This window comes from Microcoleus sp. S36a_B3 (assembly GCF_036700745.1).
Lineage (GTDB): Bacteria > Cyanobacteriota > Cyanobacteriia > Cyanobacteriales > Microcoleaceae > Microcoleus.
This window is the reverse complement of sequence record NZ_JAUBPN010000013.1, coordinates 57,672-115,342: the sequence shown is the minus strand read 5'-3', so window position 1 is coordinate 115,342 and position 57,671 is coordinate 57,672. Positions and strand designations below refer to the sequence as shown.

55 protein-coding genes and 1 riboswitch (2 of these 56 cut by a window edge) are annotated in these 57,671 nt (G+C 45.1%); of the genes, 29 read left to right on the top strand and 26 right to left on the bottom strand.

Annotation, left to right across the window (positions count from 1 at the left end):
• Nucleotides 1–1,057, top strand: the 3' portion of a protein-coding gene (locus tag QUA01_RS15990) for an ATP-binding response regulator (protein ID WP_333090675.1). 83 nt of this gene lie to the left of the window's left edge; the window shows 1,057 of its 1,140 coding nt (coding positions 84–1,140); the start codon falls outside the window, past its left edge; the stop codon is at nt 1,055–1,057.
• A gap of 413 nt (nt 1,058–1,470) precedes the next feature.
• On the opposite strand, the gene QUA01_RS15985 is transcribed toward QUA01_RS15990, so the two are convergent.
• Nucleotides 1,471–2,301, bottom strand: coding sequence for a DALR anticodon-binding domain-containing protein (locus QUA01_RS15985; protein ID WP_333090673.1), 831 nt, complete (start codon nt 2,299–2,301; stop codon nt 1,471–1,473).
• A gap of 377 nt (nt 2,302–2,678) precedes the next feature.
• Here QUA01_RS15985 and QUA01_RS15980 point away from each other — a divergent pair, with 377 nt between their 5' ends.
• From QUA01_RS15980 to QUA01_RS15960, 5 genes are all read left to right on the top strand, one after another.
• Entirely contained in the window at nt 2,679–3,524 is an 846-nt protein-coding gene (locus QUA01_RS15980) for a Crp/Fnr family transcriptional regulator (protein WP_442921552.1), read from the top strand.
• 475 nt (nt 3,525–3,999) lie between these two features.
• Nucleotides 4,000–4,668 (top strand): HAD-IB family phosphatase, encoded by a 669-nt coding sequence (locus QUA01_RS15975; protein ID WP_333090672.1) that lies wholly within the window; start codon nt 4,000–4,002, stop codon nt 4,666–4,668.
• 227 nt (nt 4,669–4,895) lie between these two features.
• Nucleotides 4,896–5,525, top strand: a complete 630-nt coding sequence (gene mtnB, locus QUA01_RS15970) for a methylthioribulose 1-phosphate dehydratase (protein WP_194067388.1) — start codon at nt 4,896–4,898, stop codon at nt 5,523–5,525.
• A gap of 144 nt (nt 5,526–5,669) precedes the next feature.
• A complete protein-coding gene (locus tag QUA01_RS15965; protein ID WP_333090671.1) occupies nt 5,670–6,704 on the top strand; it encodes a patatin-like phospholipase family protein in 1,035 nt (344 codons plus the stop codon).
• Between the two features lie 236 nt (nt 6,705–6,940).
• A complete protein-coding gene (locus tag QUA01_RS15960) occupies nt 6,941–7,756 on the top strand; it encodes an MlaE family lipid ABC transporter permease subunit (RefSeq protein WP_333090670.1) in 816 nt (271 codons plus the stop codon).
• Nucleotides 7,757–7,873: 117 nt separating this feature from the next.
• Here QUA01_RS15960 and QUA01_RS15955 read toward each other — a convergent pair whose 3' ends face one another.
• Nucleotides 7,874–9,166 carry an SGNH/GDSL hydrolase family protein gene (locus tag QUA01_RS15955; protein WP_333090668.1) on the bottom strand — a complete coding sequence of 431 codons (1,293 nt, stop codon included), beginning with the start codon at nt 9,164–9,166 and terminating at the stop codon, nt 7,874–7,876.
• A gap of 428 nt (nt 9,167–9,594) precedes the next feature.
• Here QUA01_RS15955 and QUA01_RS15950 point away from each other — a divergent pair, with 428 nt between their 5' ends.
• Complete coding sequence (locus QUA01_RS15950) at nt 9,595–9,939, top strand: Dethiobiotin synthetase (protein ID WP_333090667.1); 345 nt, start codon at nt 9,595–9,597, stop codon at nt 9,937–9,939.
• Between the two features lie 47 nt (nt 9,940–9,986).
• On the opposite strand, the gene QUA01_RS15945 is transcribed toward QUA01_RS15950, so the two are convergent.
• Nucleotides 9,987–10,184: a hypothetical protein gene (locus QUA01_RS15945; RefSeq protein ID WP_333090665.1), complete on the bottom strand. Its 198-nt coding sequence runs from the start codon at nt 10,182–10,184 to the stop codon at nt 9,987–9,989.
• Between the two features lie 250 nt (nt 10,185–10,434).
• Between QUA01_RS15945 and QUA01_RS15940 the strand changes: the two genes are divergently transcribed.
• A complete protein-coding gene (locus tag QUA01_RS15940) occupies nt 10,435–10,830 on the top strand; it encodes a hypothetical protein (RefSeq protein WP_333090663.1) in 396 nt (131 codons plus the stop codon).
• Between the two features lie 15 nt (nt 10,831–10,845).
• On the opposite strand, the gene QUA01_RS27450 is transcribed toward QUA01_RS15940, so the two are convergent.
• A complete protein-coding gene (locus tag QUA01_RS27450) occupies nt 10,846–11,556 on the bottom strand; it encodes a glycoside hydrolase family 24 protein (protein WP_442921555.1) in 711 nt (236 codons plus the stop codon).
• Between the two features lie 798 nt (nt 11,557–12,354).
• A complete protein-coding gene (locus QUA01_RS15930; protein WP_194067395.1) occupies nt 12,355–13,014 on the bottom strand; it encodes an NAD(P)H-binding protein in 660 nt (219 codons plus the stop codon).
• A gap of 121 nt (nt 13,015–13,135) precedes the next feature.
• On the opposite strand from QUA01_RS15930, the gene QUA01_RS15925 reads away from it, so the two are divergent.
• Nucleotides 13,136–13,852, top strand: a complete 717-nt coding sequence (locus QUA01_RS15925; RefSeq protein WP_333090658.1) for a DUF1997 domain-containing protein — start codon at nt 13,136–13,138, stop codon at nt 13,850–13,852.
• 171 nt (nt 13,853–14,023) lie between these two features.
• Here the strand turns inward: QUA01_RS15925 and QUA01_RS15920 are convergent, their stop codons facing one another.
• Together QUA01_RS15920 and QUA01_RS15915 are read right to left on the bottom strand one after the other, a co-directional pair.
• Nucleotides 14,024–15,349 (bottom strand): O-antigen ligase family protein, encoded by a 1,326-nt coding sequence (locus tag QUA01_RS15920; RefSeq protein WP_333090657.1) that lies wholly within the window; start codon nt 15,347–15,349, stop codon nt 14,024–14,026.
• Entirely contained in the window at nt 15,349–16,284 is a 936-nt protein-coding gene (locus tag QUA01_RS15915; RefSeq protein ID WP_333265871.1) for a PEP-CTERM sorting domain-containing protein, read from the bottom strand. The genes QUA01_RS15920 and QUA01_RS15915 overlap by 1 nt, the downstream gene beginning before the upstream one ends.
• Nucleotides 16,285–16,355: 71 nt before the next feature.
• On the opposite strand from QUA01_RS15915, the gene QUA01_RS15910 reads away from it, so the two are divergent.
• Nucleotides 16,356–16,547, top strand: coding sequence for a hypothetical protein (locus QUA01_RS15910; protein ID WP_333090652.1), 192 nt, complete (start codon nt 16,356–16,358; stop codon nt 16,545–16,547).
• A 400-nt stretch (nt 16,548–16,947) separates the two neighbouring features.
• On the opposite strand, the gene QUA01_RS15905 is transcribed toward QUA01_RS15910, so the two are convergent.
• From QUA01_RS15905 to QUA01_RS15870, 8 genes are all read right to left on the bottom strand, one after another.
• Nucleotides 16,948–17,295 (bottom strand): hypothetical protein, encoded by a 348-nt coding sequence (locus tag QUA01_RS15905; protein ID WP_333090651.1) that lies wholly within the window; start codon nt 17,293–17,295, stop codon nt 16,948–16,950.
• A gap of 168 nt (nt 17,296–17,463) precedes the next feature.
• Nucleotides 17,464–18,624 (bottom strand): hypothetical protein, encoded by a 1,161-nt coding sequence (locus tag QUA01_RS15900; protein ID WP_333090649.1) that lies wholly within the window; start codon nt 18,622–18,624, stop codon nt 17,464–17,466.
• A gap of 143 nt (nt 18,625–18,767) precedes the next feature.
• Nucleotides 18,768–18,974, bottom strand: coding sequence for a hypothetical protein (locus tag QUA01_RS15895; RefSeq protein WP_333090648.1), 207 nt, complete (start codon nt 18,972–18,974; stop codon nt 18,768–18,770).
• 120 nt (nt 18,975–19,094) lie between these two features.
• Complete coding sequence (locus QUA01_RS15890) at nt 19,095–20,402, bottom strand: hypothetical protein (RefSeq protein ID WP_333090646.1); 1,308 nt, start codon at nt 20,400–20,402, stop codon at nt 19,095–19,097.
• Between the two features lie 226 nt (nt 20,403–20,628).
• Nucleotides 20,629–21,673, bottom strand: a protein-coding gene (locus QUA01_RS15885) for an IS630 family transposase (RefSeq protein ID WP_333090644.1) whose coding sequence is annotated in 2 segments (ribosomal slippage) — nt 20,629–21,267 and nt 21,269–21,673 — 1,044 coding nt in all. Because the reading frame shifts where the segments join, the coding sequence is not laid out codon by codon here.
• A gap of 39 nt (nt 21,674–21,712) precedes the next feature.
• Nucleotides 21,713–22,045, bottom strand: coding sequence for a hypothetical protein (locus tag QUA01_RS15880; protein WP_333090643.1), 333 nt, complete (start codon nt 22,043–22,045; stop codon nt 21,713–21,715).
• A gap of 755 nt (nt 22,046–22,800) precedes the next feature.
• On the bottom strand, nt 22,801–23,463 hold the full coding sequence (locus QUA01_RS15875; RefSeq protein ID WP_333090641.1) for a hypothetical protein: 663 nt from the start codon (nt 23,461–23,463) through the stop codon (nt 22,801–22,803).
• Nucleotides 23,464–24,041: 578 nt separating this feature from the next.
• Nucleotides 24,042–25,073 (bottom strand): YihY/virulence factor BrkB family protein, encoded by a 1,032-nt coding sequence (locus QUA01_RS15870; protein WP_333090639.1) that lies wholly within the window; start codon nt 25,071–25,073, stop codon nt 24,042–24,044.
• Between the two features lie 151 nt (nt 25,074–25,224).
• On the opposite strand from QUA01_RS15870, the gene QUA01_RS15865 reads away from it, so the two are divergent.
• Nucleotides 25,225–25,863 (top strand): hypothetical protein, encoded by a 639-nt coding sequence (locus QUA01_RS15865; protein ID WP_333090638.1) that lies wholly within the window; start codon nt 25,225–25,227, stop codon nt 25,861–25,863.
• A 503-nt stretch (nt 25,864–26,366) separates the two neighbouring features.
• Here QUA01_RS15865 and thrC read toward each other — a convergent pair.
• Complete coding sequence (thrC, locus tag QUA01_RS15860) at nt 26,367–27,503, bottom strand: threonine synthase (protein ID WP_442921553.1); 1,137 nt, start codon at nt 27,501–27,503, stop codon at nt 26,367–26,369.
• Nucleotides 27,504–27,623: 120 nt separating this feature from the next.
• On the opposite strand from thrC, the gene QUA01_RS15855 reads away from it, so the two are divergent.
• From QUA01_RS15855 to QUA01_RS15840, 4 genes are all read left to right on the top strand, one after another.
• Nucleotides 27,624–27,911: a hypothetical protein gene (locus QUA01_RS15855; protein ID WP_194009179.1), complete on the top strand. Its 288-nt coding sequence runs from the start codon at nt 27,624–27,626 to the stop codon at nt 27,909–27,911.
• A gap of 266 nt (nt 27,912–28,177) precedes the next feature.
• Nucleotides 28,178–29,227 (top strand): fatty acid desaturase, encoded by a 1,050-nt coding sequence (locus QUA01_RS15850; protein WP_194067409.1) that lies wholly within the window; start codon nt 28,178–28,180, stop codon nt 29,225–29,227.
• A 208-nt stretch (nt 29,228–29,435) separates the two neighbouring features.
• Nucleotides 29,436–30,938, top strand: coding sequence for an AAA family ATPase (locus QUA01_RS15845; protein ID WP_333090636.1), 1,503 nt, complete (start codon nt 29,436–29,438; stop codon nt 30,936–30,938).
• Nucleotides 30,938–31,819 (top strand): ParB/Srx family N-terminal domain-containing protein, encoded by an 882-nt coding sequence (locus QUA01_RS15840; protein WP_333090635.1) that lies wholly within the window; start codon nt 30,938–30,940, stop codon nt 31,817–31,819. The genes QUA01_RS15845 and QUA01_RS15840 overlap by 1 nt, the downstream gene beginning before the upstream one ends.
• 390 nt (nt 31,820–32,209) lie before the next feature.
• On the opposite strand, the gene QUA01_RS15835 is transcribed toward QUA01_RS15840, so the two are convergent.
• Both QUA01_RS15835 and QUA01_RS15830 read right to left on the bottom strand, forming a co-directional pair.
• Nucleotides 32,210–33,517 (bottom strand): voltage-gated chloride channel family protein, encoded by a 1,308-nt coding sequence (locus QUA01_RS15835; RefSeq protein WP_333090633.1) that lies wholly within the window; start codon nt 33,515–33,517, stop codon nt 32,210–32,212.
• Nucleotides 33,518–34,189: 672 nt separating this feature from the next.
• Nucleotides 34,190–34,396 carry a hypothetical protein gene (locus QUA01_RS15830; protein WP_333090632.1) on the bottom strand — a complete coding sequence of 69 codons (207 nt, stop codon included), beginning with the start codon at nt 34,394–34,396 and terminating at the stop codon, nt 34,190–34,192.
• A 97-nt stretch (nt 34,397–34,493) separates the two neighbouring features.
• A riboswitch (Fluoride riboswitch) is annotated at nt 34,494–34,590 on the bottom strand.
• On the opposite strand from QUA01_RS15830, the gene QUA01_RS15825 reads away from it, so the two are divergent.
• From QUA01_RS15825 to QUA01_RS15790, 8 genes are all read left to right on the top strand, one after another.
• Complete coding sequence (locus QUA01_RS15825; protein WP_333090631.1) at nt 34,546–34,725, top strand: hypothetical protein; 180 nt, start codon at nt 34,546–34,548, stop codon at nt 34,723–34,725. It overlaps the preceding riboswitch by 45 nt.
• A 297-nt stretch (nt 34,726–35,022) precedes the next feature.
• A complete protein-coding gene (locus QUA01_RS15820; protein ID WP_333090630.1) occupies nt 35,023–36,117 on the top strand; it encodes a Rho termination factor (modular protein) in 1,095 nt (364 codons plus the stop codon).
• Between the two features lie 152 nt (nt 36,118–36,269).
• The gene (locus tag QUA01_RS15815; protein ID WP_333090628.1) at nt 36,270–36,965 is read left to right on the top strand and encodes a Uma2 family endonuclease; all 696 of its coding nucleotides are present in this window, start codon (nt 36,270–36,272) and stop codon (nt 36,963–36,965) included.
• Nucleotides 36,966–37,202: 237 nt separating this feature from the next.
• Entirely contained in the window at nt 37,203–39,101 is a 1,899-nt protein-coding gene (locus QUA01_RS15810) for a serine/threonine-protein kinase (RefSeq protein ID WP_333090626.1), read from the top strand.
• A gap of 291 nt (nt 39,102–39,392) precedes the next feature.
• A complete protein-coding gene (locus QUA01_RS15805) occupies nt 39,393–39,524 on the top strand; it encodes a hypothetical protein (RefSeq protein WP_333090623.1) in 132 nt (43 codons plus the stop codon).
• 45 nt (nt 39,525–39,569) lie between these two features.
• A complete protein-coding gene (locus QUA01_RS15800) occupies nt 39,570–39,836 on the top strand; it encodes a hypothetical protein (RefSeq protein WP_194070777.1) in 267 nt (88 codons plus the stop codon).
• Nucleotides 39,837–40,295: 459 nt separating this feature from the next.
• The gene (locus tag QUA01_RS15795) at nt 40,296–41,642 is read left to right on the top strand and encodes an EAL domain-containing response regulator (RefSeq protein WP_194070776.1); all 1,347 of its coding nucleotides are present in this window, start codon (nt 40,296–40,298) and stop codon (nt 41,640–41,642) included.
• A 312-nt stretch (nt 41,643–41,954) separates the two neighbouring features.
• Nucleotides 41,955–42,617, top strand: coding sequence for a response regulator transcription factor (locus QUA01_RS15790; RefSeq protein ID WP_194070775.1), 663 nt, complete (start codon nt 41,955–41,957; stop codon nt 42,615–42,617).
• Between the two features lie 185 nt (nt 42,618–42,802).
• Here the strand turns inward: QUA01_RS15790 and QUA01_RS15785 are convergent, their stop codons facing one another.
• Both QUA01_RS15785 and QUA01_RS15780 read right to left on the bottom strand, forming a co-directional pair.
• Nucleotides 42,803–43,528, bottom strand: coding sequence for a pentapeptide repeat-containing protein (locus QUA01_RS15785; RefSeq protein ID WP_333090621.1), 726 nt, complete (start codon nt 43,526–43,528; stop codon nt 42,803–42,805).
• A 187-nt stretch (nt 43,529–43,715) separates the two neighbouring features.
• Nucleotides 43,716–44,915: a phosphoglycerate kinase gene (locus QUA01_RS15780; protein WP_194009193.1), complete on the bottom strand. Its 1,200-nt coding sequence runs from the start codon at nt 44,913–44,915 to the stop codon at nt 43,716–43,718.
• Between the two features lie 185 nt (nt 44,916–45,100).
• Between QUA01_RS15780 and QUA01_RS15775 the strand changes: the two genes are divergently transcribed.
• Both QUA01_RS15775 and ylqF read left to right on the top strand, forming a co-directional pair.
• A complete protein-coding gene (locus QUA01_RS15775; protein ID WP_333090620.1) occupies nt 45,101–45,511 on the top strand; it encodes a universal stress protein in 411 nt (136 codons plus the stop codon).
• 461 nt (nt 45,512–45,972) lie between these two features.
• Nucleotides 45,973–46,827: a ribosome biogenesis GTPase YlqF gene (gene ylqF / locus QUA01_RS15770; RefSeq protein WP_333090617.1), complete on the top strand. Its 855-nt coding sequence runs from the start codon at nt 45,973–45,975 to the stop codon at nt 46,825–46,827.
• Between the two features lie 19 nt (nt 46,828–46,846).
• On the opposite strand, the gene QUA01_RS15765 is transcribed toward ylqF, so the two are convergent.
• A complete protein-coding gene (locus QUA01_RS15765; protein WP_333090615.1) occupies nt 46,847–47,662 on the bottom strand; it encodes an MOSC domain-containing protein in 816 nt (271 codons plus the stop codon).
• Nucleotides 47,663–48,007: 345 nt separating this feature from the next.
• Here QUA01_RS15765 and QUA01_RS15760 point away from each other — a divergent pair, with 345 nt between their 5' ends.
• On the top strand, nt 48,008–48,727 hold the full coding sequence (locus QUA01_RS15760; RefSeq protein WP_333090614.1) for a carbonic anhydrase: 720 nt from the start codon (nt 48,008–48,010) through the stop codon (nt 48,725–48,727).
• Nucleotides 48,728–48,891: 164 nt separating this feature from the next.
• Here the strand turns inward: QUA01_RS15760 and QUA01_RS15755 are convergent, their stop codons facing one another.
• A complete protein-coding gene (locus tag QUA01_RS15755; RefSeq protein ID WP_333090613.1) occupies nt 48,892–50,079 on the bottom strand; it encodes a tetratricopeptide repeat protein in 1,188 nt (395 codons plus the stop codon).
• A 560-nt stretch (nt 50,080–50,639) separates the two neighbouring features.
• Between QUA01_RS15755 and QUA01_RS15750 the strand changes: the two genes are divergently transcribed.
• Nucleotides 50,640–50,912, top strand: coding sequence for a GlsB/YeaQ/YmgE family stress response membrane protein (locus QUA01_RS15750; RefSeq protein WP_194013129.1), 273 nt, complete (start codon nt 50,640–50,642; stop codon nt 50,910–50,912).
• Between the two features lie 253 nt (nt 50,913–51,165).
• Here the strand turns inward: QUA01_RS15750 and sppA are convergent, their stop codons facing one another.
• The 3 genes from sppA to QUA01_RS15735 all read right to left on the bottom strand — a co-directional run bounded on the left by sppA (nt 51,166) and on the right by QUA01_RS15735 (nt 55,371).
• Nucleotides 51,166–52,986 (bottom strand): signal peptide peptidase SppA, encoded by a 1,821-nt coding sequence (sppA, locus tag QUA01_RS15745; protein WP_333090610.1) that lies wholly within the window; start codon nt 52,984–52,986, stop codon nt 51,166–51,168.
• Nucleotides 52,987–53,488: 502 nt separating this feature from the next.
• Entirely contained in the window at nt 53,489–54,544 is a 1,056-nt protein-coding gene (gene fni / locus QUA01_RS15740) for a type 2 isopentenyl-diphosphate Delta-isomerase (RefSeq protein ID WP_333090607.1), read from the bottom strand.
• Nucleotides 54,545–54,687: 143 nt separating this feature from the next.
• The gene (locus QUA01_RS15735) at nt 54,688–55,371 is read right to left on the bottom strand and encodes an SDR family oxidoreductase (protein WP_333090605.1); all 684 of its coding nucleotides are present in this window, start codon (nt 55,369–55,371) and stop codon (nt 54,688–54,690) included.
• A gap of 79 nt (nt 55,372–55,450) precedes the next feature.
• Here QUA01_RS15735 and QUA01_RS15730 point away from each other — a divergent pair, with 79 nt between their 5' ends.
• Together QUA01_RS15730 and fghA are read left to right on the top strand one after the other, a co-directional pair.
• Entirely contained in the window at nt 55,451–56,560 is a 1,110-nt protein-coding gene (locus QUA01_RS15730) for an S-(hydroxymethyl)glutathione dehydrogenase/class III alcohol dehydrogenase (RefSeq protein WP_333090603.1), read from the top strand.
• Between the two features lie 90 nt (nt 56,561–56,650).
• Complete coding sequence (gene fghA, locus QUA01_RS15725) at nt 56,651–57,505, top strand: S-formylglutathione hydrolase (protein ID WP_333090602.1); 855 nt, start codon at nt 56,651–56,653, stop codon at nt 57,503–57,505.
• Nucleotides 57,506–57,527: 22 nt separating this feature from the next.
• Here the strand turns inward: fghA and QUA01_RS15720 are convergent, their stop codons facing one another.
• Nucleotides 57,528–57,671, bottom strand: the 3' portion of a protein-coding gene (locus QUA01_RS15720) for a tetratricopeptide repeat protein (RefSeq protein WP_333090601.1). 141 nt of this gene lie beyond the right edge of the window; 144 of the gene's 285 nt are visible here — the last part of the coding sequence; its start codon lies off the right edge, out of view; the stop codon is at nt 57,528–57,530.

Sequence of the window (57,671 nt, the reverse complement as noted above, 5' to 3'; positions counted from 1 at the left end):
GCAGCCAAACTCACAAGAAAATATTGAGGATTTTTTAGGGTTAAATCAATCTTTCGATTTGGGGGTAATTGACGGTCAGGCTCTGAAAAGCCACTGGCAATGGGTGGCTGCCAAAAAACAGGCAGAACACCCCCTATGTTTGCCTTTTCTTTTGATTACATCTCGCTCGGATGTAAAGATGGCAACGCAATTTATTTGGCAAACTATTGATGATTTAATTATTGCTCCGGTCGAGAAAATAGAATTGCAAGCGCGGGTGGAAATTTTGCTGCGATCGCGCCAGTTGTCTTTAACTCTCAAATTGTCTCACGACCAACTCGACCGCACTCTGCAAACAGCGAAAGAACTCAACGAGATGAAAACATCTTTGCTGCACATGATTGCTCACGACGTTCGCAATCCTTTGAACTTCATCATCGGCACTACGCAAGTTCTTACTAAATACAAATCGACATTAACAGATGAGAAAACACAAGAAATGCTAGACAAAACTCAAGCAGCAGCAAAAAGCATCGATCGGTTATTAGATGATGTTTTGCTGCTAGACCGCTCTGAGTCGGGAAAAATTGCGTTTTGCTTGCTACCGCTAGACTTAACAAAGTTTTGTGATGAGTTGGTAGCGGAATTTCAGAACAGCCTGAAGTTGAAGCCCCAAACTGAGCCGGTGACGCTGGTTTTTGTGAATCACAGTCAATCGGCGATGGCTTGTTTGGAGGAAAGTTTGCTGCGGTGCATTCTCAGCAATTTGCTATCAAATGCTATTAAATATTCTCCTCCAAATACTCAAGTAGTTTTTGAATTAAAAGTTACTGAGGTTGAGGTAATCTTTTCGGTACAAGATGCCGGAATTGGCATACCTTTGGCAGACCAAGAACGGCTGTTTGATTCGTTTTACCGCGCGACAAATGTGGGTATAATTCCTGGTACTGGACTGGGGCTGAGCATTGTTAAAAAATGCGTGGATTTGCAAGGTGGCGAAATTGTGTTGAGCAGTGAAGAGGGTGTCGGGAGTACGTTTACGGTAAGGCTGCCGATCGCCAAAATTGAAAAAGAGTAGATGATTCGGCGGTTGAAACCGCGTCTATACAAACGATGTCGGCCGGAGGCCACTGGTTCGTAAAGGGGATACAAAACCCGGATTTGCTATAACAACTAGCAACTAGCAACTGACAACTGACAACTAATACTAAATCTAGGTAACATACCCCTTTATGATGGAACCGCGAAGACGCTTTAGGCGAAGCCGCGCGTCATATCAAATCCGGTAGCATCGGAATGATTCAGATATATATTCTCGGACTCTGTGTACTCTGTGTACTCTGCGGTTAAATCACCTGACGATGCAAGCGGAAACGATATCACCGCTAGAACACGAAGAGAAGAGGAAATAGAAAAGTCAGAAGATACAAGAGTTAGAAAGCTCGGATTTGGTATTAGTTATTATTCTGATACAACATTGTGTGACTGCAATCAAAGTTCTACGGGAGCAGTGGCCCTCAATAATTTTTCTAGGATAAACCGCAGCAAGGATTGAGTTGCTAATACTAAACCCAGTCTGGCTTGGGCGAGTTTTGGTGTTTCTGTTTTAACTTCGCCCCAAATCCGACATTGGCTGTAAAAAATTTGAAATGCTTGGCTCAAATTATTAGCTGTTTTGAGATAATTGACTGGTTTTTGTTGAATGCAATTATTCCCAAAAACTGGAGATAAATTGTCTAGGGCTGTGATTAGTTGCGAAATTAAAGTACGATCGCCCGAATGTACTAACCGCAGTTGCTGGCTGCTGTTGAGCCAGGGTATGGGATTTGGCTGCGCTAGCGACCAAATTTGTGGTGCTGTACGGACATCGGGCTGTGCGATCGAAATTAGGCGATCGCGGTGGGCCATTCGCAACAGGGAACAGCAGCGGGCGTGGCTGTATTGAATGGGAAACAGTCGATCGCCTGACACAACAGGAGATAATATGCGAGATTCGGGATCTGGGAGGGAATTTTGAGCTAAACGCTGCAACCAGAGGGCTAAACCTGCATCAGTCAGCTCCAGCTCAATTATGCCCGCCGGTGCGACTTTAACGGCAAAATCTGGCTCGCACAGCGGTTTGAGAGTTTCGACCAACTCGGCGGCGATCGCCTGCGGTGTCTGTTGCCGAGTTTTAGCCAATTTCAGGGCGATCGCAGAGACGTACAGCACCCCGGCGCTATCTTTACCCCGATTTAACGGAATTTGTGCCAGTGTCTCCTGTTGGGCGATCGCGCCACGGAACTGAGAGAGCAAAAAACACTTCACTGTAACTTCGGGCACTGCTCCATATTTGGTGTATCCATATCGCCCCATCATTAGGTAAAAATTACTCTCTGAGTGTTACCGCTGGCGCTGTTGTTGTACGTTAAACTGCTGATATTACAGATGAGCGATCGGCTCGCCCTGACCGGCTACATCCAATTAATCGACGTTGGAGCGATTTTTGGGCTACATAACAATAATTTACGTGAAACTCTTTGCTGAACTCTACCATTTTCATGTATTTTTTGCTACATTGAATTTTAGGTAAAACTGAAAATAATCAGCACTGTTAAGAAGCGTGCAAGTTCGATCGGGGGTTGGTTGTCTCACTTTGTATCAGAATGCTGGCAGAAGCTGTTTTTCTAACTAATTAAATATATCCCAGAGCCTCACTTATGCAATCAACTTCCACACCTGTAGATACGATCGATCGACCTTTTATCACTTGGCAGCGAATTATCGACTGGGCCCAGGAACACTACCGCTGCCGGACTTTTAGCAAAGACGAAAAGATTCCCGCCAGACCCGGACTGCTTTATTTAGTCCAGAAAGGTGCTGTGCGGCTCGTAGGTAGCGCTCAAGTTAGCGTCGGGGCGAAGCCGGGGCTAAAATCCGCTCGCAAAACTACAGAAGAAGCTTTTTTGGGCTTCGTCGGCGCGGGTCAACCTTTTGAACTGGTTGCTCAGTCTCCGTTTACTCTCCAAGCTTTCGCTCATGCCGATCAAACTCACGTAGTGTGGATGTATTGGCACGATTTGGATAATTGGCCTCACTTTCGCCGGGAAATTTTGGATGCGTTTCGCTACCAGCACCAGCGGAAACTCCTCTGGCTGAGCACTTTGGGACAGCGCCGGACGATCGACCGACTGCTGGGTTTTCTCACTTTGTTGATCGAAGAGTTCGGCGAACCTTACGTAAGTGAGGCAGAACCGGATGTGGTTCGGGGCTACAGGCTGCCTTGGGTATTGACTCACGCTCAAATTGGCAGCGCTATCGGCTCGACGCGGGTGACTGTGACGCGACTGATGGGCAAGTTGCGATCGAAAGGTTTAATTAATACTGAGGATGACAATTTAATTTGTTTGCCGACTAAGGCTAATCCCCAAAAAAGTAAAAATCAAAAGCAGGATGTAGAAGCATTCCTCGAAGACGATATCGAAGATTCTCTGGAAGACGATATCGAAGATGATATCGAAGATGATATCGAAGATGATATCGAAGACGAACTCGAAGATTCTTGATAAAATCTTCCGGGCCAATGTCAGCAAACAGCGTTTAGCTATTATATCAACCGCACCAGACGGCGGGAAGTTTTTCTCGCATTGCACGCCGATGCCGTCGATTGCTTCTGCTTTGGATCTAAAATAAAGCGTTATTTTGCGACGAAAATTCAAGGCTTTCTTCCCTCTTGTTTCTTCCTTCTTCTATTTCTATTATTGTCTCTTTTTACCCGAAGAACAACTGGTAGAGTGTAGCCGAAGGAAGCCGAAGCGAGCCTTCTTCCTGATGACCAATGACTGTTGACTGTTGACTGTTGACTGTTAGTTGTTATTGGGAATTGAGAAGTGGAAATTGGGAATTCGTAGCAAGTAACCAATAACCAATAACCAATGACTAATGACTAATGACTATTGACTATTGACTAATGCCCAATGACTCCTTCGGTGTACGATGAATTGTGTAAACTTTTCCCGTTCTCCAAAGGTGCGACTGACAATGACTGATGACAAGCAAAATTCTCCAATTCCGAACAATCAGCAACGGGTGGTATTCTGCGATTTTGACGGCACGATAACTGTTGAAGAAACTTTTGTGGCAATGCTGAAGCATTTTGCACCGGAATTATCGTCTCAACTAATGCCGGAAATGTACGCAAGAAGGCTGAGTTTGCGATCGGGTGTGCGGCAGTTACTAGAGTCTATTTCTTCGGAACATTACGGGGAAATTGTGGAATTTTCTAGGGGAAAGCTGATGCGGCCGGGATTGGTGGAATTGCTGGATTTTTTGGACGAGAAACAGGTGCCTTTTGCGATCGTTTCCGGCGGTTTACGGATTATGGTAGAGGCGGTTATGGGTGATTTGGCACACCGGGCGATCGCCCTGTACGCTGTGGAATTGGACGCTAGCGGCCCTCGCTTGCAAGTAAATGCTGAGTTTGAAGGAGATGCAGAATTGGTGTCTAAGGTGCGGGTAATGCGCCGTCACCCTGCAAAGGAACAGGTGGCAATTGGAGATTCGCTGACGGATTTTAATATGGCTTTGCAGGCTTCGTCTGTGTTTGCGCGCGATCGGCTGGCCGAGTATCTAGACGAACAGCAAAAGCCTTATACTAAATGGGATAATTTTTTTGACGTGTTGGAAAATTTGTCCCAGAAATGGAGTTGAAATTATAGCCTTTCTCAGGTGAATTAGATTCTCTTGGGCATGGGCCAAACAGGGCATGGGGCATTGGTGTTTCCTGTTCGTAGAAGGGAATTGTGAATTACTTTCTTCGTACCTCACTCTGCGGTATGTGTATTGGTAAGGTGCACATTGTGCACCATACATTTAAATAGACTAGCGCAATTCTGATTAACGTAAAAGCTGGACAAAAAACTGAGGATTTGCAAAGAATGAGTGGCGATTTGAGACCGGATTTAATTGCAGCAGCCAAACATTTTTACGATCGCGGTTGGATGGTGGGGACTGCTGGCAATCTTTCGGCCCGCTTACCAGATGGTAGTTTTTGGATTACTGCGAGTGGTCGTGCGAAAGGGCAGTTGACTGAAGTAGATTTTATCAGAATGAGCTCCGAGGGTGCGATCGTCGAACAGCCTGTTCCCGACAGTCGCCCTTCCGCCGAAACCAGCATTCATTTAGCCGTTTACAATAGTTTTCCAGACGCTAAAGCTTGCTATCACGTCCACTCCATCGAAGCAAATTTAGTTTCTCGGCTAACCGAAGGCGATGCAGTGCCTTTACCCGCGATCGAAATGCTCAAAGGTTTGGGCGTGTGGGAGGAAAACCCCCAAGTGGCGATACCCCTATTTGCAAATTATTTAGAAGTGCCTAAGATAGCCAAGGAAATCTGCGAATACTTTGCCATTTGTGCACCCTCTGTACCAGCTTTATTAATTCGCGATCACGGCATCACAGTCTGGGCAGACTCGCCAGCCGCCGCCTACAATTACGTAGAAATTGTAGAGTACATTTTTCGATACACGATCGCAGCCCGCCAATTAAATTTAGATTTGAAATATTAGATATGAATTTAGGAAATTCCTAAACGTAAAATCTAATATATCTAGGGTGTTTCGGGTGTACCTTACCGCTAAGTATCGTATCAAACACTTTTGATTTCAAAAGTGTAGCCAACAAGCAAATATCCAAAAAAGGAAACAACAATCATGTCTAAATATAACAGAGTTTTATCCATAGACGGAGGCGGAATCAGAGGAATTATCCCGGCGCAAGTTGCAGTTAGCATCGAGTCAAAGCTGCAACAGAAAAGCGGCAACCCAGATGCGAGAATAGCTGACTATTTCGATTTAATCGCCGGCACGAGTGCGGGAGGAATTTTAACTTGCATCTATTTATTTCCCGATCCCAAAAATCCCAGCAGACCTCGGTGGTCTGCACTAGACGCTGTTAATTTTTCTATCAACAGCGGTCGCGACGTTTTTAAAAGTTCATTTTGGCAAAAATTTCGCTCTATAGACGGTTTGATAGATGAGAAATATCCCAGCCCTCCGTTAGAAGAATTCTTTCGGAAAAACTTTAGTGATTGCCAACTCAGCCAACTGCTGAAACCTTGTTTAATTTCCAGTTACGACGTGGAAAGAAGAAAAGCTAATTTTTTCAACCAAATGGATGCGAAAGAACATCCCGAAGCTGACTATTTTATCAGAGATGTTGCCAGAGCCACATCGGCCGCTCCCACTTACTTTGAAATTCCCAAAATTTACTCTTTGACAAACGAATGCTACGCTTTAATTGACGGGGGAGTATTCGCAAACAATCCGGCACTTTGCGCCTATGCGGAAGTGAGAAATAAATTCACATTTTCCGACGATCGCCCAGAGAGAGGCCCGACAGCAAAAGATATGGTCATTTTATCTTTGGGGACGGGAGAAGCTCAGAAAAAATATCCCTACGAAGAAGTGAAAAATTGGGGTCAAATTGAGTGGGTTGAGCCTTTGATTAATATTATGATGACAGGAGTTGCTGAAACTGTAAATTATCAATTGCTCCAAATTTATGATGCGATTGAAAGACCAAATCAATATTTGAGAATTACTCCTGATTTGAACCACGAACCACCGCTGCGGATTGATGATGCTTCGGAAGAGAAGATATTGGATTTGGTGAGAATTGGCAAGGAGCAAGCCGAAAAGCATAACGAAGATTTGGATAAGTTTATCGACTTGTTGCTTGCCGAGTAGACATCAAATTTTAGATTTTGGATTTGAGACTTGAGATTGGATAATTGGGAAAAACTGATGATGACCACAAAACCAATCAGTCTCAATCTAAAATTTAAAATGGTATAACCTACCAACGGCAAGGCTGGCAGACTAAAAATATGTTGACAAATCGCGCAGTAATTGCTGTAGAATTGGCTAAGTCTCTATTTAGCAATGCTTGGCCCTGTTTGTAATTAATCGCGAGCTGTCAGTAATTGGTTAAAAAGTACCAAGAAAAGCGCGATCGACATTTAGATGAAACCTTCAATAACAGGTGGTTTCAGCGGTTTTTAGTGACGCTGTTCCTGGGCGGCCAAGTGCTGCTGCGGATACTCCAATGCAAAATTGACCGCCGCAAAATCATGGAACATTTAGTAACAGTAGGCCTGGATTCTTTGCGTTCAGTGCTGCTAATAGCCTTTTTTGCGGGCATGATTTTTACCGTTCAATCGGCCAGAGAATTGATTCGGTTTGGGGCGATTGGGGCGGTGGGAGGTGCTTTTGCTCTGGCATTTTGCCGGGAATTAGCACCGGTTTTAACGGCGGGCGTGGTGGCGGGACAAGTAGGTTCGGCTTTTGCTGCGGAGATTGGAGAAATGCAGGTGACGGAACAAATAGATGCCCTGTATATGTTGAGAACAAATCCAGTTGATTATTTAGTAGTGCCGAGGGTGATAGCTTGCTGCATAATGCTGCCGATTTTAACAATTTTTGCGGTAGCGGTGGGGATTTTGGGCGGGCTGTTTGTGGCGGCTTTTTTTTACGAGTTGGAACCGTCGGTATTTTTGGAATCGGTGCGGACTTTTTTGGGGCCTTGGGATTTAGTAACTGTGGCGATTAAGAGTTTTATTTTTGGGTTGATTATTGCCCTTGTCGGTTGCGGTTGGGGGTTGACAACGGCGGGCGGTGGGAAAGGGGTAGGTCAAGCTGCAACGGCTGCGGTGGTGACTTCTTGGGTGTTTATTTTTGTGGCGGATTTCTTTTTATCGCTGTTGATGTTTCACGAGTTGGGAATTACGAGAAGCGGGTAATTGTTGGTATAAGACTCGGCGGTTGAAACCGCGACTATAGAAACAAAACCCGGATGGTGCGTGGGTTGAAGAAATAACCACAGAAATTAAGTTCATAGTAAGGATTTTACTTTTTCTTCATGGCGCAGGAATATCAGGAATATAAGGAGGGCGATAGACTCGAATTGCTTGAATGGGAACTGTGCCTTCTGTTTCAGGAATGATTTCAAGGATGTGTTTGGAGTTGCTTAAATTCTGAGCTAATGTGGTAGGATATTCGCGGTTGGAATCTGCAATTTGTGGCGGAATGTATGAATCTACAAACATCGGCTTAACTTGCCACGTAATCTCAAAGCCTTTTGGTGTAGGCTTTTTCGAGTATTCGTAGGCATTTTGCAGCCACCAGTCTCTCGGTTCAATGGCGATGCGGCTAGATTTTGAAACGAACATTTTGTCGTTTGTACCGCTGCCGTCGTAACCTGTTTTGGAACCTATAACGTTAAATTTAAACTTGCTGGAGTCGCTGTTAATTTCGGTAATTACTGCTTTCCAATCTTCGACGATTAGCGGTTTTTGACTGGATATTTGGAGAATTGCGGGCCAACCGACTCCCAGACTAGCGCTGGGTCTGGTGATGGTGTAAAGTTCGGGAAATTCTGAGGGTTTTTTGCCGTCGATCGCAATTTTAGCAGAAATCGCGCCACCGTTGAAGGTTTTATCGGCGATCGCATCTATCCGATTTCCTTCAAACTCTAAAACCAACTTGCCATCTTGCCATTTAACATCAGTACCAACTGTATAGGTTTTGACTAACTCCGGCGGCGCTTGAGGAGAAGTTGGGTTATATCGCAGGTGCGGTTTGATCAAAGCAGCTAGCAGAAAATTTCCCCACTCGTTGAGGTGAATGTCGTCCCTCAATAGCTGTTTTGGTTGCAAGCGATTGTCTTGCAAATACCTGCGCCAAGGTTCGCGAATTTCCGCAATTTCGCAGCCGTATTTATCTGCCAATTCTGGCAGCCATTTTGTAGAATGAGTATTGTGCCATTCATATCCTTTGACTTCATCTGGATTATCGCTACTGTTACCTGCGGGCAACCAGTTTATATGGTCTGAATGCAAGAGTATTTCGCTAGCGGTGCGGCTGCGGACATTGGCAATTATCGCTTCGTAATCCTCATCACCTCCGTAGACGTGAAAAATTAGCAAATCTGGATAAAAAGGATACAAATCGTGTTCGCTGGGACGGATCAAAATCGGCGCGGCAAATCCTCCGATTGCCCGATTTTCCACAATCAAATCAGCGTAGGGAAATCGCTGTTTCAAATCCTTTGCTACGTCTTTCCACCAATCTTGCTCTGTGATGGATTGACCGTAAAATAGGATGCGTACTTGGCGGCGTTCTGTGGGAGTGCTGGCAGCAAGTAACCCCATCGTTCTTTGAATTCTGGCCCCAAAATTAGCATTATTTGCAAGAGGAGCGGGCGGCGGAAATGGCGTTTCTGCAGATATTTTGGGAAGGAGTGGAACTAACAGGAAGCTCAGACACAAACACAGCGGCCATAAGTAGCAATAAATTTTGGATTTTCTACTATTTCCCTGCCGTTTTGCCATTGTTTTATTTTTCCGTTCTATAAAATTTATTCATAACTACCAACCGTAGCTTTAGGGTGCGCTGCGGCGCACCTTCCGAAAGCTGTGCGGCCGATGAAAATGCGGTGTCACAAGTAGCTGTACGGTACATGACAATGCGCGCTTAACGAGTTGCTTTTTTTCTTCTGTCTGCTATATTACCCAGTTGAGGGCGACAAAAGATGATATAATGCCAGCTAATTAATTGCAGGAGATCGATCGCACATCCAATGGATTACAAAACAGCCCGCAGTTTTCTGATCGACCAAGGAAGCGCCCTCGAAACTAAAAAAAATCCCGATGCCTTCCTGATGCGCCTCAAACAAGGTCAGCCACCGGTACCCGGACAGGTGACATCGATTTTATTAGCTTTAAAAATATTGTTTGAGGGCCTGCAAGAATCTCCCATGCTCGATCGGCAATTAATCTCGGCACTGCATTTACTCTCAGTAGAAAGTTTGCAGCAATTTGAAGCCGGACTCGGCAAAGGAGTTTCTTGGCCCCCGCTGCTGAAAGAAGATTTAAGTCGAATTGCGATCGCAGTCAAGAATATTTTTGCCGGAGTGTGGCAATAGTTTAACTCAGCCAACTCCAGATTTTTAACAATCAAAGTGATCAAACTCTACTCGCGAAAGCTTTCCAAGGATGCCAACAGAGCCGGCAGTCCCGCCAGCGAAGCAGATACCAAAGCCTCATCTTTGTAAACTCGCGATCGCGCATAGCTGATACTTTTACAGCCAGAGGCGACACCGCCTCCCTGTTCCAAATTTTCTGTTTCCAGCCGCCCTAAATTTTGAGTTTTTCGCGTCAGGCCCAACATAGCAGCATCCTCAATTAATCTCTAGATATGCGCCCGTGAGATTTCTCATGGCTTGCTCAATATTTCTATTGTTACGCAAATTCTTAATCGAGATGAAACCGTGAAATAATTATTCACGATAGGCAGGGATCGAGTTAAACTGCATAACAACTCTTATTAATTTGTTACAGGCTGCCGTTATTTCAGCCGATCGCCCGCAGCGCCACAGCAGGAACCAAAATCGCTGATTTCGCAAAAAAAACTCAGATAAATGATGCTAACTCTCAGTGCAGCCACCGTTATAGCTCAAATCAGGCCCGACATCCAAAAATTGCCCGATGGAGACTATCGCTACCGAGACTCATTTGCGCTCGATCGACCTTTTCGAGAAATCCAATTTCGCAAACGAGATAAATACATCACCGGTAGCGACTCCGACAAACGCACCGGAAAAAGCTACTGTTTTCGGGGAATCCCGCAGCACAACAGCATTATGAACATCACGGTAGCGATCGATATTTCGCCGAAAACAGCACAGAAAACCGAGTGGAAATTAGCACCGGGAAACCCGATTAATTTCGATCGGCTTTATCCACTACAAGCTGGGCCGGGATTAGAATTATACAAATGTCTGACCGCATTTTTACCGGAGTTAAAAAAATTATGAACCAGTCAATGTAACCTAAGAACTAGCATTTTCCAATTCTTCCCGCAGCATTTTTTTGTAAATTTTTGGCAAACTCGAACTCATAGAATTGTTCTCAATTCCATATCCCAAACTCGTCCAAGTTCCCGAAAGCATCCGCAAAACATCAGTTAATCTGTCCTGCCGCAACATCTGTGAAATATCAGCTTTCCAAAACTTGCGATCGCTCAACCAAGCATAAACCACAGCATCCTGATATTCCGGTTCAAAACTGTAATCTTCCCAGAATAAAAAATTAGCGCGACGGGCGTGATAGCGCTTCGCCTTCTCCTTCCAAGTCGTAGTCAAAAATTGATATCTGCCCGCCGCCGTAGTACACTTACCTCGATTCGGGCCGTTAACAATTCTCACGCACCAGTCAGGATGACGGCTCAAATCCAATACATATTTGCCGCCGTAAACAACGTGATAAGGCCGAGAAACATTTGATTCGCTAGCAGAAATAGTTCGCATCAAAGCTCGAATGTAAGGATCGCCAGTTTTCATAGCCAGCGGCGGCGATTTCCTGACATCACTTGCTGACTGCGAAAACGGCAAATTTCGCGGCAAATTGGCAACAAAAAAAACACTGCCGCCGATCGCAGCCCCGATTAAAAGTAGAAATCCCAGGATTTGAATTTCCGATCGCCTCAACAAACCAGTTTGGCGACGACCCCATTTCTGGGCTTCCAGCAAAGTCATTTCCATGTCCGCAATTTCGGCTAATTTTCTCGCCAGCCGCCTCCGGCGCACCCGAAAATCGTACTGATATAGCGGCGCAGCGAACAGCGTTAAACTCCATAAAACCCCCGCCAATTTGACCAGCCAGAAATCGAATTCACCGGCGATAGCCACATTTGTCAGAGTAGAGATTCCTGCGAGTAACTTAGCCGGATCGATCGCGCGCGCGGGCCAATAAAAAATCGCCAGTTGCACCAACAGCGCCAGATTAAACGCAAAAAAAAGCACTACAACAGCATTCAAGCCTTCTCGCAAGTGCGATCGCATACCAGTAAGCCCGCGCTTGAACTTGCGCCCTTTCCCCTTGGGGCCAGGTAGCATAATTAGTAACGGATTTAAGATTTTGACGGCGAAAAAGTGAGCGACAAAGAATAAAGGTAACTGAATCAGCCAAGCAGCCAACAACAAAGTCAGAAAGCCAATTTCATCGCTAGCGAAAGGAATGCCCCTGCGAAGGATAAAACTAAAACTCTGGGCGAGAGCAAATGCCCTTAACCACGAAATCGGATAGGGGAACCAAGCTGGCCACTTGAGAGTTTTCATGCTGGGAGAGGGAAATTTCAACGGCGGATGATAAAACTATTAAGATTTTGTCAGATTTGGCGATCGAAAAATTGCTGCAGGGTGCGAAGCCTCAATTTTCGATCGGGGCACTGAAGATTTGAGATTGACTCCACAGATGCAGGGTGCGCCAGCCCAAATTTTTGACTAAACTCGAATAGTTGTTTTTGCCTGACGCACCGAACCCAAACAAGCTTAATTCAATCAAACCACACCGGCAAACAACTCCTCAAAACTCTTTTGTGGGGCATCCGGCTTCGCCACAATTTCCACAATCTTGTTGCGAGAAGTCGGCTCAAACAGCGCCTCCACGCAGACTTGAGCTACCTTAGTGCGAGGAATGCTGTTCTCAAACAGTGTATCCGCACTGCTCATGACGATCGCATCTGAATTATCCTCATTTTTGAGACCGCCCGGTCGGACGATCGTATAAGTCAAGCCGCTTTTTTGCAAATACTCCTCCGCCTGTTTTTTCCACACCAGAATCAGCCAAAACAGATTTAGCGGGTGAAAAAACTGAGAAACGCACAGAGAAGTCACCAGCACAAAATGCTCAATTCCCTGAGCCTTAGCGGCCTCCACCAAATTTTTAGTACCCTCAAAATCCACCTTGTAAGGCCCTGTCGGGTCAAAACCAGGGGCCGCCCCCGTCGCGCACAGCAACACCGTACTATCGCCGATCGCGTCGCGCAGAGAAGTCGCATTTAATACATCCCCTGTCACTAACTCAGCCTCCGGTGGTAAAATCTGTCTAGCCGTCTCCAAATTTCGGACTAAAGCGCGCACGGGAATGCCTCGCTTGACCAATTCTGTGACAATTCGGCGGCCAGTCTGGCCTGTGGCTCCTGCTACAAATGCTTTCATAAGTCAGGTTATGCTGTTCTTGGGTAAATTTTGTTGCAATCTATTTCCCAATTGTAGGGAGGAAACTTCCTTACCGCATCCCCAAGCCGATCGATTGGCGTGTATTACAGGAGAGCATATTATGAAGCAGGATTCCGCTGAATATCAAACTACTGTTGAAGCTTCTGACGAAAATTGCTACCCAGATGCGAGTTTCCGACAGCCCGAAAGTGGAAGTGCGGATGTAGCAGAGGAAGTTGAGCCGATTTGGTTTCACGCCCATTTTGAAGACAGCATGGAGATGTACGCCGATGCTGCTACGGTGGCTGAGCATTTGAACAATCACAAGAGTTGGTTTTGTCAGTGCGCTTGGCCGATGAAAGCTGAGCCGATCGGCGAAAACGGCTACGATCTATTAATCGGGCGTTTTGGGGCTTTCGGCTACCGAGTTGAAGCGAGAATCGGTTTAGAGTTGCTGCCGCCGGACGCTGAAGGCTGCTATTTGATTAAGACAATCCCGGTTCCGAATTATACCGCGCCTGGATATGAAGTGGATTTTCGATCGGCAATGAACCTAGTAGAGATACCGTCTGACGAATTTGCCGCCGATTGGCCCGCGTCGGAACGCGCGAAGCTACCGCCTGCGATTACCAGTGCCGCGTGGAAGCTAGATTTAGCTGTGGGGGTTTGCTTCCCTAAGTTTATTCGATCGATGTCTCAACCATTAATAGAAAAAACCGGCGATGCGCTTTTGGAAAAAATCATCAAACAAGTTAACCGCCGCTTAACCTATAAAACTCAGCTTGTTTTTCACGAAAGTTTGAACATTCCTTTTCCCAAAAATCCTAAAAAACACTAACAAAACTTGCGCCCCAACTCACCTCTTCCCGGTGCCAGGGGCGCATCTTACCCTGAATATTACGAGCTTTCTGGCGGCTTTATCCTGACTAGATATCTTGCACTCAATCGCTTTCAAATTCTTCAATCATCTGCGTTTATCTGTGTTTATCTGCCTGACATCTGCGGTTTCTCAATCCAGCCAACACTTAGGCAAAATATCTAATCTTCTTTTCTCACTACCTTGAGAACGAAAATGTTTAACTCCAGCAAAACTGAGCGTCCACCATACCATATGTGCGTATTGAGCGCAGTCGAACCAAGTCACAGCGAAAACCAGATAAGCAATAGCAACTGCTGCCATCCCACCAATCGAGCATTGGAGCGCTAAATATAAATAATATCCCCAAAGTGCGATGCCAACAATCAGTCCCAAAACACCAACTGAAACCGTTGTATCCAAAATCAAATTGTGAGCTTTATAAGTAGGAATTTCTCTGGTGCTAATTTCACCTTTTATGTTAATATAGTCGTAGGTAAACTCGTTCAAGTTGACAACTATAGGAGTTACTTGAGGATTCCTGATATAGGGATAGGCAATCCCTAATCCGTCGAATCCCCATCCAAATAACGGGCGCTTTTTGATGCCTCTAGCTGCAAGTTCCCACATCGGGGAACGGCTGGACATGACTTGTTCGATGCTCGGTTTTTGCCAGTTGAGGGGTCGGTTGACGGTCATGATGCCCACAGCGAGGGCTCCCATCAGGGCTATACCGGTGAGAATTTTGTAATAAGGGCGATCGAGCAAATAAGCACTGGCAACAATCAAAGCTACAATTGCACTGCGGGTAGAAGTTAGCAGCAGTGCCGGAACAGTTAAAATCAAAGTAATTACAGTTAATTTAGTAGAGGTAAATCTCCAAAACCAACCGACAATCGCAGTAATCGCCGTCAACACTAAAACTATGGATGCGTGTCCGCGATGGGAGTACAATCCTATAGGTTGCTGTCCTTGAAAAATGCTGCTGGCTAGAACATCTTCTCTGATTAGTCTGCCCATTGTAGCGGTGTAGTCAATCCGCCAGTCAATAATTTGAGGAAAGATACTCAGAGAAAGGATGATGCCACCAATTAGCAATCCTTGGAATTGGGAATTGATCATTTGCGGGCGTGCGATTAGAAGCAAACTGTTGCTGAGAGTGAAGGCGGCGATTAACAGCCAGTAAAGCCAACCGTCTCCCATTTGGTCTTGACCGAAAAAAGATGTTAAAGGAAAGGGACTGTGCAGGGTAGAGATGGCTCCTATTGAGAGAAATATCGTCCAAAGTATGAAGCTATTTTTCCAGTTTTGGGGAATCGCGATGGATTTTTTTTGCGATAATAAAAGGGCGATGTTGAGGGAAATTATTAGCCAAATAATCAATACTTTGGGCGATGTCCAGATGAGGCCGCGGGTAGTTCCCCAGGGGTTGATGAGGATGATGCTGAGGGCATACAGGATGGTGTAGAGCGTTTTCATTACTCTTTGGTTTTCCTGTTTTTGAGCTTGAGAAGTAGACCTAATCCGCTGAGTGCCAAGAGAGTGCCTAATCCGGTGGTTGGTTCAGGAACGGCTTCGGCGGGGAGGGCGTCGTCGTCAGGGTTTTTAGTTTTGGAGGCTAGGGAGTTGTTATCCTCTGAGGCTAGTCCTGGGTCTTCAAGTAAGTCGCCGCTGATGCCTGCTAAATCAAGTTCATTTTCGTTACTGTCAGTTGATGATAATTCTGGGTCTTCCAGTAAGTCGCCACTGATGCTGGCTAAATCAATTTGGTTTTCGTTACTGTCGGTTGATGATAGTTCTGGGTCTTCCAGTAAGTCGCCGCTGATGCTGGCTAAATCAAGTTCATTTTCGTTGTCTGTTGATGATAGTTCTGAATCAAGAAGTAGATTGCTGCTGACCTCAGTTAAATCTACCTTCTTTTCGCTGCTAGGAGTTGATGATAGTTCAGGATTTTCTAGTAGTTCGCCACTGATGCTAGCTACGTTTACATCTGCATAGTTGTTGGCAGTTGATGATAGTTCAGGACTGACAAGTAAGTCGCGGCTGACGCTAGCTACGTCCACGTAATCGGTGGCATAGTTATTGTTACCTTTGGCAGCATTTTTTAAAAGTGGTGTCTGGGGTAAGGTAAGGGCATTAGCGCTTCTGAGAGAAGAAGCGGGAACCGCCCGAATCGGACGACCGCCACCCCTGGGACTCGGTGCTGGACGCGGACTCGGTGCTGGACGGGGACTCGGTGCTGGACGGGGACTCGGTGCTGGACGCGGACTCGGTGCTGGACGGGGACTCGGCGCTGGACGCGGACTCGGTGCTGGACGGGGACTCGGTGCTGGACGCGGGCTGGGGATGGGAGTAGGCGATGGTGTTGGTGTTGGTGATGGTGATGGTGATGGTGATGGTGATGATGATGCCACACAACCAATGCCACCGCCACCGCTGCTACTGCTGGCGATAATCGTGCTACCGCTTTTAGGAGAGAAACCTGGTGGACAAAGTGCACGTTGAGGTGGATTTAGATTTGGAATTGGTGGAAATGGATTTGGAATTGGATTTGGAATTAGAAATGGAACTGGAGTCGGAGTTGGCTTTGGAACGGGAACTGGGACGGGAACTGGTTGTTTTCGACGACGAGTTACTTTGTTTTTCCAACCCCATTTTATGCCGTTGTAAATCGTAAGTATGTGTTCTTTACCAATAACGTATCCATTTTTTATTCTATCGAATTCGGATGTGCCAACTAAGTAAGCTTCAGCAAACCAAAAATGCTCGTTTAGAGGATCATCTCTGTAGCTTCTGTCTGCCAATCTGGTGTTGCCACCTGGATAGAAGGGGGTCTTTGGATTTTTTGTGTTTAAGTCGATGTATTTTGCTTTGGCGTCGGGATCTTTATGGTTAGGAACGTAAGCAGCATGGTTAGTGTTTATCCACTGAATCCAGCGAAAATCTTGTCTTGGTGGATCGCCTTGCCGTGGCACATAATTTAATTCAATCCCGGCACCTACCCCTATGTTAATAGGTGGTATTTGTCTTATCTTCGGTAGATTTGGGAATTTACAGGGAATATTTTTAGTGCAAGCCTAATATTGTAAAACTTCTAAATTTCCTTTTAAATCCTTGTTCGCTTTAGTAAATTTCCAAATATCATTATAATTTTGATAAGCCATTACTCTGTAGTCATCTAACAGCTTATCTAAAGTCCTCGTTCCACCTAGTGGCATCTCTGTTACATGAGGGGGGAACAACGTAGTTAAGACAGTTATTTCTTCATTACCATTCATGTAAGTGTTAGACTCTTTTGCAATGTATAAATCTCGTGCGCCTCTTCCTGCAAAACTCAGACTGAATCCCATAGCAGCAGACTGACTCGTAAATGCAACTACCAATGAAGTTGCCGAAACTATTAGAATAGTTTGTGTAAGTTTCATAATCTGTCGCTCCTTAATTAGTGGTGTTCTTAGGAAGATTGCACGGCAATTATTAATTGTGAATACTTGTAAGATGCAATTTAACTTTGTGTATCCACTACACAAAAGTCTAAATAAGATGTAAATACTTGCCCTATCCACATCCCCTTAAATCATTCTTCATTGATTTCAGGGCTGGGCTAGGCGGAATTCAACAAAGGGAGTATCCACTCGCCCAGTCCAAACTTTTTCTATTGGTCGAATTTCAAATGACTCCCCTGCAAGATTTGTCTTCAGTATGGTATCACTCGTATTTTCATACCGGAACCGGAGGTGATATATACCTGGCTTGAGTGAGTCAAAATGGCACAAGCCACCATATCCGCTATGGACAAGAAGGGAAAATTTATCTGGCTTTCTCCAGGAAAGGTCGATACCTGGAAAGAATGTCAGACTTTTCCCCGGTTTCACTAACAGAAAATCAGATTCTTCAGGTCCTCTCATCCAGTCGCTAATGCCATAGTCTCCCCGCCGTACCTGACCATCTGGCATTACAACTTCTGGGGCAAAAGTGCCATAAAAGCTGAAGTAAAATGGGGTTGGCGTGTTGTTGGTAATCCGCATACCAATCTGTACAGATTGGTATGAATTGTCACTCTTATTTGGCAGGGTTAACAATGGCTCAGGTATGAAAGTTTCAAAACGAATACCATCTACTTCCACTGCACTGTTATGCAACCCAACAGGTTGAAGTAGGCGAAAATTAGCTAAGGGAGTTACCAACTGACTTGTTCCAGTTACTTCCATTCTCATTTCTTGTCTGGTCTGAATAAAAGTGACTGGTTCTGGGTATAATATCGTCCCAGTAGGGGTTTCATAAGTGAATCGAATCTTATATTCCCCTGGTCCCCGAGTATCAAAAGACCAAGAGTTATCGGAGTAAATAGGGATTTTTATGTTGTCTGGGCTGGGTAATGTTTGTTTAAGTCCGGTTAGTTGAAGTAGATTATTTTTCCAAGATAGTCTTCCCTCAATAAAGATGGCTATCTCCTCTCCAATGCCAATTAACGAGCCATAATATTCCCCGAATCCAACTTGCCTATTTATCGGTTCTCTTCGATGCAGTGCTTGACCATTGGGGCCGAGTATTTCTGGGATTAAAGCATTATACTCTATGAAGGGAATAGGGGCTTGTGTATTATTGGTAACCCTAACAGTAAAGCTGAATGGAGCAGTGGCACTGGGCTTGTTTTCCGGGATCGATAGTGCCACAATTTCTGGCCCTAGGATTTCCAGTTGCAGGCTATCTTGTTTAACAAGATTGCTGTGATTCGATGCTTGAGATGTCATGTTTGCTACCCTTTCATGTTTTAAATGCTCATTGCCAACAGCTTGTATACTTCTATAGGTTACTACCAGGAGCGCCGCCATTACTAAAGCGAATAAAAACCGGAGAAAATACCTCATCGCTCGCCCTCTCAATTACCGGACAATCAGCGGAAAAACCAGAACCACACCGCCGCAACAATTACCGTCAACCAAAATAATTTACCGCCACCGCTAGAAGGTCGGGGCTGCTTCACTAAAGTGTATCGATAATATCCTAAAACAGGCTGACAATCATTTCGAGCCGACGCAGAACTAGGCCAATTTAGACTCAGATGTGAGTATTCCTGCATTCTGTCTGAGAGTAAACGCACTACTAGATTGCCCGAAAAGCATGATAATGGAGCTAGTTGATAATACGAAGAAAAATTTTCTGAATTGCATTTTTTTCACCTATTGGGCAAATTAAACAAAAAGAAATAGTGATTCGCCATTCAAAGCTCGATTAAGCGGAATTCAACAAAGGGAGTATCCACCCACCCAGTCCAAACTTTTTCTATTGGCAGACTTTCAATCGACTCCCCAGCAAGATTTTTCTTCGGTATGGTATCACTCGTATTGTAATACTGGAAGCGGAAGTGATATATACCTGGCTTGAGTCCGTCAAAAGAGCATGAGCCACCATATCCGCTAGAGACACCAAGCGAAAATTGGCTATGGTTAGTCCAGAAGAGGCTGATATCTGGAAAAAATGTCACACTCTTTCCAGGTGTGACTAACAGAAAGTCAGATTCTTCAGGCCCTCTCATCCAGTCGGTAGCATAGCCTCTTCGCTGTACCTGACCATCTGGCATTATAAGTTCTGGGTAAAAACTGCCATAAAAGCTGAAGTAAAATGGGGTTGGCGTGTTGTTGGTCATCCGCATACCAATCTGTACAGATTGGTATGAATTGTCACTCTTATTTGGCAGGGTTAACAATGGCTCAGGTATGAAAGTTTCAAAACGAATACCATCTACTTCCACTGCACTGTTATGCAACCCAACAGGTTGAAGTAGGCGAAAATTAGCTAAGGGAGTTACCAACTGACCTGTCCCAGCTACTTCTATTCTCTCTAGCGGCATTTCTTTTTTTTCTAGTATTTCTTTAATGTTAAAAAGAGTGAATGGATTTGTGTATACTATTATCCCCGTCGGAGTTTCATAAGTGAATCGAACCTGATATTCCCCAGACCCCAGAGTATCAAAAGACCAAACTTTATCGATATCAATAGGGCTTTTATCGTAGGTGGGGCGATGTAATATCAGTTGAAGTAAATTATTTTGCCAAGACAGTCTTCCCTCCATAGAGGTGGATATCTGCTGTCTGACCCCAACTAACGAGCCATGATATTCTCCGTTCCCAATTTGCCTATTTATCGGTTCTCTTCGGTGCAGTGCTTGACCATCTGGTCCAAATATTTCTGGAATTAAAGCATCATAATCTATAGCCAAGGGAACAGGGGCTGGTGTATTATTAGTAAGGCTGACAGTAAAGCTGAATTCAGCAGTGACACCGGGCTTGTTTTCGGGGATGGATATTGCCACAATTTTTGGCCATTCCATTTTCAGTTGAAGGCTATTTTCTTTCAGTTGAAGGTCATTTTGTTTAACTTGATTGCTGCGTTTAGATTTTCTAGATGCCATCTTTTTTACATTTTCAAGTTGTGAATTTTCATTGCCAACAGCTTGTATACTTCCATAGGTTACTACCAAAAGCGCGGCCATTAGTAAAGCTAATAAAAACCGGAAAAAATACCTCATTGCTCGCCCTCTCAATTACCGGACAATCAGCGAACAAACCAGAACCACACCGCCGCACCAATTACCGTCAACTAAAATAATTTACCGCCACCGCTAGAAGGTCGGGGCTGCTTAACTAAAGTGTATCGATAATATCCTAAAACAGGCTGACAATCATTTCGAGCCGACGCAGAACTAAGTAGGTAGGCGGGAAAAAAACTATCTATGTAACAAAACATTAAGTTACCTAATTGGAGTTAAACTTAAGACGTTGTGTAGTGTAGTTTCCCCTTTTTCCTCTAACTTCTACTCCCTGAATTACGGCGTAGGCGAGTTCTAACTCATCATCAAACATTTGTCCTGCCAATTCATCTTTTTTAATGTGTTGCCACTCCAATTCAATGGGGTTCATTTCCGAACAATACTTGGGCAAAAAGAAGATATATAAACCTTGATTTTCCCAATGCGGCCATAACTCTTGGACTTCTTTACATCGGTGTATTGGGCCGTTGTCTTGTACGATTACTCTCAGTCGTCCAATCTCCGCAGCTTCCTGGGCTTCTCGTTCCATCATTTTGATATAAGCTTTTCGATCAATACCCCCAATTGCTAAACCGTAAACAAAACTTATTTCTGGTTGAAGAAGTCCGACAATACTGAGTCTACGACCACGCCGTTTCGTTTGTTCCAACCGTTTTTGCTCACCTATTTGGTAATAAGTATAACCAGGTTCACTCCACGCACAAAATCCTGATTCATCTAAATACTTTAAGTCAATCCCTCCCGCCGCCGCCTCTAATTGCAACATATCTAAGTCAGATTGCTTTGTTTCTTGTACTATGGGGTCTTGTTTTCCTTTGTGACTTTTTCTCGCTCGTTTCCAAATAAACCTTTTTTTTTAGTATCCGTCTTAATCGGTCGGCGCTTAGTTTAACAGAACGTTCTTTTTCTAATTTCTGGACTAATTGAAGACTGTTATATGTACGTGGTTCGTTTTTGAGGCATTCTTTTAAAAACTCTATATCTGACTCTTTCCACTTGGGTTTTGCCCCTCGACCAGGCGATTCCCAAAGCCCTTCCATGCCTAGATGCGACCATTTATGTAAAACCTCTCTCACTGTTTGTGGAGTCCAGTTAAAATGAGCAGCTATTTTTTCAACGTACCAGCCATGTGCATTTAATCTAATTACTTCTGCTCTATCTTTGACTTTTTGTGGAACATCCGCAATTCTCAGTTCTAATAGAGTTTTGTCTTGTTGTTGAGTCAGGAATACCCTTAATCTAGCGCCCATATATTGAGTTACCTCAGTAAATGTCTTCTCTTTCTTTACTTATTTTAACATAGTTCGGTTTTTTTGCGCCGACCTACTTAGGCCAATGTGACGAAGAAGAATTTGACCAATAATTGGACGGCATATTCTGCATTCTACCGGGGGGAAACCATAGGATAATTGCAGTTTTAAACGCTCTGGCAAGTGCTGTTGAGAGGCAATTTCCTTTTTAGTCGCTGCCACAAACTCATACTTCATATCGATGGTGGGAGTTGGGTTAATTGTGTGATGGCAACTGCTACAAAACTGATTGCTAGCTAGCAAAAGATGGTTGTCTGCAATCAGTTTTGTAGCAGTAATGTTTTTACCGTAAGCTTGTCCCCAGTAGTTCATAAGTCCTCCTGATGCCCCTGATTATAAAAGAAAAGATTGATAACGATGCCACAAATGTATCTAGTTAAAAGCTCAATCAAAAATAGACAACATCATTAAGCTTTGTAACTGTTCTATTTACACGACTTAACGGCTGGACTGAATTTCGATTACAAACACGCGATCGACATTATTAGAGTACAGCATCAGTATTTTTACTGAACTTTTTGATGTTCATATTAAATCCCAAATTTATGCTCAACCGGGTATTTATATGTAGGTACAGTGAAGTTAAATTTACAGAATATTTACAATATACTCCGTTGACTTCACGCAATCTTCAAGAGTAATTGTTGCCTAGGATTATAAATTATATCCGGTAGACTAGAAAATTGGTGATTTTACAGCGGCACAAAATACAACTTTGTCTCTAACCTTGCTCAAGTGAGTCTAAGTGTTTTATGTAAGTAGTTTTACTTAAATGTGTGATGCAAGCCGAAACGTCGATTCCCTACAGGATAGCTGCGCTTCACGCACTTGTTGTACAATGGAACTCAAAAGGTCGATTCCCTACGGGATAGCTGCGCTTCACGCACTTGTTGTACAATGGAACTCAAAAGGTCGATCGACAACAAACAGACAACAACCTTCTTAATAAATACCTTTAAATTTAATTTTTGGGGCAGACTCTCCAGCCCACCCCACTCATGGTTTTAAGAAACAGGATGGTGAAAATTAGATCCACACCAACTTATCTTAATATCTGACGCTTAAATTTACTTCCGCACCATCATGGACTCGATCGCAGCATTCGGCTGATACTTGTTAGTCTCATAAAATCCATTTTTGCCAGCACCGTAAACTCCAGCAAATTGCTTTCCATCTGCTTTGGGAACAAACATAATTTTTCGAGTCGGTTGTTTAGCAAAAACCGCTCCTTCTCTCATTTCATTGTCCACATTATAAGATAAAGTAGCCTTGCCGTAAATTGCTTCTGCTTTTTTCAAAGTCATTGCCGGCCCGACGCCCTCAAGTGTTTTATAATTGGGGTTGTCAGTCATCAGAAGTTCAATAACATCGGTATCTTTGAGCTTTGTACCGGCAGCGTAGATAATCCGATACTGCACTTTGCCCGATCGACTAATCGCCACTGCATCAAAGTCTACCATAAAAGGAGACTCTACCTTAAACTGTGCGGTGGAACCGAGAGCTTGTTTCAGTTGTCGGAAAGTCATTCCCACTTTTGCTTCGCCAATTGCCCGATCGCTAATTGCTACACTTATAGAGGAAGGTTTTGTCGCAGCATTAGCCGTTTCCCCCAGCTTATGTGCGCCCCCACGCGCCACAGCAGCGCCGGGAATCGAGATTAAGGTGAGGTAACTGCCGATCGCCAGCAAAACAGCTATCATCGATCCAGATAAAATTTTTAGATTCAACATGAGTAATTCCTCAAGATTTCAACTTCGATTATCAACCCGCATCTTCTTAACAGTTTTCGGGATAACTTTGTTAGTTTGGATTCTCCGAGGTGTTGGCCTCTTGACATTCCTTCCCGGCGGTGTTATTTGGGTACTGATTTTTTTGTCTTTTGTTACGGGTATCCTCAGCACTTTACTGCGCCGATAACCAGACATCCGGTATTTATTGCCTTTCTCAAAAAGGTGAAAAGTCAGTCGATTTTAGATTTGAGATTTTAGATTGGGGATTTAAAAATTTTAGACTTTAGATTGTGGGATTGAGCGATTGAGAAAACGATCGATCGATACCTCATATCAAATTCTCTCTTCATCGGAATAGTAAATTCACTGTTGACTGTTGACTGTTGACTGTTGACTGTTGACTGTTGACTGTTGTTATTTGTTGTTTGTTATTTGTTATTTGTTATTTGTTGGTTGCAATGCCCAATCCCTCCGCTTCGCTCCGCCCAATGCCCTGTTTGGCCAATGCCCAATGCCCTGTTTGGCCAATGCCCAATGCCCTGTTTGCCCAATGCCCTATACCCTGTTTGCCCAATGCCCTATACCCTATACCCTATCGATTGTTTCATGGCTTTTCCTACTGTCACGTTTAACTGAGCTCCGAGCAACATCGCCAAAGAAGAAAGATCGAGCCACAACAGCAACATAATAAAAGTGCCGATCGTCCCGTAAGCCCAAGTGAAATTGCTCAAATGCACAACATAAAACCGAAACAAAGCCGAAAACAGCGCCCACAAAATAGCAGCAAAAACTGCTCCCGAAAAAATCGGAATATCGGCTTGGTGGCGGCTGGGCCCGTAGCGATAAACAAAGGCAAAGGCAACTGATACAATCCCTAAAGCAATCGGCCACCGCCACAGCCCCCAAACAGCTAATAGTTGCGACTCTAAAGGGCAGTTTTTGGCTAGCAGCAAGCAATTTTGGACATCTTTTAAATTGCAATTGGCGACGGACTCCAACAGGCAACTCTGGCGGGCAATAGCTTGTACAATTAAGTCGCTGACAAATATGGCTGCCGATGCTATAATTAACAGCACAATTGTACCGATACTCAGACCTATAGAAATGAGTTTCGCTTTCACAAAAGATCGAGCTCGATCGCTAGGGATTTTATGGATGCGATCGAGAGCAGCCATCGCCGCGCTCATGACTCCAGAAAATGCCCACAGCGACACTACAAAACTCACGGAAAACAGCCCTTTATTGCGAGTTAACAGAATTTCTTTGATGACGCCACGAATCAAATTGCGAATGTCATCGGGTATGACTTCCCCCAAAAGACCGGCGATTTGATACAGTGTTGACTGCAAAGGTTCAAAAAGGGCGATCGCCGACAACACCGCCAACAGCCCCGGAAATAGCGCCAGTATAGAATTGTAGGCCATTTCTGCTGACAGCCCCGGCAAGCGCTGCTCTCCCGCTTGCGCGCCGACTTCCCTGAGCGTGCCCCAAGTCAAACACCGACAAAACACTAAAAAATCACTAAACTTTTTTGTGATGGCTCGAAGCTTCTTTAAAAGCGCCTTAAACAAAGCTAAACTCAGGTAGCGCAACCAGTAATAAATGTTCATAGGGCACAGGAAAGGGGAAAGGTGAAAATGCAAAATGGATGTACGGGCGATCTTCTTCGAGGGCTCCGCTAACGACAATTGGAAATCAAGAGCGTTAATTAATTAATTAAGCTATTACCCATTCTTCAATCTAAAATCTAAAATTAACAATATGGCTCAGGATGTCAGACAGTGGTTAGATGAAATTAAGCGGCTGCAACAGCAGTTAACAGAGGTTTCGCGCGATCGCGATGATGCCGGTGAAAGTGCGGCTCAGTGGCGACAACTTTACAATACAGAAGCCGAACAGCGCCGGAATGATGCTAAATTAACTCAGCAAAGCATCGCTGCTTTGGAAGCACAAATAGAAGAGTTACAAAGTTTTTCGCCGATTGCGCCCGAAGGCGAAGATGCTGGAATTGCTCGCCAGCAGGAAGTCGCACAACTGCAAACAGTGGGCGAACTTAAAGCTAAGTTAGCAAAAGTTCTCGAAGAGCGCGATCGGGCGATCGAACAAATTAAACAATTGAGTCAAGCCCTCAAACAAGAAGAAGCCCGTCACGCCGATACTAGCAGGAATTTAACCACCGCCCTCGGAGACGCAGTTGACTTGCTGGCGAAAGCACAAACTGTTCCTACTACCAAAATGGAAACACCAGCATATTCTCTTGAAATAGTACCTACTCGCACTGCAAATCCCGGCGAAACTGCGATCGAAATTCGTCAAAATCCCGCTCCAACCGGTAGAAATTCCGCTCAGCTTCCACCTTCTAAAAACCAGTTAATAGATTTACCGCCCTTTGGGAATTAGAAATGAGCAAAGTGACTTGTGGCGAACATTTGTTGGACGGTTAGATTTTGCGCGATCGACTAATATAACAAAAACGGTTCGTAGTACGGACTTTATTCCGCAAAACAAGAACTACTAATATAACAAAAACGGTTCGTAGTACGGACTTTATTCCGCACTACGAACCGACTTTATTCCGCACTACAAACCTGTAGTGTTGACTTTAACTGGTTCCCATGCTCCAGCGAAAGGAACCCATATCACTCTTGCTCTGCCTCGCTTTATGTAACTGTTTCCCAGATGGAGGTAGAGCCTCGCCTATCTGCGTTACCAGGCAGAGCCTGGTAACAAGAAGCAAGTAGTTTCTTCCTTCTTCCTTCTTCCTTCTTCCGACGGACATCGGACTTACATCCGTTATATCCGTTACATCCCGTACATTGCTCGTGGCCGAACTTCCTTCTTCCGACGGAAATCGGACTTACATCCGTTACATCCCGTACATTGCTCGTTGCCGAACTTCCTTCTTAAAATCCCATCGCCCCAGCTACAGCATCCAAACTAGGAGCAATTCCCTGTTTGAATTTGTTATTGCTGTGATTGATTGCTGTATCCGGGTCTTTTAAGCCGTTACCGGTGAGTACGCAAACCACTGTCGCTCCTGTCGGAACTTGGTCTTTTACCTTCAGCAAACCGGCTACAGAAGCGGCGCTTGCGGGTTCGCAGAAAATCCCTTCTTGGGATGCTAGCAGGCGGTAAGCGTCGAGAATTTCCTCATCCGTAACAGCACTAAAACTGCCACGGCTGGCTTCCGAAGCGGCGATCGCCTGTTTCCAGCTAGCAGGGTTGCCGATCCGAATTGCTGTCGCCAAGGTTTCCGGGTTCGCCACCGCTTTGCCGGTTACTAACGGCGCTGCTCCGGCTGCTTGAAATCCCATCATCTGCGGCAGGCGCGAACATTTTTTTGCTTGGTGGTATTGACAAAAACCCATCCAGTATGCTGTGATGTTTCCCGCATTTCCCACGGGAATGCACAGCCAGTCGGGCGCGTCGCCCAAAGCGTCCACTACTTCAAAGGCGCCGGTTTTCTGCCCTTCTAAGCGGTAAGGATTGACGGAGTTGACTAAAGTCACGGGATAGCTGACGGCCATTTCGCGGACGATTTCTAAGGCTCGATCGAAGTTTCCCCCAATCGCAATTACTTCGGCACCGTAAAGCAAGGCTTGCGCCAACTTGCCCAAAGCGACGTATCCTTCGGGAATCAGCACGAAAGCCCGCATTCCGCCGCGTCTGGCGTAGGCTGCCGCAGCGGCGGAAGTATTGCCGGTGCTGGCGCAAATTACTGCCTCTGCGCCGGCTTCCTTGGCTTTGGAAATTGCCATTGTCATCCCCCTGTCTTTGAAACTACCAGTGGGGTTGAGGCCGTCGTATTTGACCAGGACGCGCACCTCTCTACCGATGAGAGAGGCGATCGCCGGTGCTGGAATCAGGGGAGTGTTGCCTTCTTGGAGCGTCACTACGGGCGTGGTTTCCGTCACCGGCAGGTAGGGGCGATAAGCTTCGATCAAGCCAGGCCAACCGTAGCGTTTCGGCGAGGCTGCAGGGGCAGCGGAGTTAGCCGCGGAGTGAGTAGCAGAGTCAGTAGCAGGTAGGATCGGGGTCACGATGTCAATGGTTTTAGGCAATGGCCAAAGAATTTACACTAATTTTAGCTCGATCGGTTAATTTGATGTTTAATACGATCGGTTCAGGTTAAAGTAACTTAATGGTGTGAATGCGTAGATATGTCTACTCAATTACTAATGTCAAATAATTCATCCACTCTTTCCCGGCCTCAAATCACCGCGAGCCATCCCGAAACGGCTAGTCCTTCTGCCCGATCGACCTGCTTGACTCGCAAATTAGATTTGGTGAAGTGCCCCTACCAAGCCGATCAGCAAGTTAAGTTCCTGCACTTACAAGCGGAAATTGACTCCTTGCTGTTGCAGGTACAAACTCTCAAACAGCAGCGCTCTGTTGCTTGCTCTCAATTGGCGATCGAACACAATTCTGTTGTCAGCAACGGCAATTAGTAGTGACAACTCGTGCTAATTGTGCCGCCCCTGTGGTATAAAAAGTAAAGTTTTGTTAACCCCAGTTAACCTGAGTGTTTTTTAAACCAAAAGCGCTAGCCATTATCAACGGCGGCTAGCGATAGCTAGCATTTTCTAAAACGCCCCTGCCTGTTGTTCAACTCGTCTGTCCCTAGCTGACAGCGAGCTGATATTTTACTGTGCTTTTGTACTGCGTTAATTTTGTTAAGCCATCCACATGGCATACGGAGAATCGAAATCAATTTATGACAGCATCGATCGAAAAACCACTAAAATTGACATCCGCAAGTGACACTTCCAACCTGCGCCTCAAAGATATTCTCAAAACCCTGCCGCGCGAAGTGTTTGTCAAAAACCCCCGCAAAGCTTGGACAAAAGTCATCGTCAACGTTTTATTAGTAGCTGTCGGTTATGTTGGCATAGCAGTATCACCTTGGTATTTACTGCCCCTGATGTGGATTTTCACCGGTACCGGATTAACGGGTTTTTTTGTCATCGGCCACGACTGCGGCCACCGGTCATTTGCTAACCGCCGCTGGGTAAACGATTTAGTCGGACATCTGGCATTTTTGCCCTTAATTTTCCCGTTCCACGCATGGCGGCACGGACACAATTATCACCACAAGCATACCAACAAAATTGGCGAAGATAATGCTTGGCAGCCGATGACAGCAGCCGACTATGCTGCTGCACCCAAAGCTTTACAAATAGCTTATAGTTTAATCTTCGGCCCGATGTGGTGGGTTGGCTCGATCGCCCACTGGGCAAAAGTACACTTCATGTGGTGGCGCTTCAAAGGTCAACAGCGCGAACAAGTGCGGTTTTCAGTTTTGGTAGTTTTAATCGGTGCTGCGATCGGATTTCCGCTATTAATTGCCACCACAGGCATTTGGGGATTTGTCAAATTTTGGTTGCTGCCCTGGATGGTTTACCATTTCTGGATGAGCACTTTCACCATTGTTCACCACACAGCACCAGACATTTCCTTTAAACCAGCAGCAGAATGGAACGAAGCCCAAGCGCAACTATCGGGAACAGTTCACTGCGACTATCCCCGCTGGGTAGAGTTTTTGTGTCACGACATTAACGTCCACGTTCCGCACCACCTTTCAACAGCGATACCCTGGTACAACTTGCGCCTCGCCCACAGCAGCCTCAAGGAAAACTGGCAACCTCATCTCTACGAAACCAAGTTTTCTTGGTCTTTAATGAAGCGAATTGCCGACAACTGTCACCTGTACAATCCCGCAGGCGGCTATCTGACATTAGAGGAAGTTAACGCTCAAACCAAATAGTCAGCAGTCATTAGTTGTTGGGAATTGGTTAGTTGTTATTGGTTATTGGTTATTGGTTACTTGCTACGAATTCCCAATTCTCAATTCCCAATTCCCAATTCCCAATTCCCAATGACAACTAACAACTAACAATTAACAACTAACACCTAACAACTAACAATTAACAACTAACAATTAACAACTAACAATTAACAACTTATAAAATCCCTTGAGTTTTAATCCTAATAACTGTCGCAACGAAAGCGAAGTAGAAAGCAAACTCATTGTCACTTATCTGTTGCCAAAACTGGGCTATACCCCCGACAGTTGGCATCAAGAAATCGCCTTTGGGAATATTCGCCTAGACTTCCTCTCATTTCGCATCCAATACATCCCCTTAATGCTCGATGCAGACTCGCAGATGAGTATAGTCATCGAAGCCAAACATCCCAAGGAAAAATTAGACCGTCACGTCAGGAGACTGAAGCGTTACTTAACAAGTTTAAGCATTCGCTACGGAGTCATAACTAACGCTAAAGAAATTAGAATTTACGAAAAAGTCAGCGATGATATTCAGCTAGTTTTTCAGTGTGCCGGAGAAGAGCTAGAAACTAGACTTGATGAAATTATCGCTTTAATTGGCAGAGATAGTTTAAAATCTCTAAAAGCTCCAGAAAATCTCGAACAGGAAGATAGTAATATTGATTTATTAATTCCTGATTTAATTAACGAAGTATCAATACAACCGGACAATCTCGCCACCTCAGAGCCACAGTCAAGTGACATCTCAGAACCCCAAAAAATACCTGAAAATAATGCATTTAATCTGCAAGTTCAATCAGATGTAACTGTTTCCTCTAATAAGCCAAATACTATGAAAATAATTGCAGTCTACCACAACAAAGGCGGCGTTGGCAAAACTACAACAGTAGTCAATTTAGCGGCAGCGCTGAGCAAGGAAGGTAAAAAAGTTTTAGTCATCGACTTAGACAGTCAAGCAAATACAACCTTTGCAACTGGCTTGGTAAAATTTGATGATGAAGAACAAGACGATTTGAAAGATAGCAATATTCTTCACATTTTACAATCAGAAGATTTTTATTCAATAGCCGAAGTAGCACGCAAGTCTAATTTTTGCAATCCCGCCATTGATGTGGTTCCTTCCCACATCGATTTAATGTACTACGAAACGGAACTAAATCAACTAGATTACAGCCGCATGATTTTAATTCAAAAACTAGCGGAAGTTCAAGACAAGTACGATATTGTACTGATTGATACGCCGCCGTCTTTGAACTTTTATGCGAGAGTGGCGCTGATTGCTGCGGATTATTTGATTATTCCTTCTGACTTAAAACCCTTTGCCAATCAAGGACTGATTAATGTCAAGGATTTTATTAAAAAAGTTAATGGATTCAAGAAACAAATTGGCAAGAAACCTCTAGCAATTTTAGGAGTTCTGCCTTGCAAAATCTCGACAAATGCTAAATTTGTACAGTACAGTTTGCCGAAGCGGCGGGAAACAATTCCCCAACGTTACGGTATTGAAATTATGGACAGCGTGATTTACGAGAGAGATGATTTGGCTAAGTGTGCAGAACAAATTCAAATCGTGGGAGATATGGAAATTTCCGATCCGATTTCGGTACTGGACTTTAAGCCAGATTCCATCGCTGCTCAAGAATTTGAAATGCTAGCAGTAGAAGTTTTGGAAAAAACAGGTAAAAATTAATGAAAAAATTATTTCCGTCGCTGGTTGCGGTGAAAAAGATTGTATCTGCTGTGCCTTCTTCCAATTTTGCTCAGCCGGATTTGGAGAAATTAGCGAGACTGATTTTAAATTTGGGAGGATTGATTAATCCGATAATTGTTCGCCGCACGGGTATGGATTCCTACGAAATAGTAGATGGAAATTTTGAATTCTACGCGGCGGCGAGAGCAAAGGAAATTGAACCTTTCAAGGGCGAGACAATCGGTGCATTCATTCTGGAACCAGAAAATGAAGAACTTCTCCTCGCACAACTGGAAATTCTCAGAAGCGGCGCTGTCAGTGAGAGTAGGGGTGAAAGTGCAACTCCCGAAGAGTCATCTATAACTGAAAGTGTGGGTGAAAATCCGGTTTCGGAACCACCATCGAGTTTTGAGCAGCGGTTGATTAATATTGAAGCTAGGTTAGAAAATCAAATCAATGAATTGAAGGCGGAACACGCCCGCGAAAAACAGGTGTTGGCTGAGAGAATACAAGAAGTTGAAAATTTATTTTCCCAACAATTACCTCTGTTAATTGAGGCTGGGCTGGATCGCAGAATTGAGCGGTTGAAATTAGAGAGTGAAGCTGCAAAACCTCCGGCGGTAGAGCTGGAATCTGTTACACCGAGCTTGTCAGGTTCGATGCCGCTTTTGGAGGCATTGAATACTCAAGATAAAGCTCAACTGAAAGCGAGTTTAGAAGCCACTACGTTTTTGAAGGCTCCGGTGATACAATTAATACTTAAAGAACGAGATGTGCGCCCGTTTGTGTCCTTTGCTAATGTGGTGGAACGCATTAAGGGGTTAACGGACAAAACAATGATTAAAATTATTGATTATTGGCAAAATACTCATATGCTGTGATCTGTTTAAATTTCATTGTTGGGGCAGGCTAGAAGCTCGCCCCACAAGAGTTGAAATCCTAGTTGAAACCTGATTTTTGACAGGTAATTGACTAGGGCAAAAATACTTATCACTTGCAATTGCATTGTTGGGGCGGGCTTCTAGCCTATCCGACAAAATTTGAAACTGCCCGATCGCCTTTCATAGCAAAACATGGCCATCAGCAAGACTGGATAAACCGCGATTAAAAACCAACCTGCTGCTCAACAGATTTGCTTTTTAGCGTTTTCCAGCCAAATAACTAATACCAAAGCGACTAGCATCGCGATCGCGGGTTTCTGTAACAGCGTAGGATCAGTAATCAGCATATCCGATTAACCGAACTATCTCAAATCAAGTTAACGGCCGCGACTACTTGATAGTTTTTTCTGCATCGAAAGAATTATTATTTGCATGATTTTGCAACTTTAACTCTTCTTGCATTGACATAAAAGAGTATTTACTCGAACTAATTCGCTGTGAACTATAAATGCCGGCATGACCTGAAAAAACATAGCTCATCACACAGGATATCGCAATAAATACCCCCGATTCGAGACCAAAAAGTTCAATTCCCATTAAAGTTGAGGCGATCGGTGTATTCGCCGCACCGCCAAAGACAGCAACAAATCCCATTCCGGCCAATAAAGGTGCTGGTAATGCCAAAATTAATGACAAAGCATTGCCTAATGTTGCACCAATAAAAAATAGAGGAGTCACTTCCCCTCCCTTAAAACCTGCCCCTAAAGTTAACGCAGTTAACACTATTTTTGCTGCAAAATCCCAAGGCGGTAACTGAGTGTTAAACGCATCGACAATAGTAGGAATACCCAAACCGATATATCTAGTCGATCCAATCGCCCACACACTCAGTGCGACAATCGCACCACCGATCGCAGTACGAAAAGGAGGATAGGATATTTTTGATTTAAAAAAGTGGCTTATTTGATGAGTGAGTCTGGCAAAAATCATCGCTACAATTCCGAATATTGCACCAGCGATAATTGCAGAAATTAGCCCCATTGGAGTCATGGTGGGTACAAAGGTAGCATGGCGGTATGCTGTATGATGCAGACCCAATGCTAAGGTAACGCGATCGCCCACAACTGCTGCAACTAAACAGGGAAAAAGAGCATCATGTTGAATATTTCCAATTGCTAAAACCTCTAAACCAAAGATAGTTCCAGCTAAGGGAGTTCCGAAAACGGAAGCAAATCCACCACTGAGAGCAGACATTAATAAAATTCGTCGATTAGCGTGTTTAAAGCGGAATATTTTAGTTAATTGGTCGGCTAGTGATGCAGCAATTTGCAGTGCTGTCCCTTCACGACCTGCAGAACCCCCAAATAAATGAGTCATATCTGTACCTAGCAGTACCATCGGAGCCATCCGCAACGGAATAATATTTTTCGGGTTATGAATCTCTTCGAGTAAAAGATTATTTCCAGCTTCTACATTTTTTCCATATTGATCATAAATCCAACCACTTAAGAATCCAGCCAGGGGCAATAAGGCAATAATCCACAGATGAGACTCTCGCCAATTTGTTGCCCACTCTAAAGATGCTAGGAGAGCAGCAGAACCTAAGCCGGAAAGAATACCAACTAGACAAGAAATGATGAACCACTTACTGATTTTGACTAAGGCAATGAATTGCTCAAATTGCTCAAACCATTTCATGATAAAAATTCCTATTTTTGAATTCGATTTTGGTGAATATTAAAATAGCGAAACCTCTGTTGCAAATATCACCAAATCAGGGTTGATTTTTGCGATATTCTCCCAGAATTACGGGAAATAAAACTATTTTACTCTCGTCGTTTGCGCTCCAAAACTGACTAATATCAAATCCTCTTTTCATCGGAATAGTAAATTCACTGTTAACAGTTAACATCATGTATGAGTGCAACCGGAATTGATATAACACCTGTTCGCAAAGTCTATGTCCCCGTTTTTTCATCACAATCTCTGTCACTTCATACTAGACCTCTTGTATAAATCTTCGATCGATAAATTAAACGCTAATGAAAAGCAGATGCAACACATATCGATGCAGATGCTTTTCAAGATAGTTTATGACTTTGGTAATGCAAGTCTAATCTTGAGGGACGCGAATAATTTCCTTTGAAACGGAGGCATTAATGCTAATAAGTTGATGACGGATATCTGAAAGTAATTTTTGAGTGCGATCGCCCAGTTATTCTACAGCTTCTTTTTCCACAATATTAATGACCTAGAACACAATTACTTCACCATCAACACGACGCGCTAGGCTTGCTGCCTCGAACAAAACTTTTGTAGAAAAGGGATAAGTATCCACTGCTGCTAACAATATAGTAGGACTTACTGCTGTTAGTTTTTCATCAGGATAATTATCATTGCCACAATTGGTAGATTATCCGCCGATTTCAGCACTTCTTGACTAAAAATATCACTAACTTGCGGCCCTAAAACTATCCCCACCAAAATCATTCCAATCAAAGGTTGAGCAACTAAGTGACGGGAAATCTGACCCGTAAAAAAGCCCATGAATAAAATCCACAGCACACTAGCTAACATGAGATTCCTTTCTCCAGATCCTGAGTATGGACAAAGGCTTGCTAGCTTTGAGAAGTTAGTGAGAAGTTTTCACGACCCTACTCTCCGGCAGCAAGCCAGAAAAGTAGGAGCCATCAGCCTTTTAGTCTTTCAATTAACGCAAGGAAAGAATGACGCTTCAGGCGGTTTTGGCGAGCTCCATCGCCATTAATATTCTTATACCATCTTTTGTACAAAAAGCAAAAGAAGATTATTTCTGGCAGAATCGCGATCGCAACTCGCAACGTCAGCCTGTTAGCGAAGTCCTCGCAGAGGCTCGCCCTAACTCCAAAAAAAGTAAAGATGAGTAAAGCGGTGTATCATTTGTGTCCCACAGCCAGTTAAACTCATCACAGTCGCTTTTTTTTAGGAATTGCAGTCTGTTTTGTCGATCGCCCGGGTTCTCACCGCACAGCCAGCGGCACAGTAAAGCACTGCGGCGATATGTCCTCCTGAGCGCACAGTCTGGCTAAGGTGTTTGTCTCGCACCTTATGGCTGAGAGTTCTTGGGTTAATCTCGCATCACTCAAAACGCAGGCTGTAAAGTGCAAATATACATAATTACCCAAACACCATAATTTTGATGACAAAAGGGGACTTGTAACAAGATGGATCGATCGCAAGATCAAAACCGAATAGTTGAATATTTACGGATTAAGCCAATTAGTCACAGTCAGATTTATACTTCGCAAATTGCGGTACCTGAGACTGAGGGGAGAGAAATCCCTCGCGAACGCCGCGAAGCTCTCAGAAGAAGCCTCATCGAGCAAGGTAGCAACTTAATTCCTTTAATTGTACGTCCTACAGAAGCTTACAGCAACGAAGAAGAATATGAAGTAATCTGCGGCTCAGATTGGTGTATTGTTGCCAAAGAACTCGGCACCGAGCAAATGTGGGCTTGGGTGTTTGAAATGACGGATGAGGAGGTAGCTGCTGCTCGATCGGAAATGGAACATTTAGCTCCGCAACCGACTCAGAAAACCGCACAACTTGAGACTCTACTGCAACAATTTGAGCTGTCGTTTCAAAAAAAAGTCGATAGTCTAACTAAACAAATAGAACAATCTGTTAAAAAAAATGAAGATTTACTAAAAAAGCAACTAAAAGCTCTAATTGAGCCTAATTTTGAGAGTGACAGAATAGAACAAATTCAGCGTCGGCTCGAACAAGTTGAAAAAACATTTCACGAAAAGGTAGATAAATTGGCTAAAAAAAATGAACAGTCTGGGAGCGATAATTCTCCGACATCGGCGGTAATTTCTGAGATAAATCTGGCAGGTGCGTCGATCCAGTTGGATGAACTAGAAAAGCTGCTGTCAATAAAATTAAAACGCACAGTCCAAATTATTAATCAGTTTGTTTCCGAGGCGATTGAAGATGTAGAAAGCGATCTCAAAAATCAAATCGCTATACTCCGCAGCCAACTTTCCGACGGTGCGACGCCCTCAGAAATACCGCCGCAAATACAGGGTAAAAAGCAGCCGAAGTCGCAGCGTCAGAAGCAGTCGAAGGCGCAGCAAAAACCTCAGCTACCGCAGTTACAGTTGCCGTTGCCGTTGCCGTTTCCGCCCCAAGAGGAAGACTACGAGGATCTTTCACTGAGACGGTTAAAGGCGATCGGCAAAGACCGGAAATTGCCGGGATACGCGCGCATGAAACGACCGGAAATTCTAGCGGCTCTCAGAGAATCTGACGCGCAATAAAGGGGTAATTGCTAATATTTCAAGACTTATTGTTCGGTGTTCGATCGCGTTTTTAGACAAAAGCGCGATCGGGATTTCAGAATAGTCCTCGGCAGAGATATCAAAAGCTTGCTAAAATAGACACACAACCTCTTACTCCTCACCCAGCAGCCATGTCCGCAACCGCAGAATTAGCTACTACCCAAGAAATACCAGAACAAGAGATACCGGAAAACTTTATCTTTCCGCCCGACGATTTATATAGTGATGAACATTCCGTAGAAACAGAACTGCACCTGCGACAAATAATCCTACTGCTCAACTGTCTAGAATGGCTGTGGCGAGATAGAAATGATTTCTATGCTGCGGGAAACCTCACCCTTTATTACTGTTCCAAGCAACTCAAATCGAAGGACTTCCGAGGCTCAGACTTTTTTGTGGTACTCGGAACTGAACGAAAAACTCGGAAAAGCTGGGTTGTTTGGGATGAAGAGGGAAAGTACCCGAATATTATCGTTGAAATCCTGTCGCCCAAAACAGCGAATATAGACAAAAACTTTAAAAAACAACTCTATCAAGATACTTTCCGCACTCACGATTACTTTTGGTTCGATCCAGAAACTTTAGAGTTAGCTGGGTTTCATTTACTTGACGGGGAATATGAAGCAATCGCACCTAACGAATTCGGGCATCTGCGGAGTCAGCAGCTCGATTTGAGTCTGGGAATTTGTGGGGAAAAATTGCGCTTTTTTACGGCTGAAGGGAAGCTGGTTCCTACTTTAGAAGAGGTTGCAGAAAGGGAGGCTCAACGAGCCGATCGCCTGGCCGCGAAACTGCGAGAATTAAATATCGATCCCGATACAATTTAGCGCCCGGTTCATCCCAAAAAAACGGTTGATGGCTTGGTGTATTCGAGGTCGCCAAAATCGCACAGCCGACCAACTGGCGCGCCCGCAACCGCCTTTTTGAACAACAATAACCGCAGGTGATGACCGTTGCGGGCGATCGGTCAATCAACACTCACACACTATGTCAAGATTAATTAGCGCGATCGGCCAAAACTCCCAGTTTCAGTCAAGCGTAAAAATCCGACGCAGCAAGCTTCAATGAACAATCCCATCTACCCCGGCATAACTCTCAACAACCACTACCGAATCGTCCGCGAATTGGGACACGGAGGCTTCGGGCGCACCTACCTAGCTGAAGATGCCCACCGATTTAACGAACCCTGCGTTTTAAAAGAATTTGCGCCCCAAGTGCACGGAAGTTACGCCTTACAAAAATCCGAGGAACTCTTCGAGCGAGAAGCCGGAGTGCTCTACAAGCTGCAACACAATCAAATCCCGCGCTTCCGCGAACTGTTTCGAGTCAGTATTAGCGATCGAGGCTACCTATTTCTCGTCCAAGACTACGTACCGGGCCAAACCTACCGCTTCCTGCTGGATGCCCGCAAGCGTCAGGGTTTGCGGTTCATAGAAGCAGAAATCAATCAACTGCTGTTCCAGATTTTGCCAGTGCTCGAATACATTCACTCTCTGGGAGTGATCCACCGCGACATCTCCCCAGACAACCTGATTCTGCGCTTGTCTGACGGAATGCCGGTGTTGATTGACTTCGGCGGAGTAAAACAAGTCGCAGCCACCGTAGAATCTCTGTTTGCCGAAGCTAACGGTACTCCCGCCCCCGCAACTCGCATCGGCAAGCTCGGCTATGCTCCCGTCGAACAGATGCAAATGGGCATCGTCAATCCCCACAGCGACTTGTACGCTCTGGCGGCGACAGTTTTGGTGTTGCTGACGGGGAAGGAACCGCATCAGTTGCTCGACAGCCAGACGCTGAATTGGAACTGGCGGGCAGAATGTTCTCTATCTCCCAATTTGTCCCTAGTGTTGGATAAAATGCTCGCTCACGGGCCGAACCAGCGTTACTCCTCGGCTCGCGAGGTAATGCTCGCTCTCTCCGGCAATCCGCCTTTACAGCCACCGCAGCCGGCCCCAAATTTTGCGCCCGCGCCGTCGCCGGATCGATCGCCCATACCCATGCCCGCCCCAGTCCCAACACTGCCGGGAATTCCTGTGCGAGCCGCTATTAACAACCAGCAAAAAATGCCTGCTTGGCAAATGGTTTTGTTTGTGGTAGTGGTGCTTGTTGGTATGGGGGGAGTTGGCTGGTTTGCGGGCAATTATTTGTTAAACCTGCAATCAAAAGTGCAGAAAATTCCCCAAACTCGGGGCCCGAAGCAGCAGCAAGAAGATGTTTTGCGCGATCGCTTTTCAAGGCTCGGAATTGATGATCGATTCTATAGCGGTTACGTCAACCTTGTAGACGAAAATTTCTATGCCAAATACCCAGAATTGGGTGGGCGACTGCTAAAAGAAGGTGAGGACGATCGCCTGTGGCGCGAAAGGTGGCAGAAAATCGGCGACGAGTTGCTCGACAAACTCCAAAACCTCAGCAGCGACGCTAGAGCCAGGTTGGGGAGTTACACCACCGCCGATATCGATCGCTGGAAAATAGAGGTTAACAAGCTGAATTTGAGCAGTCGGGCTTTGTACGATTTGGCTGATGCTAAGTTCTTTTATTGGTTTCCGCGACAGCCGCGCGATCGCAATCTGATTGGTTTGCCGATCGGACAAATTTGGCAAGCAATCACCGCCGACACCCTCGCAGCTTTGCAAGCAGGAGCAACTCTCGAAAGCGTAGAATTTGACAGCCGAGCTAACAGCAAAACCCTCACAGGTAATCTCAAACCCGGAGAAGGCAAAGCATATATTGCGCGGTTAGCTCAAAATCAAACTTTGCGCGTAAATTTGCAAGCGCCGCCAAAATCTACTCTGCTGTCAATGTATTCTCCTGGGAGAACCACCAAAGCTAGAGCTTTGCTGCAAGATGCAGAGGATCAAAGTTGGTCGGGATTGCTGGATGATGCTGGTTTTTATGAATTCGTAGTGGTTTCTCAGTCATCCGAGCCGATCGCCTACGAATTGAATCTGACAGCAAAGTAAGAGATTATAACACAATTCTCTCCAAAATATACAACTGTCGGGCAATTCCCAATCCATATCCAGTCAATCATGCTCAATTCTTGAGACTAGAGTTGCACTCAATCGCTTTCAATCATTGAATTATCTACGTCCATCGGTGTTTATCCGTTTAAAATCTGCGGTTAAAAGAGCAATCGAATATTGATGCAGCTCAAGTCTTTTAATCTCAAATCCTATAACCCCCGCCCAAAAACAGACATAAGCCCCAGACACTCGTCGCTGGTCGCCCCAAACTTTATATGCAAGATGGATTTGCAAATCAATCTAAAATCTAAAACTTGTACCCTCGCGACTTGTCGGCTGGCGCAGCCGAAGCAAGCCGAAATATCTAAAATCTCAAATCGATTGATGGCTATTGACGCTTTGAGGGCGATCGGGCAATAATAAGGTAATCCTGAGCTGGTGAATTTTTAGATTCAAAAAAATAATATGGTGAGATTTGCGATCGTAGCTTTATTAACTTTGGGATTAGTATTAGTGACAGCATTTGGTTTGCGTCCCGCCAGTGCAACAGTAAGCAATCCCGAATTTTATGCTTGGAACTTTGCCTCTGTAGGCAGCAGCGAACTTGTGTGTAAAAAGACAGTTGTAGTTCCGCAAAACAAAATCGTTGCGTCATCAATGCAGGCTGTCAGCATCAATTCTGCAATTGTAGATAACAAGTTTTGTGAGAACTCCACTAAGCCATTGAATTAAGACGGTGTATCCGAGCCTATCCTGATGAGCTAGCATTAAAATTTGCTCGCGCGTGCGGACTAAAGTCCGCAGCCGGAGAGTGGACTAAAGTGAACACTACGAATCGTTGTTATGGCGATCGACAAGACACGATATAAGCGGGCATTATATAAGTAATTGCCACCATCTGCTCGCAGAAAGTGTTGGCGACATTTTTTGAGGATCAATCTCCGCGAGCTTGTAATAATAATTTATAAAACTTGTATCGCGCCGCAGTTTTCTGACCTGACAAAACTGGACAAATATCGAACTATTCCCAATTTTGTCAGGTATTCGATTGTGATTTAAGAACAGATGCAAAATTATTAGCCATTTGGCTAATAATTTATTGGCTAATTGGCCTAATCAGTAGCTCGTTAGTTTGAGTATGCTAGAGTTAGTCAGGTTCTGATATATAGTGCCATCTGTAATCTAAGTATCATGCTCAAAATTTTGGTTATTGAGGACGACGAATTAATCCGGGAAACTCTTCTGCAACTCCTGGAATCTCAAAGCTATCGGGTGATTGTCGCCGAAAACGGTCGATTTGGGGTGCAGATGGCACTTTCAGAAATCCCCGATTTAATTTTGTGCGACGTGCAGATGCCGGAAATCGACGGTTATGACGTGTTGCGGACGTTGCGACAAAACTCTCTAGCCGCAACAATTCCATTTATTTTTCTCACGGCTCAAAGTTCCAAAACCGATTTTCGTCGGGGGATGGAATTGGGAGCCGACGATTACCTGACAAAGCCCTTTACTAAGGCTGAATTGCTCGGAGCCATTGCTTCTGGCATCTCGAAACGGCAAAGAATTACTCAACCGCTGACATTCGCGCTTCACCAAGCAGAAGCCAGACTCAAAGATTTAGTTAACGAATCTACCAATGCTTCAGTCTTCTCTCCTGAAAAGTTGGCTCTGGAATCTCTGCTGCGCCGCGCTTTGGCACAAGGTGAGTTTCAGGTATACTATCAGCCGCAGGTAGATATTGCTACCGGACAAATCATCGGTGCTGAAGCCTTGGTGCGGTGGCAAAATCCCGATCGAGGTATAATTTCTCCCGCCGAATTTATTCCCTTAGCCGAAGAAACAGGTTTAATTATTCAGATTGGCGAGTGGGTACTGCTTTCAGCTTGCGCTCAAGCCGCTAGTTGGGTGGCGGCGGGGTTTTCGCCCTTTAGGATATCAGTAAATTTGTCGGCCAGACAGTTATCCGACCCGGAACTCAAAGCGCGAATCGTGCAAATATTGGAAACTACAGGCTTGGAGCCTGCTAATTTAGAATTAGAAATGACCGAAAGCGCTTTAGTGGAAAATGCGACAGTCGCAGGCGCTACTTTAAACGAACTTAAAGCTCTAGGAATTCGGATTGCGATCGACGACTTCGGCACGGGTTATGCTACTTTAGGATATCTCAAGCTATTTGCCTTTGACAGTTTAAAGATCGATCGAATTTTCGTCCGCAATGCCAATGAAGACTCTCAAAATGCTGCTATTACTACAGCAGTAATTTTACTGGGTCACAGTTTAAACATGACAGTAATTGCTGAAGGCGTAGAAACAGAAGCAGAACTAGCCTTTTTGAAAAAGCACAACTGCGATATCATCCAGGGATATCTGTTCAGCCGCCCCGAACCCGCACCGATATTTGAAAGTATCTTAGTTGCCGACCAGCGTTTGTTCGCGCCGCCCGCGGCGGCTGCAACTGCTCACTTTATGCCCTTTGTACCCCTGTCGGAACCAGAAAAATCTAAAAACCTTTCCATGTCTAGTCTAGGAATAGTCTAAATGTTAGCAAGATTTGTGTATAATAAAACAAAATTCTGGCTTTTAGCTGCTATTTTCTGCGGAAAAGTTGACGATGCTTCATAAAAAGTTGTACTTTTTTTGGATAGGCAAATAAAAAAAGGAGATTTTCCCCAATATTCCTCTACTTCTTCTCATTATGTGGGAGCGGCACCGGTAATTGGACTATTTGAGGAATTGTGCCGTCTTGAAATTGGGAGCCTTTATCAAGTTGCAGCAGGTAAACTCATTTAAGTTCCTACTTTGGGAGCCGCAGTTTTAAAAACTGTCAACGGGAATTGGTGCAAGGCTGTCATGGAAAGAATCTTAGTAGTTGACGACGAAGCAGACTGTCAAACAGTCTTAGCAATGTACCTGGAAAGCCAAGGATACCGGGTGGAATGCGCTACTTCTGGAATTGAGGCGCTCTCGATTTTTGAAAATGCCCCTCCTGATTTGGTAATTTCCGATGTGATGATGCCGGAAATGGACGGGTTTGAGTTTTGCCGGCGCTTGCGTACTACCCGTTTGGGACAGTTAGTGCCGTTTATATTTTTATCAGGCCAAGGCGAGATTGAGTCAAAAGTTGAGGGTCACGCGATCGGCGCTGACGATTATCTGGTAAAACCTTTTCAGTCTGAAGAAATCTTGGCTAAAGTGAAGGGACAATTAGAGCGCTCTCACCGCATTCACGCCGAGATTGTCCGACTGCTGCAAACTTCTAGCGCTAGGCTGGAGCCAAAACTTGTGGCCGTATTGCCAAATCCTGCACCTTTGCCGCTCACACCAGCCGAGGAAAGAGTGTTTTGGGAAGTTATCCAAGGTTATACTAACAAACAAATTAGCGATCGACTGTTTATTAGCCCCCGGACTGTACAAGCTCATTTAGGCAGCATATTCAGCAAACTACAGTTAGAAAATCGCGCCCAGCTTGTGAAATTCGCCCTAGAAAGGGGATACAAACCACCTCAAAATTAGCTCGTATACCCATTCTGATTTAAGAGAGGTAATGGGTAATTGGTAATTGGTAATCGTAATTGGTCATCGCTCGTGCTTGACCGAACTCACCTAAGAAGCTCTATAGATAAAGCCAGGGTGCGCCAGCCGGTCAAACGCTCTCGTAGCTGCTAAAATAATCGCGGCTGACGCACTCTAGGACCGAATTACTCCAAATTCCCAACACAATCAGGAAAAGTAGTTATCACACAAACCCCCGGCCCCAAATTCGTACCCCGCAAGTTAGCACGTTCCAAATCAGCTTGCCGCGCATTATTAGCCGCGTCAATATTTGTCCCGCTCAATTGAGCTTTAGCAAGCCGAGTATTTGACAAAATAGCATTCTGCAAATTAGTATCGCGCACGTCAGCAAAAGACATATCCGCTCCGCTTAAATTCGCGCGATTCAAATTAACTCTAAAAAGCAGCGAACGCCTCAAATCCACATTCGACAAATTAGCTTGCAGCAAATTAGATTCGCCCAAATTAGCATTAAAAAGTTTAGCACCGCGCAAATCAGCTCTCGTCATATTTGCCCGCCCCAAAAAAGCATTAGACAAATCCGCATTTCGCAAATTAGCACTGTCCAAGCCAACACCGTACATCTCCGCATTAACCAAATTAGCATTCGCCAAATTAGCACCACTTAAATCCGCTTCTAGCAAATTAGCTTCGTAGAGATTAGCTCCGCTTAAATCAGCCCCCCTTAAATTTGCTCTGTACAAACTCGCCTTAAACAAATCAGCATTTCTTAAATCGCAGCCCTCACACTCCTTACTTTCCAGCAACCGCCGGACATGATCTGGATTTTGAGCTTTGACGGGAGCTGCCAGCAAAAACGGCGCTAAAACTGCTATAGTTGCCGTTACACTTGCCAAGATTTTAAGTTTCACAAACAAACCTCACTGCCACTTCAGATCGATCGTACTCGCAAACAGTAGAATTTCAACCCATTTCTTTCTCTCTTTTCTCCCTCTCTGCGCTCTCTGCGCTCTCTGCGGTAAAAAAAAACAGCATTCGCAGCCAATGATTTAGACCTGCTTACAGCAAGGCGGGCAAAGCCCGCCCTACTTAACTCAATCAAGCCTCATCTAAAGCTGCAACACCAGGCAATTCCTTACCTTCTAGCAGTTCCAAACTAGCACCGCCACCAGTAGAAATGTGGCTCATTTCTGATCCCAAATTTAACTGTTCCACAGCCGCTACCGAATCACCGCCACCGATAATTGTGGTAGTGCCGGTTTTAGTAATTCCCGCCAAAGAATGGGCAATTCCTTCAGTTCCAGCAGCAAACTTCTCCATCTCAAACACGCCCATCGGCCCGTTCCAGATTACTGTTTTGCAATCGGCCAAAGCATCTTGGAAAGTTTTCACAGAATCCGGGCCGATATCCAAACCCATCCAACCGTCGGGAATATTCTCAACAGAGACAGTTTGAGTGTTAGCATCAGCAGCAAACTTGTCAGCAACTACCACATCAGTAGGTAACAGAAAAGTAACTCCCCGTTCCTTCGCCTTAGCTTCCAAAGACTTCGCCAATTCCAGCTTGTCATCTTCCACCAAAGACTTACCAACGCTCAAACCGCGAGCCTTGTAGAACGTGAACACCATGCCGCCTCCCAGCAGCAATTTGTCGCACTTTTCGAGCAGTTTTTCAATGACTCCAATCTTGCTGGAAACCTTGGAACCACCGATAATAGCAGCTAAGGGACGCTGAGGATTGTCGATCGCACTACCGAGATACTGCAATTCCTTCTCCATCAAAAACCCAGCCACAGAAGGACTCAGATACTTAGTAACGCCCTCAGTAGAAGCGTGAGCCCGGTGAGCGGTACCAAAAGCATCATTGACATACAAATCGGCCACAGAAGCTAACTTCTTGGCAAATTCCGGGTCATTTGCTTCTTCTTCGGGATAGAAGCGGACATTTTCGAGCAAAACCACATCGCCATCAGCCATCGCCGCCACTGTAGCAGCCACTTCATCGCCGATGCAGTCGTCAGTCTTTTTGACCTCTTTCCCCAACAATTCCGACAGCCGCTTAGCAACCGGAGTCAAGCGCAACTTCTCCGTCACACCCTTGGGACGCCCGAAGTGACTGCACAAAATGACCTTAGCGCCCTTGGACGCTAAATCCTGAATAGTCGGCAGAGCAGCCCGGATGCGAGTATCATCAGTGATATTGCCGTTGTCGAGCGGCACGTTAAAGTCCGCCCGCACCAATACCCGTTTGCCCGATAAGTCTGATGCTGATAAATTTGCTACAGTTTTTTTTGTCACAGGATTAACCTCCTAATATGTGTGTTTTTGTCTAATTCCGTTGAAATGGTGGCACTCGTCACTTGCACTTGGGGCCTCGGACGCATTCAACCGCGCCCGCACACAAAACGGAAGATGAAACAAACGGCACTGATTTGGCTCAACGTAAACATTTTATCGGAGTCCGTGTCCGGGAAATGCGAACTATGTTCAAGACTGTCTTATTTCCTGTAGATCAAAGCCGAGAAGCCCGCGAAGCTGCCGAAAAGGTTGTCAATATTGTGAAAACCTACGCTTCTCGTTTAGTTATTCTGTCGGTAGTCGAGCCCCCAGCCGATGAGGGCGACGCGCCGTCAGAGGTGATGAGTTCGCCCGAAGCAGTGGCCAAGCTGCTGTCAGAGGCCCAATCGATGTTTTCCCAGCAGGGAATTGAAGCTGAAGTCATTGAACGAGAAGGCAAACCGGCTTTCACGATTTGTGATGTGGCTGACGAAATTGGCGCTGATTTGATTGTGATGGGCTGTCGCGGGATGGGTTTAACCGATGATGGGGCGTCTGACAGCGTTACCAATCGGGTGATCAATCTGTCTCCTTGTGCAGTTTTGATTGTGCCTTAACAGAAGGAAGAGGGAACAAGGAAGAAGGAAGAAGTAAGAAGGAAGAAGGAAGAAGGAAGAAGGAAGAAGGAAGAAGGAAGAAGGAAGAAGTAAGACAACTCTTTCTTATTGCTTCTGGCATTTTTCTCGATTCTTTTTCCATTTTCCTGATTTCTTCCTTCTTCCCTCTGCTTCCTTCTCTCTGCGCTCTCTGCGCCCTCTGTGGTTAGTTCCTTCTTATTTATTCCTTAGATTTATTGTAAAAGTCGCTTTTCAATGAGGAAATTATCTACATTTATCTGCCTTTCATCTACGGTTGGCTGGCTCGATCAAAGATTTATGTAATAAGCCCCTTCCTTCTTCCCTCTTCCCTCTTCCCTCTTCCGACGGACTTACATCCGTTACATCCGTTACATCCGTTACATCCCGTACATTGCTCGTTGCCGAACTTCCCTCTTCCCTCTTCCTTCTTCCTTCGTATTATGAAAATTCACTGGTATCCCGGTCACATTGCCAAAGCTGAACGGGCATTAAAAGAACAGCTAAAGCGAGTAGATGTGGTGCTCGAAGTCCGAGATGCCCGCATTCCATTGGCGACTTACCACCCCCAAATGCCTAGCTGGGTGGGCGGTAAGGCGCGAGTATTGGTGGTCAACCGCATGGATATGATTACGCCTCGAACCCGCGAGGCGTGGGAAACATGGTTTGAGTCCCAGGGAGAAACCGCCTATTTTACCAATGCCGAGCACGGCCAAGGAGTGCACGATGTTTCCGATGCTGTCCAGGAGGCTGGGGTGCAGCTAAATAAACGCAGGTTCGATCGAGGTATGCTGCCCCGTCCAGTTCGGGCGGTGGTAATGGGCTTTCCAAATGTCGGAAAATCTGCTTTAATCAACCGGCTGTTAGGACAGAGAGTAGTGGACAGTGCCCGCAGAGCTGGAATAACTAAATCGCTCAGATGGATTCGCATTTCTGACGAAATTGAGTTATTAGATGCCCCCGGAATCATCCCCACCCGGATTAACAATCAAGAAAATGCCATAAAATTAGCTATTTGCGAAGATATTGGCGAAGCTGCTTACGACAATCAAGTAGTAGCCGCGGCTATGGTAGATTTGGTCCTAAAACTTGAGGCGGATGATGACACTTTAGTATCAGTATCTGGTTTCAAATCCCGGTATAAAGTAGATATAGGATCTAGTAACGGTGAAGATTATTTGCACGAGGTAGCAAAAGACAGATATAAAGGAGATGTCGAACGAACGGCGCGACAAATGTTGAATGATTTTAGAACTGGTGTGTTGGGTAAGCTTAGTTTGGAATTGCCAGTGGATTAATCAGACTCGTGCTGTACCACTAATCAGGAATGGCATTAAATAGGGATTTGGTGACTCTGAGGATTTGAACTTCGTCTCCTATTCGTACTATTTTTCCGGCGGCTTCCCGTGGTACTCGCGTGTTAACTATCGGTCTGCTCAAGTGATTTAAACCCCCATCTTTTGCCAAGTCAGGCATAATTTCCTTGTACTTGGCTATTAGTACATTTTTCAAATTTGGATAAGCTTCTGTCGTGGCCGAATTTCGCGTTGATAGGAGACAGGGCTGACGGGGTTTAATACCTTCAAATATTACTGTCCCTATTTTAAACCTAACAATTTCGTCTGCTTCTGGAAAAAGTTGGTCTTCCCAAAAAGCCGGGACATCTCCTATTTCAATATTAGCTCGCAAGCGATGTCGCATCTCGTTAACGCAAACTCTCGGAAACCAAGATGCAGTTTCGGCAATTGTTTGGGTACTGACAATAGTTGGCCCCGGTGCTGCGGTATCGTCGGGAAAGCCTGTCAGCAAGTTTTCAATTAATTGAACGGAGAAACCGAAGTAGCTACTCAACCAATATTCTATTTCGGGGCGTTCTCTATCTACATGAAAAAAAATTTCTTGTTCGGTGTCTTTAATTTTTAGACCGGCAATTCTTTTTTTGATGTCAAATGAAAAGTGCAGAAAATGGATTCCGCTGTTGCGCTTAGTGTTAATAAATTCTCCTGCTGCGTCGCAGATTGCAAAAGAGCGATCGCCTTCTAGAGCTCCGCTAGCAAGAATAGTGGCTTGACTGACTGCTATGCCGTCCAGAGACTTGACTGGATAGATATGAATGCTGGCAACGTAAGACATTTTGATTTATTTATAAATAATTGTCTTTTTAGATACACTATAGCATCCTCTGCCGGCAGAAGGATGACGGCTGTTGACTTTTTGAAATAAAATTGGGCAATTTTTTTGAAGTGTAATTTTTGCCCTAGATATTTGTAAAGAATAATTAAATAATTTTGGCCGCTATTGCCGATCTTGTGGTAACTCTTATGCTATAAAATATAGGACTTAGGCACGGGCGACCCGAAACCGGGTTTTTAACTAAAATATTTATTTAAAACTTTCTTGGGAGAATTTTAAAAGTCTGTTTTTTTGTTGGGGTGCGTCCATGACTAAAGTACAAAAAATTGAACTGAGTTGCAAATAATGACTGAAAGCGAAAAAACAGGCAGGATTTCGCGAAGAAATTTAATGTTGAGGGCTGGTGCAGGGATGCTGGCGGCAAGCATTGCACCCACGCTTTTACAAGCCCAAGCTGCAAATGCAAATGCTGCAGAGATTATTTCTGAGATCACTCCCGACGGTGCTCTCAAGAAATTGATGGAGGGGAATCAACGCTACATTGAACAAAAACGGACATTTCCCGACCAAGCCCGATCGCGAATTGTCGAAGTAGCGCAGGGTCAACATCCGTTTGCAACCATCCTTGCTTGTTCTGATTCGCGGGTTGCTCCCGAAATTATTTTCGATCAAGGATTGGGTGATTTATTTGATATCCGAGTAGCTGGAAATTTTCTCGACGATGTGGTTCTGGGAAATATCGAATATGCCGCATTAGAATTAGGTGTTCCGCTATTAGTAATTTTGGGTCACGAACGCTGCGGTGCTGTTAAAGCTGCTTTAGACGGCAAAGCTGTACCCGGTCACATTGGTACTTTGGTGGCGGCAATTAAACCGGCTGTGGATGCGACAAAAAATCTCGATGGCAATGCGTGGGATAATGCAGTCAGAGCTAATGTGAAAATGAATGTGCAGAAGTTAAGTTCTTCGTCGCCTATTTTGGCTGAAGCTGTGAAAGCGGGCAAGCTGAAAGTTGTTGGGGGGCGCTACGATTTGGATAGCGGCAAAGTGGAGATAATTGCTTGATTTTGCTGTAAGTCATTAGGCATGGGGCATGGGGCATGGGGCATGGGGCATGGGGCATGGGGCATCTTGCCCGATCGCGAAGTCAAAGGCTAGTCCAACGTCATTGGTCATTAGTCCTGTCCCCGATCGGGAATATCATTGGTTAATAAAGTAGATATGCCAGCTTAAATCAAGCCCATTTCTTGCAGGCCTCGGCGGAGGCGTTCTGCTTCAAAGGGGCGGGACTGTTCGTGAAGGGCGATCGCTCTTTTGAATTCTGCTAAACTCTCTGGCATTTTGCCAATTTTTAGTAGCGCTACTGCCAAGTTTTGATGAGCTTCGGCGTATTCGGGAGAGATTTTAATGGCTTGTCGGTAATAAGCGATCGCATCTGCTAAATTTCCGCCTGCTTTCAGCGTCACTCCCAAATTGTAGTGACCTGTTGCAAAATTGGGGTCTATTTTTAATGCTGCTTTGTAAGCTTTTTCTGCAGCAGGCAAATCTCCTTCATCTTTGAGCAAATTGCCCAAATTGTTGTAAGCGCCCAACTTCAGCGCCGGGAAAACATTCGTATTAATTGCCGCTTGATAGTGTTCTTTTGCTTTAACAAACTGCTGCTGCAGGCAGTAAGCAATTCCTAAATGATAGTTGAGTTCATAAATAATAGAATCATCAATTGCGACATTCGTCAATCCTCTGGTTAATAAATTAATTCCCCGCCCAATTTGCCCGCTTTCTACATAAAGCGCGCCTAATTTGCTACAAGCATAGGCGTCGTTTGGATAGTAAGCTATATAGCGTTCCATTGCTGCTTGAGCTTTTTGGAATTTATTTTTGGCGGCGATCGCATTTTTGTGATAACCAGAGTGGTAAATCGCCACATCGGGGAGAGAAGCTATTTTCCATGTGGGTTCCCTCTGCAAAATCTCAGCCGCGCTGTCGTCTATCATGGCGTGGTAGGGGCGAGAGAAGCGGATGTCGGGGCGATTGCGAAACAAGCGGGAGACGAGGGAATAGGGAGATTGAGATGCACCGATTTCTTGGCGAATGAGATTGATTAGCAGCAGTCGATCGCTCTTAATGGCCTGCTTAAGAAGAGGTACAATCTCCGGTACCAAAACCTCATCGGCATCCAAAACCAAAATCCAGTCGCCTCGGGCGTGCTTGAGAGACTCATTGCGGGCTGCTGCGAAGTCGTCGCACCATTCAAAGTCATAAACCCTCGCCCCAGATTCACGGGCAATTTCACGGGTGCGATCGCCCGAACCAGTATCAACCACGACTATTTCGTCAACAACACCCTTAACGCTGTCCAAAGTCCGCGACAGTGTTGCTTCTTCATTCTTGGCGATCGTGCACAGTGTCAGATTCATAGGATAATTGTAATTTTTTTTACCAGTACCACACAAAAATTCCGAGAAAAGATTCTCCTATAGCGGTTCTCAAAAACATGAGGTATGCCAAATTATGCGACGATCAGCTTTTCGCACGGAGGCCGTCTTTACCTCCAGAAACCTCAGAAAGCCTATAGGCACTTGCGATTCCCAATTCCCAATTCCCAATTCCCAATTACCCATTACCCATTACCGGACATACCTCATCTTTACGAGAAAGGCTATATATCAGCTTAAAAAGATAATACTACTGCGGGCGCTTGCTGCAAACCTCAATAGTCCTCCGTCATTTTCATCTAAAATTTCAAATCTCAAATCGGATGCTTTTCCTTTGGCATTGAGCATAAGTACCTTGCGTCGCGAAAAAGACTGGGTTAACTCTTTTGACTGATTAAATAGCCTCAAATTCCGAGGATTCACGACAAATTCTACCACTTTCGGTTCCTCCTTACGGTAGAGGTAATGGTGAGTCGTCAGTTGTTATTCTTGGTACATAAGACAAAGAACGAAAGAAAGTTAAGTATTCAGGAGAAAAAGAAATGTTTGGAATTATTGCTTGGGTCGTTTTAGGATTGATTGCCGGTGCGATCGCCAAAGCCATTTATCCCGGAACTCAAGGCGGCGGTTTTCTCGCAACGACAGGTTTAGGAATTGTGGGTGCCCTAGTGGGAGGTTATCTAGGTCAAGTCTTTTTCGGGACAAGCGCGGGAGCTTCATTCGGAGCATTGACTCTACCCAGCATAGCTTTTGCCGTCATCGGTGCTATCGTGGTACTTTTCGTCTGGGGATTGTTAACTCAGCGTGCTGCATAAAAAATATTTTCTATTCCGAATCCTGCAGATTTTTAGGGTATTCATAAACCCGGTTTTTTGAAAAACCGGGTTTTTCAGTGAATAGCCCCCGCTGCGATCGCTATAATAAGATTAGTTCGTAGTGAAGACTTTAGTTCTCTAACAGATGCAGACTAAAATCCTCACTACAAACCTTGTTTATTTCATCGGACGGGTGCGGCTAAAACCGCTGCTGCACAAACAAAACCCATGCCAATCGGGTTGAAGATTCAAGTTAATTAATCCGTAAATTGAAAGGCAAGCGAACGTAAACGCCTTGCGGGTCGTTCATGGACTTGACAACAGCTAATTCATCCTGCATTTTCTTAACTTCAGCAGTCAGCGGGTCGAGTTTGGTGGCTGGTTCCAAAACATGAACGCCTGAAAGTCTTTCCAAAATTCGCTCCTCCAAAGTGCGATTTTTTGGATATTCTTCTAACTGCCAGTTTTCACCTAGTTTAGCTTGCTCCGCCGCAGCTTTGATAGCGTCTTCTAAACCGCCAATTTCATCGACTAAACCCAACTGTTTCGCGGCGGTACCAGACCAAACTCTGCCTTGAGCAATTTCTTGCACCTTGTTTTTTGGCAGTTTGCGGGAGTCGGCGACTTTGGTGATAAATCGATCGTAAATGCGATCGACTACTCTCTGAATATTCGCCAATTCTTGAGGAGTTTTCGGGCGGGAAATCGTTTTACTATCGGCAAAGCGGGCGGTTTTCACCACATCCCAAGTCACGCCGTTGTTAGCAGCCAACTTTTCGACGTTAAATAGCATTCCAAACACGCCGATGGAACCCGTAATCGTACTCGCTTCGGCAAAAATTTTGTTGGAACCCATCGAAATCCAATAGCCGCCGGAAGCTGCTAAATTGCCCATCGACACGATAACTGGCTTTTTTTTGCCCGTCAGCGCGACTTCGCGCCCGATGACTTCCGCTGCCGTCGCGCTGCCTCCGGGACTGTTAACGCGCAAAACTACTGCTTTTACGTCGTCATTTTCTCGGATTTTCCGCAATTCTCTAGCAATGCGATCGCCCCCTACTTGAGTTGGCCCGCCGTCCCCATCGACAATCTCACCCTCAGCGTAAAGCACAGCAATCTGGTTTTTATTGTCAGCGCGAGTTGAGTTTTTACTCTCAGCAACTCTCGCGTAGTTTTTCAAGCTAATTTGCTTAAAAGATTTGTCTTCGCGATCGGTTCCTGTGAGTTTTTTGAGTTCCGTCGTAATTTCGTCAAAGTATACAACTTTATCAACTAACTTACCTTTGAGAGCTTCGTCAGCCATCAAAGTTCCGCCATTATCTGCCACCGCTTGCAGTTGCGGCACGGTCAATTTGCGGCTCGGGCCGATAGTTTTCAGGTATTCTCCCCAAATATCTCCGAGCAGTTTTTGGGTTTGCTGGCGATTTTCGGGACTCATTTGTTTGAGCAAAAACGGTTCCACGGCTGACTTGTATTTGCCGACGCGAGTCACTTGCACTCCCACGCCGTATTTTTCCAAAGCACCAGTCCAGAACATTGCCTGACTGCTAAAACCGTTGATTTCTAAAGAACCGTAGGGATTGATAGCAATTGTGTTGGCGACTGAACCGAGGTAATAATCTCGCTCGTTCCAGTCCATTTCGTAAGCAATAATGGGTTTTTTGGCATCTCGGAAACGCTGTAAGGCCGATCGAACTTCTTTGAGATTAGCAAACCCGCTGCTGCTGGAATCCGAACTGCCTTCGAGATAAATGCCCACGATTTTGGGGTCTTTTGTCGCAGATTCGATCGCGTCTAAAACAGTCCGCAAAGTCACTGCATCGCCGGACTCGTCCGAAAGAACTTCTTGAATCGCCGCACTCGTGCTGCGGTTCGGTTTGCTATCAGTGATATTTAAAGAAAGGTCTAATACCATTACAGACTTATCTTTAACTTGCGGGCCTGAATCTTTTGAGGACGATGCCGCAACAGCAATTAGCAGTACCAGCCCTCCCAATCCGACGCCACCCAGCAGCAACAATCCTAGGAAGGTTCCCAGCAAACTTGCACAAGTATATTTGAGGAAATCTTTCATTTAGGTAATCGATAATTGGGAATTAGGCATTGTTAGCTGTTGACTGTTGACTGTTAACTGTTAACTGTTGACTGTTAACAATGTCAACTAACAACTGCCCACTGCCAACTGCCAACTGACATCCTTCTATCTTAGCCTTTCCAAAACCGCTTCTAAAAACCTATGTAAATCTTTTCTTGAAGAACAAGATGTCACAGAAGCCCAAGTCCACGGTGTAACTTCCTCAAGGTAAAAAGTAGTGCATTACTGCTTGCTTATCGCTTGGCGGTTGCCCAGTTTTCAGCATGGCCACAATTCCTTAGTTAAAGTTTACGACCTTGAGGGGGTAAATTATTTAGTTGTAGTGGGATGATTAATTTGTGTTAGGTGTTTTACGGCTTTCACCCCGTCTAAGCCTTAACAACCCGCATTAATCCAGCGTTATCAAATCATACATTAATTTTGCCTCATCGGTGTCAAAAGCCGAAATACTAAGAATTAGATATTCTAATCCTTGGTAAACCTAGATATTCCGGCTACTGAATAAAACCCCAGAATGCTTTAACTCGTCGAGGTTAGCGCAGCCCGTACAAAACATCACGGTGGCAATCTCTGCAATTAAAACCTCAGCGAGGAGGGCTGCGACTGATTCCGATTGCGCTGCTGCTTCCAGAAACGGCCGCGCCAGCCCTGCAACATCCGCGCCGAGGGCGAGAGCTTTCGCTGCATCCAAGCCGTTTTGCAAGCCTCCAGAGGCAATCAGGGGAACATCTGGGGCGGCAGCGCGGGTGCTGACAATGCACTCGGCTGTGGGTATTCCCCAGTCGGCAAAGGTTGCGCCCAACCTGCGCTGCTTGCTATCTTTGGCTCGCTGTCCTTCTATTTTCGCCCAAGAAGTGCCTCCGGCTCCGGCAATGTCGATCGCGCTTACTCCGGCGGCGAGCAATTTCTCTGCCATCTTTCCTGAAATACCGTTGCCAACTTCTTTAGCAATTACCGGTACTGGTAATTTTTCGCACAATTTAGCAATTTTATCTAGCAGTCCTTTAAAGTTAGTATCGCCTTCGGTTTGAACGCATTCTTGCAGTGGATTTAGGTGTAAAATAAGGGCATCGGCTTCGAGAATGTCGATAATTTTTTGGCACTCTTCTAAACCGTAATTGTAGTTTAATTGCACCGCTCCGATGTTAGCAAATAGCAGAATATCGGGAGCGCGGCGGCGCACTGCAAATGTCGGAGCTAGTTGAGGGTTTTCGACAGCGCATCGCTGGGAACCGACTCCCATTGCTAGTTTGTATTCTTGAGCGACATCGGCGAGGCGGTAGTTGATTGTCTGGGCTAGTTCTGTGCCGCCTGTCATTGAGGATATTAGCAGGGGAACGGCTAGTTTTTTGCCGAGAAATGTGGATGTTAAATCGATTTCAGTGCGATCGAGTTCTGGCAAACAGCAGTGAGTAAAACGGTAGTTTTCGAGTCCGCTGGTAGTTTCGCGAAATTGTACGTCTTCTTCGAGGCAGATCCGCAGATGATCTGCTTTGCGGGTTTCGGTTTGCGAGGGCGAGGTTTGCGGCAAGTTCACAGTGGCTGTTTGGGGAAAGAGTTGTGATTTGGGAATACAGTAATTTTATTTCATTTTTGAGTTTTTTTTTACCGCAGAGAGCGCAGAGGGCGCAGAGGAGTAGAAATGAGAGATGTTTGCAAATTATGTTTTCTGTTGCTTTGTTATCCAGGAACGGTCATCGGTACGCCGTTATCTGAAGGTTTTAATTTCAGCAGCAAAGGCACTGCTTTTTGCACCCAGGCTTTGATTGAGGTGTAATTTACCGCATCTTCGCCGAAACAAATGTCTAGCATATCTGTGTGAATTATGCCGGGATTTAAAGGAACTGCTGCCATACCTGGGGGCAGTTCTTGGGCTAGCGATCGTGTAAGTCCTTCAATCGCCCATTTAGAAGCGCAATAGGGCGCGACTTCCGGCGAAGTTGACCTTCCCCAACCGGAACTAAAGTTGACAATTATGCCGCTTTTTCTCGCAATCATTGCCGGGACAAAGTGGCGAATTACATTAGCAGTACCTTTAATATTAACATCAATTAGCTGAGAAAATTCTTCGCTGCCGACATTCCAAAGCGGCGCGGGATGGTTGACTAAAGCTGCATTGTTAATGAGCAAATCGGGAGCCTGATTATTTGCCAGTATTTCTGTAGCCCAAGCTTTGACTCGATCGTCGCTGGTGACATCCAAACAAGTAAAATAATGGGGTTTACTATATTTTTGGTTGAGTTTTTTCACCGCTTCCGAAGAACGGGCGCATCCCACAACTGTGTGTCCCAATTCAATAAATTTTTCGGTCATGGCAAGACCGAGACCGCGACTGACTCCGGTAATTACAATTAATTTGGTCATAGATTTGCTGAAGTTTGGCAGAAAGTAATACAATACATATTGACTGGTAAATTGACAAATCGATCGCAGGGAATAAACCATGAAAGTAAAAGCAGCAGTTGCTCGCAGTGCCGGCCAACCTTTGACTATTGAGACGGTCGATTTGGATGGGCCGCGGGCCGGAGAGGTGCTGGTGGAAATTAAAGCGACTGGTGTTTGTCACACCGATGCTTTCACTCTTTCCGGCGCAGATCCCGAAGGTTTATTTCCTGCTATCTTAGGCCACGAGGGAGCCGGGATTGTGGCAGATGTTGGGCCGGGAGTGACAAGTGTCAAAAAGGGCGATCGGGTAATTCCACTTTACACTCCCGAATGCCGCAACTGCGAATATTGTTTGAGCAAAAAAACGAATCTCTGTCAAGCAATTCGCCTGACTCAAGGCCAGGGAGTGATGCCCGACGGCACGAGTAGGTTTTCCATAGACGGTGAAAAAATTCACCATTACATGGGAACTTCTACCTTTGCAAATTATACAGTATTGCCAGAAATTGCGGTAGCAAAAATTCGCGATGACGCTCCTTTTGATAAAGTTTGTTTGATCGGCTGCGGCGTAACCACGGGTATCGGCGCTGTCATCAATACGGCAAAAGTAGAACCAGGTTCTAATGTGGTAGTTTTCGGTTTGGGCGGCGTGGGTTTAAACGTAATTCAAGCCGCTCGCATGGTAGGAGCTAACATGATTGTCGGCGTAGATTTGAATCCCGACAAGCGAGAAATGGCAGAAAAATTCGGCATGACTCACTTTGTTAATCCCTCGGAAGTGGAAGGCGATTTAGTGCCTTATTTAGTAGATTTAACCAAAGGCGGAGCTGATTACAGTTTTGAATGTATCGGCAACATTAATGTAATGCGCCAAGCTTTAGAATGCTGTCACAAAGGTTGGGGCGTGAGCGTAATTATTGGGGTAGCGGGAGCAGGTCAAGAAATTAGCACCCGCCCGTTTCAGCTAGTAACTGGTAGGGTTTGGAAAGGCTCGGCTTTTGGCGGGGCGAAGGGCAGAACTGATGTCCCCAAGATTGTTGATTGGTACATGGATGGTAAAATTGACATTGACAGCTTGATAACTAAAGTAATGCCGATCGACAAAATTAATAAAGCCTTTGATTTAATGCACAAAGGCGAAGTAATTCGCACAGTCTTAACATTTTGAACAAACAACTTCTCTCTTCTCTATTCCTCTGCGTCCTCTGCGCCCTCTGCGGTTAAAAAAAATCTAATTCCCAAATGAAATAGAATTAACATGATCTCTCACACCCTAAAACTGCACAAAGAATATCAAAGCTTTGGCGGCAAACTCGGCTTTTACAGCCATCAATCCTCAACCTGCAACAGCGAAATGAAATTCACTGTTTACCAACCACCCCAAGCTCAAACTCAACCCGTACCAATTCTCTATTTCCTATCAGGTTTAACCTGCACGGAAGAAAACTTTATGGCAAAAGCGGGGGCGCAGCAATTTGCGGCAAAACATGGGTTAATGCTAGTTGCACCAGACACGAGTCCGCGCAATACTGGCATTCCTGGGGAAAATGAGAGTTGGGACTTGGGAAGTGGCGCGGGTTTTTATATTGATGCGACAGTTGCACCTTGGAATTCTCATTATCGAATGTACAGTTATGTGGTTGATGAATTGCCGAATTTAATCGCCGAAAACTTTCCAGCGATACCGAAAAAACAGGGAATTTTCGGTCATTCGATGGGCGGACACGGGGCTTTAATTTGTGCGTTGAAAAATGGATCTCGCTATCTTTCAGTTTCCGCTTTTGCGCCTATTTGCGCGCCCGTGCGCTGCCCTTGGGGACAAAAAGCTTTTGCAAACTACCTCGGTGGTGACAAAGAGATTTGGAGCGCTTGGGATGCTAGCGAATTGGTTGTGGCAGCACAGTACAACCGTCCGATTCTGATTGATTGCGGCACTGCTGATTCGTTTTTGGCTGACGGGCAGTTGTTGCCGGACGTGTTCGCGGAGGCTTGTGCGAAAGCGGGACAACCGCTAACTTTAAGGATGCAGGATGGTTACGATCATAGCTATTATTTTATAGCGAGTTTTATGGAGGATCACATTCGCCATCACGCGGCTGTTTTGTGCGGGTAAACTTTGTTCGCGAGTTCGGACTTTAGTCCTTAAACCTAATTTGATTGTGCAGGGCACCCCAAGGAACTAAAAGCATATCAGCTATTTGCGATTGTCCTCTCGCCCTGTAAATATCCATAGCTTTCTCAAAATCTTCAATTCCCCCCTGTAAATCTCCAGCAGCAGC

What these genes read in the sequence shown, in the direction of transcription:
- QUA01_RS15980 (WP_442921552.1), top strand. Translation starts at nt 2,679, where the DNA reads ATGCAATCAACTTCCACACCTGTAGATACGATCGATCGACCTTTTATC.
- QUA01_RS15975 (WP_333090672.1), top strand. Translation starts at nt 4,000, where the DNA reads ATGACTGATGACAAGCAAAATTCTCCAATTCCGAACAATCAGCAACGG.
- mtnB (WP_194067388.1), top strand. Translation starts at nt 4,896, where the DNA reads ATGAGTGGCGATTTGAGACCGGATTTAATTGCAGCAGCCAAACATTTT.
- QUA01_RS15965 (WP_333090671.1), top strand. Translation starts at nt 5,670, where the DNA reads ATGTCTAAATATAACAGAGTTTTATCCATAGACGGAGGCGGAATCAGA.
- QUA01_RS15955 (WP_333090668.1), bottom strand. Translation starts at nt 9,166, where the DNA reads ATGGGGTTACTTGCTGCCAGCACTCCCACAGAACGCCGCCAAGTACGC.
- QUA01_RS15950 (WP_333090667.1), top strand. Translation starts at nt 9,595, where the DNA reads ATGGATTACAAAACAGCCCGCAGTTTTCTGATCGACCAAGGAAGCGCC.
- QUA01_RS15945 (WP_333090665.1), bottom strand. Translation starts at nt 10,184, where the DNA reads ATGTTGGGCCTGACGCGAAAAACTCAAAATTTAGGGCGGCTGGAAACA.
- QUA01_RS15940 (WP_333090663.1), top strand. Translation starts at nt 10,435, where the DNA reads ATGATGCTAACTCTCAGTGCAGCCACCGTTATAGCTCAAATCAGGCCC.
- QUA01_RS27450 (WP_442921555.1), bottom strand. Translation starts at nt 11,556, where the DNA reads ATGGAAATGACTTTGCTGGAAGCCCAGAAATGGGGTCGTCGCCAAACT.
- QUA01_RS15930 (WP_194067395.1), bottom strand. Translation starts at nt 13,014, where the DNA reads ATGAAAGCATTTGTAGCAGGAGCCACAGGCCAGACTGGCCGCCGAATT.
- QUA01_RS15925 (WP_333090658.1), top strand. Translation starts at nt 13,136, where the DNA reads ATGAAGCAGGATTCCGCTGAATATCAAACTACTGTTGAAGCTTCTGAC.
- QUA01_RS15920 (WP_333090657.1), bottom strand. Translation starts at nt 15,349, where the DNA reads ATGAAAACGCTCTACACCATCCTGTATGCCCTCAGCATCATCCTCATC.
- QUA01_RS15905 (WP_333090651.1), bottom strand. Translation starts at nt 17,295, where the DNA reads ATGAAACTTACACAAACTATTCTAATAGTTTCGGCAACTTCATTGGTA.
- QUA01_RS15900 (WP_333090649.1), bottom strand. Translation starts at nt 18,624, where the DNA reads ATGACATCTCAAGCATCGAATCACAGCAATCTTGTTAAACAAGATAGC.
- QUA01_RS15890 (WP_333090646.1), bottom strand. Translation starts at nt 20,402, where the DNA reads ATGAGGTATTTTTTCCGGTTTTTATTAGCTTTACTAATGGCCGCGCTT.
- QUA01_RS15880 (WP_333090643.1), bottom strand. Translation starts at nt 22,045, where the DNA reads ATGAACTACTGGGGACAAGCTTACGGTAAAAACATTACTGCTACAAAA.
- QUA01_RS15875 (WP_333090641.1), bottom strand. Translation starts at nt 23,463, where the DNA reads ATGTTGAATCTAAAAATTTTATCTGGATCGATGATAGCTGTTTTGCTG.
- QUA01_RS15870 (WP_333090639.1), bottom strand. Translation starts at nt 25,073, where the DNA reads ATGAACATTTATTACTGGTTGCGCTACCTGAGTTTAGCTTTGTTTAAG.
- QUA01_RS15865 (WP_333090638.1), top strand. Translation starts at nt 25,225, where the DNA reads ATGGCTCAGGATGTCAGACAGTGGTTAGATGAAATTAAGCGGCTGCAA.
- QUA01_RS15855 (WP_194009179.1), top strand. Translation starts at nt 27,624, where the DNA reads ATGTCTACTCAATTACTAATGTCAAATAATTCATCCACTCTTTCCCGG.
- QUA01_RS15850 (WP_194067409.1), top strand. Translation starts at nt 28,178, where the DNA reads ATGACAGCATCGATCGAAAAACCACTAAAATTGACATCCGCAAGTGAC.
- QUA01_RS15840 (WP_333090635.1), top strand. Translation starts at nt 30,938, where the DNA reads ATGAAAAAATTATTTCCGTCGCTGGTTGCGGTGAAAAAGATTGTATCT.
- QUA01_RS15835 (WP_333090633.1), bottom strand. Translation starts at nt 33,517, where the DNA reads ATGAAATGGTTTGAGCAATTTGAGCAATTCATTGCCTTAGTCAAAATC.
- QUA01_RS15830 (WP_333090632.1), bottom strand. Translation starts at nt 34,396, where the DNA reads ATGTTAGCTAGTGTGCTGTGGATTTTATTCATGGGCTTTTTTACGGGT.
- QUA01_RS15825 (WP_333090631.1), top strand. Translation starts at nt 34,546, where the DNA reads ATGACGCTTCAGGCGGTTTTGGCGAGCTCCATCGCCATTAATATTCTT.
- QUA01_RS15820 (WP_333090630.1), top strand. Translation starts at nt 35,023, where the DNA reads ATGGATCGATCGCAAGATCAAAACCGAATAGTTGAATATTTACGGATT.
- QUA01_RS15815 (WP_333090628.1), top strand. Translation starts at nt 36,270, where the DNA reads ATGTCCGCAACCGCAGAATTAGCTACTACCCAAGAAATACCAGAACAA.
- QUA01_RS15810 (WP_333090626.1), top strand. Translation starts at nt 37,203, where the DNA reads ATGAACAATCCCATCTACCCCGGCATAACTCTCAACAACCACTACCGA.
- QUA01_RS15800 (WP_194070777.1), top strand. Translation starts at nt 39,570, where the DNA reads ATGGTGAGATTTGCGATCGTAGCTTTATTAACTTTGGGATTAGTATTA.
- QUA01_RS15795 (WP_194070776.1), top strand. Translation starts at nt 40,296, where the DNA reads ATGCTCAAAATTTTGGTTATTGAGGACGACGAATTAATCCGGGAAACT.
- QUA01_RS15790 (WP_194070775.1), top strand. Translation starts at nt 41,955, where the DNA reads ATGGAAAGAATCTTAGTAGTTGACGACGAAGCAGACTGTCAAACAGTC.
- QUA01_RS15775 (WP_333090620.1), top strand. Translation starts at nt 45,101, where the DNA reads ATGTTCAAGACTGTCTTATTTCCTGTAGATCAAAGCCGAGAAGCCCGC.
- ylqF (WP_333090617.1), top strand. Translation starts at nt 45,973, where the DNA reads ATGAAAATTCACTGGTATCCCGGTCACATTGCCAAAGCTGAACGGGCA.
- QUA01_RS15765 (WP_333090615.1), bottom strand. Translation starts at nt 47,662, where the DNA reads ATGTCTTACGTTGCCAGCATTCATATCTATCCAGTCAAGTCTCTGGAC.
- QUA01_RS15760 (WP_333090614.1), top strand. Translation starts at nt 48,008, where the DNA reads ATGACTGAAAGCGAAAAAACAGGCAGGATTTCGCGAAGAAATTTAATG.
- QUA01_RS15755 (WP_333090613.1), bottom strand. Translation starts at nt 50,079, where the DNA reads ATGAATCTGACACTGTGCACGATCGCCAAGAATGAAGAAGCAACACTG.
- QUA01_RS15750 (WP_194013129.1), top strand. Translation starts at nt 50,640, where the DNA reads ATGTTTGGAATTATTGCTTGGGTCGTTTTAGGATTGATTGCCGGTGCG.
- sppA (WP_333090610.1), bottom strand. Translation starts at nt 52,986, where the DNA reads ATGAAAGATTTCCTCAAATATACTTGTGCAAGTTTGCTGGGAACCTTC.
- QUA01_RS15735 (WP_333090605.1), bottom strand. Translation starts at nt 55,371, where the DNA reads ATGACCAAATTAATTGTAATTACCGGAGTCAGTCGCGGTCTCGGTCTT.
- QUA01_RS15730 (WP_333090603.1), top strand. Translation starts at nt 55,451, where the DNA reads ATGAAAGTAAAAGCAGCAGTTGCTCGCAGTGCCGGCCAACCTTTGACT.
- fghA (WP_333090602.1), top strand. Translation starts at nt 56,651, where the DNA reads ATGATCTCTCACACCCTAAAACTGCACAAAGAATATCAAAGCTTTGGC.